Source organism: Luteibacter jiangsuensis, from assembly GCF_011742555.1.
GTDB lineage: Bacteria > Pseudomonadota > Gammaproteobacteria > Xanthomonadales > Rhodanobacteraceae > Luteibacter > Luteibacter jiangsuensis.
In genome coordinates, this window is sequence record NZ_JAAQQR010000005.1 from 226938 (window position 1) to 283826 (window position 56889).

Consider the following 56889-nt stretch of genomic DNA (forward strand, 5'->3'; position numbering starts at 1 on the left):
GTGCTCATCGCCTATTGGACGGTGGACATCGGCGAGAATGGCAAGCTGGCCTACAAGCCGGATGTGTACCAACGTGACGGCGCGCTCATCGCCGCGCTGGACAAACCGCAGCCGCTGCGCACGCCGTGAGCGCGTAGGGTCAGCCGACGGCCGAAGATCGCCCTTCGTCTTTGCGGATAAAGGTGATCTTCCCATTCGGTTCCAATCGCGCAATCGCCACCGTGCCTTCGTGTTCCATCCCCACGCACGGCGAAATGCCACCAGGGCTCCGACAGTTCAAACCATTCGTTCATCGCCGTCCTCCTAAGCAAGCTGTAAGGCCTTCGCCGACGCTTCACGCAGTAGGCGAAAATGTCGCACCGCGGCGGATAGGGGCCAGCGCGGGGGTAGTCGTATACTTCACCAATGAACGCCCCTCAGGAAGCGACCGGAACCTCCCTCCACGACCAGGTGCGCGACGAGGGCTTTGCCTTCGTGCACGGTCCGGACATGCGCATGCTGGTGGAGCACGTTGCTCCCCTCTCCGACTGGGAGGCCTTCGCCGCCAGCTGGAATGCCCTGGAGCCCGACACCTACCTGGCCGCCACCGGGCGCTTTCGCCGCAGGCGCCATGCGACGTTCGCCGCGTCCCGCTTCGGCCACGTGGAGCCGCGCCCGCATCAGGCGCACTTCCAGACCCTGGCTTACAACACCCTCCAGGGCGATATCGAGCGCTGGTTCGAGCCCGTCCTCCCGGAGATCGCCACCGGGGCCACCATGAGCGCGATCCTCGACTTCTGCCGGGATTTCTTCGGCGGCCTCTCTCCCGAGGTTCCTCGCTGGCATGTCGAAGTGCACCAGTTCCGCATCGAAGCCACGGCCGGCGCCGCCGGCGAGCCCACGCCCGAAGGCAGCCATCGCGACGGAGTCGACTACGTCTTCGTGCTCCTGGTCGACCGCGAGAACATCGCCAGCGGCACCACGACCATCCACGCGCCCGACGGCCGTGAACTGGGCGAGTTCACGCTCGCAAAACCTTTCGACGCGGCGCTCATCCACGACCCGCGCGTTTTCCACGGGGTCACACCCGTGACACCGCTGGACCCATCGAAGGCCTCGCATCGCGACGTGCTGGTGGTGACCTTCCGCGCCGAGGCTGGCTGACGGCAAAACGGGCCACGCGTCCGTCGCACGGATTGCACCACCGGTTCACGCTCGTCACGGCGTACTGCGCGCACCGCAGACACCGAGTAACGGCCGTGAACGTACGTGCACCTCTCATCCTTCTTATCGCTCTCGCCGCAACGGCGCCCGCCTGGGCGCAGGACACGTCGAAAGTCGACGACACCGCCATCAACAAGCGCGACCGTCATGCGGAAAGCCTGACGCCGATGGATCAACCGAACAACGCGGACGACATCCGCGTGGCGGCTGCGGTGCGCAAGGCCCTCGTCGCCGATTCGTCGCTGTCCACCTCGGCCCAGAACGTGAAGCTCGTTGCGGCGAAGGGCACCGTCACCTTGCGCGGCCCCGTGAAGACGGAGGAGGAAAAGGCCCGCGTGGAGGCGATCGTGAAAGGCGTCGCCGGCGTGACCTCCGTGCAGAACCAGCTCGACATCAAACACTGATCAAAAGGGATTCCCATGAAAGCGTCCGTCTATTGCACTACCCGCACCGTGGAACAGGCCGAGATCATCGTGCTCGAACTCAAGCAGGCCGGCTTCACCAGCGACGACATTTCCGCCCTGCTCCCCGATCGCCGCGGCACGCGCGACTTCGCGCATGAGCACCACACCAAGGCGCCGGAAGGCGCAACCACGGGCGGTGTCGTCGGCCTTGGCCTGGGCGCCGGTCTGGGCTGGCTCGCCGGCATCGGCGCACTGGCGATTCCGGGTGTCGGCCCGTTCATCGCCGCCGGTCCCATCATGGCGGCGCTCGGCGGCGCGGCCGTCGGCACCGCCACCGGCGGCATCATCGGCGCCCTGGTCGGCATGGGCATCCCCGAGTTCGAGGCGAAGCGCTACGACGCAAAGGTGCGTGAAGGCAGCATCCTCATCTCGGTGCACACCGAAAGCAGCAATCAACGTGACGTGGCCAAGGACATCTTCAAGCGCAACAACGCGGACGATATCTCCACGGGTGCGGAAGCCAGCGCGCCCTGATATCCACAGGTGCTGTGGAAAGTCCCTGGACAACCATGTGGATAAGTGCCCCGCCGCCTTGTGCGGCGGGCACTTGCATTGCATTGGTCACAAGCTGCGCAAAGGGCGCGCCTTTTCTCAAGTGCTGAACGGGTCACCGTGTCACAATGGCCGTTCCACCGGTTCCAAGTAGCGCAATGAACTCGTCCGGCAAATATGACTTCAAGCAGTTCCAGGAGGAACTTGCCGCCCTCGATCGCAAGGCCGCAGAAACCAGGCCCGCCACGCCTGTCCCTTCCCCCGCGCCGGCTCCCGCCGCGCCGAAGCGCCGTGGCCGGCCGCCGAAGGTCGACCCCCTGGCCGCCGCCCGTGTGGAATTCGAAGCCCTTCGGCTGCGACATGGGCTTACCGTCGCCGATGTCGTGTCATGGTTCCCCGCCGAGGAAGGCATCGCCTATCTCCAGGGCCTGATCGCTGCCAGCGAACCGAAGCCTCGACGCCGCCGCAAGGCCGACCCGCCCGCGGACGGGAGCGACGAGGGCTAGGCCAGGGTGACGTCCCGCCTCGGGTCTGCTATCTAGGGGGCCCATGAGCCCAGCCAAAGCGCCGAGCATTGCGGCCGTCCTCGCCTCATCCGCGGCCAGCGAATGCCGCAAGGCGATCCGTTCGCTTTCCGATGCGAAAGACCGACATCGCGGCATCCACGAAGCGCGCAAGGCCATCCGCCGCCTGAAAAGCCTGCTGGTGCTCGGGGAGGATCCCTTCGCCGAATCGATGCCGTCGATCAAGGCCAGCCTCGCCGACCTGGCCGAAAGCCTTTCCTCGTTGCGCGACGCCTACGTGGCGCTCGATACGGCGCGCACGCTCGCCGGGCCCCGACCTTCGCCGGGGTGGCGCCACGCGCTCGAAAGGCTGGAACACCGCTGCGATGGCCGGCTGGCGGCAGCACTGCACGACGATCCCGGTTTCCTCAAGCGACGGAGGACCATCCGCGAGCTTGCCGCCACGCTCGAGGGCCTGCCATGGCGCATGCTTAACCAGCGGACGGTCGAAGAGATGCTGGAACGCTCGGAAAAACGGCTGGAAAAGGCGCGGAAGAAGGCGAAGAAGAACGCTACCCCGGCCAATGCCCACAACTGGCGAAGGAAGGCTCGGCGCCTGCGCATGCAACTCGAACTCTGGCGTCGTATCCAGAAGGCGCGCGGTAAGAGCGGACACCACCATGTCCAGGGCAGGAAGGAACGAGCCCGCGAACTGTCGCTGCTGTCCGACGCGCTCGGCACCAAACAGGATCTGCGCGCCCTGCGCGCCACCCTTCGCTCGTTGCGCGAACCCGAAGCCATGGCGCCGTTGCTGTCGCAGATCGGCGACGAACTGAAGAAGCACCGCAAGAACCTGCAACCGCTGTCGTAGCCCTCCCCGCGCGTTGGAAGTCCAGACGTCCGTACGCGGACGCATGGCACGATGCGGCAACTGCGCTACGCTCGACCTCCCTTACCCGGAGATTCCCATGTCAACGAAGCGCCTGAAGGTCGTCGTCGCGTGCTGCATCGCCGCCCTGCCCGTTTGTGCCGCAGCGGCCACCGCAGATGGCTTCACGCCGCTGTTCGACGGCAAGACCCTTGCCGGCTGGCATTCCTTCGGTCAGAAGGGCGTGGGCAAGGACTGGAGCGTGGTGGACGGAACCATCGAACTCCATCGCGACCTGAAGGCACCGCGCGAAGACTTCGCCGATCTCGTCACCGACAAGGAATACGAGAACTTCGACCTCAAGCTCGAATGGAAGATGACCCCCTGCGCCGACGCCGGCATCATGTTCAACGTGCAGGAAACACCGAAGTATCGGGAAACCTGGGAAACGGGCCCGGAGATGCAGATCGCCGACCTGGTGTGCACCAAGCCCGACAGCTACACGCTGTATGAGCGTTCGGGCGATCTCTTCGATCTGATTTCCTCGGACATCGAGAACGTGAAGGAGCACGGCAACTGGAACGAGGTGGAGATCGTGGTGAACCACGGCCACGTCCAGTTTTTCCAGAACGGCCACAAGACCGTGGATACCACGCTCTGGACGCCCGAATGGAATGCCCTGGTAGCGAAGACCAAGTTTGCGAAAATGCCGGACTTCGCCCGATTCCATAAGGGGCGCATCGCCCTGCAAGGCGGCGAGGACAAGGGCGTGGAGCCGATCCGCATCGCCTTTCGCAACATCCGCATCAAGGAACTGTAGGCCTACCCGGCGCCCGGAACTCTCCTGAAGGAGCCGCAGCGGAGAGACGAGCTTCGTGTGGGAGCCGCTTCAGCGGCGATGGGTGCTCGCGGCAAAATGTCCCTCGTTGTCATTGCCGCCGATTATGCGCATCGATTTACCCGCGCAGTACGTCACATTTCGCTAAAAGCCCAATAGACAACGTTGTCATGGGAGCCTAAACCGGAGTCGCTTTCGCAGTCGATCGACGAGGCAGGGACGCTTCACCATCACACTCGAACTGGAGGCGCTCATGCTTATCAAGACATCCCTCGGGCTGGCTGTCGCCCTTGCCTTCTCCGCCGTGGTACCCGTTCGCGAGGCGCATGCGGCCGATGCCTGCGCGGCAGCGTGGGAGGCAAGCAAGGTCTACACGGCCGGCAACACGGCCAGCGAGAACGGCGTGAACTACGTTGCAAACTGGTGGACGCAGGGCAACGACCCGGCCACGAACAATGGCGGCAGCGGTTCCGGACAGCCGTGGACCTCGCAAGGGTCGTGTACGGGCGGCGGCACGCCACCCGACAATCCGCCGGACAACCCACCTGACAATCCGCCACCGACCTCCGGCGACCTCCTGTTCAGTCCCTACAAGGACATCACCATCAACCTCGACTGGAACACCAACATCATGTCCACCATGGTGACCGGTACCCGTCTGCCCGTCGTGGGCAGTGGCAGCCTGGTGTCCACCCAGGTGCCGAATCTCGGCGCCATCACCCTCGCCTTCGCCACCGGCGAATGCGGCAGCGAGAACTGGGGCGGCGTCCCGGCCGCGGCATTCGCCAGCGCCAACATCGCCCGCCTCAACAATGCCGGGGTGAACTACGTCGTTTCCACCGGCGGTCAGGCCGGCGTCTTCACCTGCGGCAGCGCCACGGGCATGGCCGCGTTCCTGTCGCGATACATGGGCCCGCACATGGTGGGCGTGGACTTCGACATCGAAGGCGGGCAGTCGTCGGCGCAGCTCAATGCGCTGGTGAGCAATGCCGTGTATGCGGAGAGCCTGTACCCCAACCTGCGTTTCTCGTTCACGCTGGCCACGCTGGCCGCTTCCGACGGCAGCTATGGCGGCGTCAATGCCACCGGCGATGCCGTGGTGCGCGCGGTCAAGGCGTCGGGCCTGAAGAACTACACCATCAATTTGATGACAATGGACTACGGCGCCGCCGGACCGGGCATCTGCGTGGTTAAGAACGGTGCGTGCGACATGGGACAGTCCGCCATCCAGGCGGTGAAGAACCTGCAGCACACCTACGGTATTCCTTTGAGCAAGATCGAGATCACGCCCATGATCGGCGTGAACGATGTCAGCAGCGAAACCTTTACTGTCGCCGACATCGACACGGTGACCAATTACGCAGCCACGAACAAGCTCGCGGGCGTGCACTTCTGGTCGCTGGACCGCGACACCCCCTGTGGCGGCGGCTTCGCCTCGCCCACCTGCAACTCCGTGCCCAGCACCACCGTGCTTCAGTACACGAAGCGATTCCTGAGCAATCTCGGTAAGTGACGTCGCACGGTGGGAGCCGCCCGGGTGGCTCCCACCGGCCGGCGTGACGCCAGTCACAGCAGACATCGCGACTGCGAGGGTAAGCAGCTACTAGCCGGCATCCCCCTTTCCACTGCGACAATCCTCCGCGCGCCAAAGTGTCGCGCCGGCAAGTTCTGCACCGGCGGCGGCATAGACTGTGCGCGAAACGGAGAAAGCCATGAACGTTCCTGACACGGCGCTATTGCTCGCACGCTGGCAATTCGCCTTCACGGTGTCATTTCACATCATCTTTCCCGCCATCAGCATCGGACTGGCCAGCTACCTGGCCGTGCTCGAGGGCCTGTGGCTGAAGACGGGCAAGCTCGTCTACAAGGAACTGTTCTTCTTCTGGTCGAAGGTGTTCGCCGTCGGGTTCGCCATGGGCGTCGTCTCCGGCGTGGTGATGAGCTACCAGTTCGGCACGAACTGGTCGGGCTTCTCCACCGTGGCGGGCTCGGTCACCGGCCCGTTGCTCACCTATGAAGTGCTCACGGCTTTCTTCCTGGAGGCTGGCTTCCTGGGCATCATGCTTTTCGGCTGGACGAAAGTGGGCCCACGCGCGCACTTCGTCGCCACCCTGATGGTGGCGGTCGGCACGCTCATCTCCACGTTCTGGATCCTCTCGTCCAACAGCTGGATGCAGACGCCCCAGGGACACGCGCTGGTGAACGGCAAGATCGTTCCCGTGGACTGGTTCAAGATCGTCTTCAATCCGTCGTTCCCCTATCGCCTGGTGCACATGGCACTGGCCGCCTTCATCGTGGCGGCGCTGCTTGTCGGCGCGACCGCGGCATGGCACCTGTTGCGCGGTCGGAAGGACCCGGCCATCCGGAAGTCGTTCTCGATGGCGCTGTGGATGCTGTTGCTGGTGGTACCGATCCAGATAGCGGTGGGCGATGCGCATGGCCTCAACACGCGCGAACACCAGCCCGCAAAGATCGCGGCCATCGAAGGCCTGTGGGAAACGGAGAAAGGCGGCACGTCGCTCAACCTTGTGGGCTGGCCCGACATGGAGGCCGAGACCACGCGCTACGCCTTGAAAGTGCCACACCTGGGCAGCGTCATCCTCACGCATAGTTGGGACGGCGAGATCCAGGGCCTGAAATCGTTCGCACCCGAAGATCGACCCAACTCGACCATCGTGTTCTGGAGCTTCCGCATCATGGTGGGCATGGGCCTGCTCATGCTGCTGCTTGCTCTCCTTGGCCTCGCCCTTCGCCGCCGCGAACGCCTGTACGAGGCACGCTGGTTCCAGCGCTTCGCCTTGTGGATGGGCCCCACGGGCCTCATCGCGTTGCTCGCCGGATGGGTGACCACCGAGGCGGGGCGCCAGCCCTGGGTGGTGTACGGCGTGCTGCGTACGCGCGACGCCGTTTCCCCACTTACCGTGCAGCAGGTAGGCACCTCGCTCATGATTTTCGTGATGGTCTATTTCCTCGTCTTCGGCACCGGCATCTACTACATGCTGAAGCTCATGGCGAAAGGACCGGACCTGCCGCATGACGAGGCAGACGAGGAAGCGGCCGACACGGGCCGCGGCAAGGAGCGCTTCGACCATCGCCCGCTTTCGCGGCCCACCGAACCCATCGACGAGTAACCGCCATGACCATCGATCTGCCAGTCATCTGGGCGGCCATCATCGGCTTCGGCGTCTTTCTCTACGTGGCGCTGGACGGTTTCGATCTCGGCATCGGCCTGATCTTTCCTTTCTTCGACCGCGAGGGCGAGCGACAGGTCATGCTCAACACGGTCGCGCCGGTGTGGGATGGAAACGAGACATGGATGGTGCTCGGCGGCGCCTCGCTCTATGCCGTGTTCCCGGTCGCCTACTCCATCCTGCTGCCGGCGACCTACCTGCCCATCGTGGCCATGCTGTGCGGGCTGATCTTCCGCGGCGTGGCGTTCGAGATCCGCGCCAAGGCACGGCGGACCCAGCACCTCTGGGACCTGGCCTTCATTGCCGGCTCCGCCGTCGCCACCTTCGCGCAGGGCGTGATCCTGGGCACCCTGTTGCAAGGTGTGGAGATACGCGACGGCAAGTTCGCGGGCGGTGCGTTCGACTGGTTCACGCCGTTCAATCTCTTTACCGGTATCGGGCTGACCGTGACCTACGCGACGCTCGGCTGCGGCTGGCTGCTGATGAAGACGGACGGCGAACTGCGCCGGCGAATGGGCGTGCTGATGCGCCCGCTGACAGTCGCGCTCGGAGTGACCATCGGCGTCGTCAGCCTGTGGACCGTGCTTGGCCAGCAAGCCGTCGCCGCGCGTTGGTTCTCCACGCCGAACCTGTACTATTTCCTGCCGGTGCCGGTGCTCGTCCTGGCCTGCCTCGCGGGCATCCTGAAAGCGCTGCGCAGCGGCGCGGACCGCACACCCTTCCTGCTGACCCTGGGCATCCTCTTCCTCGGTTACACGGGCCTGATCATCAGCATCTTTCCGAACATCGTGCCCCCGTCACTGGACATCTGGACGGCCTCGGCGCCGCACTCCAGCCAGTTGTTCACGCTGGTGGGCGCGGCCATCGTCGTTCCCATCATCCTGGCGTATACGGCCATGGCCTACTGGGTGTTCCGCGGCAAGGTGCGCGCGGACGATCCGGGGTATCACTGATGAGCGAACGCAGCCGCTGGCGACAGGCTGCGTGGTTCGTCGTCCTCTACCTGGGCGGCGTTATCGCGGTGGGCCTGATCGCCCTGCTCTTCCGGCTCCTGGTGCCGCGCTGATAGGATGTGTGGCGCAGGCCACCGCCTCCGCCGGTGCTTCGGACACGACCGTGACATCCGCGAACCTCGTGGTTTCCTCAGGCGAAGTGACCGCATTGCGCCTGATCGACCTCGCCTACAGCATCGACCTCGTCCACGCCGAGCGGCTCTGGACAGAGCGCGGCAGCACGGCGTTTACCCGATCGTCGTTGAAGAGCACTCCTCCCGAGGCCGTGAGCTTCGGCGTTCCCCCGCTATGGGTGTCGCTGGGCGAGGTGCCCGTGGAACTTTCCGGCGGTACCCGGCGAGCGACCATCTCGGTACGGCTCTACGACTTCGGGCTGGCCGCGTTCTCCCTGCGTGTCCCGTGCAGCGGACAGCCCTGGCCCGCCTACGTGCGCGACGTCACGGACCTCGATACGCGCCTGGGGCCAGCCTCCGGCGCGGCGTTCTGGAACGACCTGCTCGAACGCGTGCGGGAGGTGATACGGCCATCGCTGGAACGCCCGACGGAGGGCGGCCGGCTGGACGAAGACCACCTGATCGCCACCGTGCACACGTTCAACGAGCCCATGGATGCCGAGCGTCTGATGGAAACGGTGGACCTCACCGAGGTTCTCACCGGCGACACACGTCCCCTGTCGCGCGCCGCGAAAAAGGATCTTCTCTCCCGCAACTTTTCTTACTACGTCGACGACCTCGTGGTGCTCACCTGGGACCGCGCGTTCATCTATGAGCCGCGCGGCGATTCCGACGTCGCGGACGTGATCGAGGTGGCGAACGCGCAGCTCGTGGAGATGCGCTACTACGATTTGCTGCTCGACGACGAACTGCCACGCATGTACGACCAGGTGGAAAAAGCGCGCTCCACGGCGTCCTTGCTGGCGTCCCGACGGTTCGCACATCTGGCGCGCGGGCTGTACACCCTGGTGGCCGAAGTCACCGAACTCACCGAACGTGTTGAAAACGCGCTACAGGTCACCGAAGACGTCTACCTCGCGCGCGTGTATTCCAGTGCGTTATCGCTGTTCCGCGTACAAGCGCTCAGCGCGTCGGTCGACCGCAAGCTGTCGATCATTCGCGACACGTACGCGGCGCTCTACGAAGAGGCATCCAGCCGTCGCAACGAGTGGCTGGAAATCGCCATCGTCGTGCTCATTCTTGTCGAAATCGTCATTTCGCTGACGCACGCGTGATCAGGCGTCGCCGGCAACGAAGCCCATGAAACTTGCGGTGCCCGCCAGGGCCGTGGACGGCAACGATGCCGTGCCGGCCGATTGCAGGAGGTCGAGCGTGGCACGCCGGTGCGATACGATCTGCCACTCCCCGACGTCTTGACCCTCGCCGCCGGCGGCCGCCGCTTCCAGAGCCGCGAGAAAACGGCCGGGCTCCGGTGCGTGGATCACCACACCCTCGTTCGAAAGCCCGCTCGAAAGAATGCCCAGGATCGCGCAGACCCGCTTCTTCACCTCGGCATCGCGTGCGTCGGCTTCGCGCATGCCCACGATGGCGCCCGCCACTTCCGGATCGTTCCAGTTGCCGTCTTCGGACTGGAGCACTTCCACGCTCTGCCATGCCTCCGGCGGACACAGTTTCGTCTCGCGGTCCAACGCATAGAACGGGTTCACCTCGGCGGGATACACCCTGCACGCGCGCGGACGCCGCTCGTAGATGCCGCAACGCATGTCCGGCTGCAAGTTCGGGCACGCGCCTTCGAACACCGCCATCAGCGACACGATGACCCTGACCGGCAGGCGTCCGCTGGTAGCGGCGAACGAACGGCGGCGCTTGTACCAGGCAAGATGGTTGTCCGCCGGCGGCTCTTCCGGCCAGGGGATGGCTTCGCAGAACAGCTGTACCTGACCACCGTCGCGCAGCCAGGCCATGGCTTCGTCCACGCCGATGGGGAGTCGCAGTCCGTGGCAGCAGCGGCCGCACATGGTGCAGGAAAAGTGGATGGTCATCGGGCCCCTGGGCTGTACGTCCGGCGGACGAGCGTCTGCCTGTGACATTCGCCGCGATGGGCAGATAGGTTACATCAGAGCCCTATCTTGTCCCCATAGCCCACGAGTTCGAGGTACCCGCGGCCGCCGGGCACCCGTACCGCTCCCTCCCAATACACGGGGCCACCCTCGCGCACGATGTCCAGTTCCTGGTCGTCCATGAGCGGCTGCACGACGTAGCGCTTCTTTCCCGCCGGGGTTGCGACCACGATGGTCGTCTCCACCGGATAACTCGCGCCGCTGCGCGGAGAGCGCCACAGGCGCCGGGTTTCGAAGTTCACGTCCTCCGGCCGCAGGACGACCAGGGAGCCGTCCGCGGCACGAACGCTCCCACCCGCCCACATCGGGCGCCCCTGCCGGTCACGCACCCGGAACACGGTGACCGCGCTGCCGTCGTCCATGTTGAGCCCTGCCCAATCCCATCCCTGCGAACGCGGATTGAGCAGACTGGACGACCATTCGCGATCGAGCCACGCGGTGCCCTTCACCGTTTCCACGTCGTTGCCTCGCTTCAGCCGGCCCTCTGCCGAAAGATGCGGCATGCTGAAATACGCGCTGGCCTCGCCTTCGCCCGGGCCTTTGCGGCTATAACCGCGATCGCCTTGCAGGAGCGGAGGCTGCGTGGGTGTCAGCGTGAGATCCAGGGTGAAGTCCGCGCCGCCGAAGTGGGTGGTAAACCGCCCGTCGCGCTGCCGGACGAGCTGCCAGTCGTCTATCGTCAGCTTCGTGTCGCCCGTGGCCGCTTCCGCCAATCCGAATCCCTCGCGCGCCAGTCGCTGCGCGTGATCGAGGCGCCCCTTCGCGGGATCGGCCAGTGCAGCATGGGCGAGGATGAGCTGCCGGGGCGCGAAGCGGCTGGGGTTGCCGTCGTCGAACGACATGCGCCTGCGGAAGAACGTGATCTGGAAACCCACGGGGCCGCCCTTCGTTTCCAGCCAGCCCGTGACGTACCACCATTCCAGTCCGTATTCGGGGTGCGCGCCGTGGTCCCGAGGCAGACTCACCGGCGCGTCGCGAGGTACCGGTGGAAACACGACCCGCTCGCCGGCAAGACCGGCGGTGGCCACGAGCAGCAGCACCGGCAGCAACCATCCCACGCGCATTACCAGTCCTCCCTTACCGCGCGAACCGCATCCACGGTCAGCACGCTACGGCCCACGATCAGGGCGACACCGGCGGTGGCGGCGATCAGCGCCGCGACCACGCCACAGAGAAAAGGCCAGGGAAGCACCGTGTCCATCGTCCAGTGGAACGACTGCGGATTCACCACGTGGATGAGCACCTGGCTCATGGCGAGCCCGAGTGCCACGCCGGCGACACCACCGACGCCACCCAGCAGCGCGCCTTCCGTCACGAGCATCCGTGCGAGCTCGCCGCGCGTGGCGCCCACGTGGCGCAGCATGCCGAACTCGCGAATGCGCGCCAGCACCTGCGCACCCACGGTCGCCGCAACGCCGGCCAGGCCGACGCACACGGCGATACCTTCGAGCAGATAGGTGATGAGGAAGCTGCGATCGAAGGCTGCCAGCGCCTTCTTTCGTATCTCCTGCGGGCGGCTGATCGTGAATGCCGGGCCGCCGTTTCCGACCGCGGCGCGCAAGCCCGCGGCGACCTGTCCGGTGTCCACGCCCGGCGCAACGAGGATCGACACGCCCGTGCGCCGACTGTCGCCGGTCCAGCGCGCATAGCTCCGCTCGTCCACGACAATGGCCCCATGTTGCCGGGCATAGTCGCGCCATACGCCGGCAACGACGACGGTGGGCGCACCCGGCAAGGGCAAGACGAGGCGGTCGCCCGGTTTCCAGCCGTAGACGCGAGATGCCGGTTCGGACACCCATGCCGGCACGTCGTTGGAAGGAACGGGAGCCGCCGGGCCAAGCAACGAATGCTGCGCCCCCGGTCCGTCCAGCGAGCGCGCAAGCAGCGCCACCGAAGGCCGCCGCTCGTCGAAGCGCAACGGCGTCTCCTTCAGCACCCCCATCCACGCGACACCCGGCACGGCGCGCAGGCGCGCCTGCGTCGCCGCGTCGAATCCGCCCGAGGTCGTGTCGTTCACCTGGAGGTAGATGTCGGCCCGCAGCACATCGCCAAGCCAGCGGTCGACGGATTCGCGAAAGCTGCTCACCATCACCGCCATGGCGACGGTCAGGGCCGTGGCGGCCAGAATGCCCGCGAGCGCCACGGATGCCTGCGACGGCGCACCCCACAACCGCGCGATGGCGAGGCGGAAAGGCACCGCTTTCGGCGATACGCCGCGAAGCGGCGCGACGAGGACACGTGCGAGCCAGGGCATCAGCGCCACGCCACTCGCCAGCAGCAAAGCCATGGACACATAGCCGAACAATGCCAGGCCGCGCACGGCAGGCAGGGCCGCGGCGCATGCCGCGCCCGCGAGCAGAGCGACGGCCACCCAGGGCCGGACGCGGACACGCGGATCGACCATGTCGCCCGGATTCTTGATGGCGATGCCGGGAGCTGCGCGGGACGCCGCGAGCGCCGGCACCATGCTGCCCAGCACCGCCGCCGCGACGCCGAGCGAGCCGAAGATGCACGCCGCCCAGGGCGCGAACACCAGTTGCGGCGTGCCACCGCTGAAATAGCCGCCGCCCAGGTCGCCGCCGAGCAACCGCAAGGCAAGCGACGCCAGCGCCAGGCCAAGGCCGATGCCCGCGCCGGCCCCCACGACACCGAGCAAGATCGCTTCGGTCAGCACCTGCCCGCGCAGCTTGCGCGCTTCCATGCCGAGCACGCGCAGCAAGGCGAACTGCGCGCTTCGTCGCGCCACGGACAGGGACTGCGCGGAGTACACAAGGAAGCCGCCGGTGAGCAGGGCCACGAGGGCAAGCATGTCGAGGTTGACCCGGTAGGCGGCCGAGAGGCTGTCGTTCTGGGCGGCTTCGCTCGTGGCGTCGACCACGATGGCATCGGGCGGCAGGATCGCGGCGATCGCTCGCCTCGTCGTCGCGACATCGCCCCCCTGATCGACACGGATATCCAGGCGTTGCAGCCGGCCGAGCATGCCGAACCGCCACTGGACCGCCGCGATGTCCATCACGGCCAGGCGACTTCCCGCAGCGGCCGGCAAGGTGCCCGCGACGACGGCTCGGAACGTGCGACCGTTGGCAACGATGGTCGTCGACTCTCCCACCTTGCGCCCCGACGCCGCGAGCACGGGAGCGGACAGATAGATGGCCGTCCCCTCGATGAATCCGCCGAGCCCGGTCGACCCACCCTCGACGTCGCCCTGCCCCATGCCTGCCACGCGAAACATGTCGATACCTTCGAGCGTCGCCCGAGTGGTTCCGTCGAGCGTCGCCGCAACCGTCACCACCGGCGACACCGATACGCCATGCACGCGTGCCACACGCGGATACAGTGTCTCGTCGAATCCGAAAGCATTCTTGGCTTGCACCTTCAGGTCCGCCGCGCCGCCGACCGATCGCACTGCCTTGTCGAACTCCCCCAGCGCCGACGCGTTGATGAGATGCACGGCGAATCCCAGCGCGACACCGAGGGCGATGGCGAGCAGCGCGGCCACGACACGACCCGGATGGGCACGCCATTCGCTCCACAGGAGCCAGCGTCGCGCCACGGGAAGCAGACGCGGGTCAGCCACGGGCAACGAGCCCGGCGGGCGACAGCACCAGCGTGCGATCCGCCGCCGCGGCGGCCACGGCCGAATGAGTGACGAGCAGCACGGCGGCACCAGCGTCGCGAACCTGGTTCACGAACAGGCCCAGCGTGTGCGCGGCGGTGTCGGGGTCCAGGTTGCCGGTCGGCTCGTCGGCGAGGATCAACCCCGGACGATGCACGAGCGCACGCGCCACGGCCACACGCTGCAATTCGCCGCCGGAAAGCTCGCGAGGATACGCTTCGCCCCGCCCTCCCAGGCCGACCGCGTCGAGCATGGCGTTCGCGGCATGCAGGGATTCTTCGGCCTCGCGTCCCTGCAAAGCCAGCGGCAAGGCGACGTTGTGGGCAAGGTCCAGGTGCGGCAGCACATGGAAAGCCTGGAAGACGAATCCGATGCGATCGCGGCGAAGCCGCGTGCGGCCATCGTCGTCGAGGCCGGCGATATCGATGTCCGCGATGCGAACGCTGCCTGCATCGGGCGCATCGAGCCCGGCGATCAGGTTCAGCAAGGTGGACTTGCCCGCCCCCGATTCCCCCATGATCGCGACGAACTCGCCCGGAGCCAGCGCCAGGTCGATCCCTGCGAACAGCGTCCGGCCGCCCGGCACCGTCTTGACCAGGCCTTTCACGTTCAGCATTCGGGGCTCCAGGCGTAAAGGCCGGCAGTTTACCCCGGCCAAACGCATGGATTCGTGCACGCGCCTGCACACGTCATGCGCGAATCCGGACAGCCATCTCCAGGTTCATGATCCGTCGTCGCCTTGAAGGCCGCGGCGACGGATCGTCATGCCCTTCAGTTGCTCCCCTTGACGACGAACGTAGCGTCCCCCGCCTGCCTGAGCGAGCCCAACTCGAAGTGCTTCCCGATTTCGGTCGCCCATATCTGGGCGATGACCTTGTAGACCTCTTCGGTGGGATGGGCCTCGTCGCTCGTTGTCGTGTAGAACGCCGCCAGCTGGTTCTTCGGCGGGGCGCCGTAACGCACCTCGATGCCTTTGGGCTGAGCCCCCTTGGTGAAACCGTATGAGTTGAGGTTCTTGCAGACGTGGTACATCGGTGTGTAGATGTCGACGATGCCCGCGGGATTGTTCTTCGGGAAATCCTCGTTGATGTGCTTCGCCAGTTCATGGCCGAAGTTCAGCGAGCCCGTCGAGAAGTCGATGACTTTCTGGGTGGCCTCCTGGCCGTAGTAACGAACCGCGTCCTGGGGATCGGGAAGGTTGCCGAACAGGAAGGCGGCGTTCGGATCCAGCTTGATGATGTCCTGGCAAAGGCTGGCCATCTCCCGGCCCACCTTGGCCATATCCGACTTGTCACGCTCGTTCGTCACCAGGTCGTTCAGGCCGAACCAGATGAGGTACAGCCCCACACCGTGCTCGGACGTCAGCGGGTATGCCTTGAGGTCCTGGGCGTACCTTGCGACCTGTTCCTTGAAATAGCCCAGCCCCGTGCTGCTGCGGTCGGAACCGCCCATCGCGCCGCCCTCGGCGTAGTTCGCGTAATAGAGCGGATCCGTGCTGGACGATCCGTTCTTGCTGTTCGCGCTCCAGCGCAGGTGCGGGGCCGCGGCGGCGAGCGATGTGGCCTGGTTCACGGTGATCAGCGGACTGCCGCCGGCCCACTCCCAGATGAAGTCGGTCCAGTTCCTGTTGTCGCTGAAGCGCTTGACCTGGTTGGTGCGCATCAGGCCGAAGAGCGAGGCAAACATGCCAGTGGGCGTATCGCGCTTGACGCCGATATCCGAGAGGCTGTCGCCGAAGATGATGAGTCGTTTAACCTTGACGGTCATGGCAGGGTCCTTCGATGTGTTCGATCAGCGGAATGCGGTGAGGCACTGCACGCCTGCGCCTGCCAGGTGGCGGCTCACCGGGTTGCCGGGCACGGCAAGCCTTGCCCGGGCATGCACTATCGCGACAGCCCGTTCCGCCTCACATCGGCAAATTCCCGATTTGCGCTGTCCGTTTCCCCAAGCCGCATCGACCGCTCACGAGCGGTCTTCGATGCCCTTCGGCTTCCGCGGCAAGGGAGGCAGCGTTTCCTTCTGCTTACCGCGTACGGACTTGTAATGGCACCTGCCCCAGCGTTCGGCGTAATACATGCCGCGCTCCTTCGATGCCGTATAGCAATACATCGAATCGAACGTCGTGCCGTTCTTGAACACCTGGGTCAGCCACTTTCCCGGCATGGCCGTTTCGCCCACGGCGGCGAAAAGCAGCCCGTTGACGTAGCCCCACCACGGACCGTAATCGTTTCTTTTCCAGGTGATGGTAACGTTGTCGTCGGGCATGGCCGCACCGTACGTTCCGTGCGTCTCATCCATTGCGAACGGTGTCGATCGTGCCGCGTTGCTTCGCCGCTTCGATGGCGCGCTCCCGCCACTGCATCAGCGGCGTGACGCTGACGCCATGGATGACGATGCTCACCGCCACCACCGTGAGCACGACGCTCTCGAAGGCGGGCACCGATACACCTTTCAACCCGTGCATCACGGCGAAGGCCATGTAATTGAGGCTGCCGAGCCCGCGGATGCCGAACCAGCCGATCAGCAACCGGCGCTGCCATGGCACCCTGCACCCGATGGTGGCGATCCACGTCGACAACGGCCGGATCACGACCAGCAGCACGGCAGCAACGAGCACACCCTCCCAGCTCGCCTGCGGGATCACCGTGATCCCGACGGCCAACACGAGGGCCACGGCAATGAGCCGTTCGACGGTTTCTCCGAAGGACAAGGCATCGGAAACCACCCACCCTACGGTCTGGCTCGGGTGGTCCACGCTGGCCTGCGACCGCTCATTCGGATTGACCCGCATCTCCGCCGGTGTTTCGCGTTCGACAGCTTCGTTCGGTTTCCTGTCGTCCCTGCCCTCGCTCACGCTCAGCTCGACCCGACGCAACCCCGCGCCGGCAGCGAAAGCCGCGAGAAATCCCGACACCTCCAGCAGTTGGCTGGCCGCATAGACGACCACCATGATACCCAGGGCGAGGAAGTCGCTCGGAGCCACGTCGCGGGCGGTGTAGCGAAGATGGGTTCCCACATAGCCGAGCCCCCACCCACCGAGGAGGCCGAGAGCCAGCCCGCCGGCCAGTTCCCACAGCACATCCAGCGTGAACCAGTGCGCGAGGACGCCGGACACCTCGGCGCCGGGCTCCATCAGGGCAAGGGCAAGGAAAAGCAAGGGCAGCGCCGTGCCGTCGTTGAGCCCAGCCTCACCCGACAGCGCCACGCGAAGGGGATCGTCGTCGCGCGCGTCGTCCACCGACACCAGCGACGCAAGCACGGGGTCGGTGGGACTCACTACGGCGGCCACCGCCAGCGCGGCGGCGAAAGGCCAACCAAGGCCCAGACAGGCAACCGCCGCGACTCCGGCGGCCGTCAGTACCATCGCCGGCAAGGCCAGCCGAAGGGCCATCAGCCACCCTCTGTCGCGGAGCGGCAGACGAAGCTTCAGGCCCGTGACAAAAAGGGATACCACCAATGCCGCTTCAGTCGCGACGTGCAACCAGTGAATGTGCTCGCGCGACAGTGGCAGCTTCGTCAGAGCGAAGACACCGGGGCCGATGAGGACGCCCACGACCAGATAGATGGCGAACGTGGTCACCGGCCCTCGATGGATCCAGCCGGAAAGAAACGATGTTGCCAGCAGGAGAGTGCCGGCCAGGGCGAGCCACCAGAGAGGGGTCATGCCCGGATGATTGCCGGGACCGGGTCAAGGCCCCGCGAAACGTGGACGGCGATGGCTTACGACGCGGGCCAGGTGACGGCAGGCACCGACTCGAATGCCGGCCTGGCGAAAAGGAATCCCTGCTGGAGCCCGATGCCCAGGTCTCGCAAGGTCAGGTACTCATCGATCGTTTCCACCCCTTCCGCGAGAGGGCGAACGCCAAGCTGCGCGCAAAGATCCACCAGGTGGCGGACGATGATCTGCCGTGCCCGGTTCGTGTCGATGTCCCTCACTAGCCCGATGTCGAGCTTCACGATATCCGGCTGGAAGTCCGCCAGCAGGTTCATACCCGCGAACCCCGCGCCGAAATCGTCGATGGCGGTGAGAAACCCGTGCGCCTTATACGCGCTAAGGATGCTCACCAGGTGATTGTGGTCGATCACCTTCTCGTGCTCGGTGACCTCGAAGATCACCCGGTGCAAAGGCCAGTTCACCTCTTTCGCGGTGGCGAGCGTCGCCTTGAGGCAGTGCTCCGGCACGTACACGGCGTTGGGCAGGAAATTGATCGAGAGCAACCCCGGGGGATCCAGGACGGCAGCCCTGCGGATGGCGACGATGCGGCATGCCTGGTCGAAGGCGTAGCGGTTCTCGTGGGCCACCGAGGCCAGCACATCGCTCGCCGATTCGCCATCCAGGCCCCTTACAAGTGCTTCGTGCGCGAAGGTCGTGCCCTGCTCGACGTCCACGATCGGCTGGAATGCCATCGTGATACGGCTGGCCACTTCGTCGGCGTCCCCACAGCCCTTGCAAAGTGTCGTCGTCATGGCCAGCCCTGGTGTGTGCGTTACGGAACGATGCCGCATCGTCGCAGCTTTCGTTCCAGGATGCCCTACTCCACGCGGTATTGAATGGGTTTGAACCGGAAATTGTTGGATTGACCGGCCGAACAGGCCGTGAGAGCCACCACGAGATCCATCTGCGCCAGAAAAACGGTGCTGTCGCCAGCCTTGCTGAGCGGCGGCTCGACCGAGAGCTGGCCATTCGTGCCGTTCACCTGAACGTTCATGAAGACATTGAAGGCCGTGGGGATGCGGTCCGGCGCAATGCCGTAGGGCTCCAGCGCGGCGGCCAGATTGCCGAAGCAGCCGCGGTGGGGTTCCGTATGCCCGTAGAGCTTGGCGAACATTTCCTTCGAGCAGGGGGCGAGCAGGAAGTCGTGCCGCCCCACATCGTCCCGCTCGATCGTCAGCATCGGTGAACTACGGTTCGAATACAGGATGTCGCCCGTGCTGAGCAGGAACTTGCTGGCGTAATCGAGCGTGCGCCCGCTCGACAGCCATTCGTCCGTGTCTTCGGCGTTGAATGCCACAAGATCGCTGACCTGCTGCCCTTCCGGGTCGATGACGGTGAGTCGCTGGCCTGCCTTCAGCGTGAACGCCGTGCCGCTCTGCGGAGGAATGGTGCGGTGGGTCATGCGGCCTTGTCCTTGTGTGCGTTCGCAGCGTGGAACGGGCAATGCCATTCGCCCAGGATATGGCGGCCGCTGTATTGGCGCGCTTCGGATACGGAGCCATGCACGGCGAGCATGGGATTGGCGGAGCCGTTCAAGGCGATATCCCGCTCGACGATGGCATTCTTCAGGCGAGCATAGCGCTCCTCGCGGCGCAGAAACTCGAACTGCTCGTGCAGGTTGAACACCAGCGCCGGATGCGCAAGGCGACGCGCACGACGAGATGCCCCCGGATGCAGGCCCACCACGTAGAAGGCCTTGCCGCCCACGCTCATGCTGAAGGCCGGGTCCTCCGGATCGGTGCTCACGGACGGGTCCCACTCGTGATGCCGTGCGTCGGCGTCGTGGATTCCCTGCAGGCGGGCGAACAGGAGCCGTTCGAACAGTTGCTCCGACATCGTCGTCGAATCCGTGTAATGGACTACCAGGCTTTCGAAGACATGCTCCGGCTTTTCGCGGTTGGCGAAGGCTGCGACGCCCGCCGCCACCTTCGCGTCGTCGGCCGGGCAACCCATGGCGCCGGCAAAAAGATGCGTTATGTGTCCGCGCTGCTGGGCCGTTTGCCCCGCGAAACACGGAAACCAGGGGCTGCTCATGTGTTCTTCGAACTGGCGCAGCAGCGTCTCTTGTTTATCGAGGTTCATGTCGTCTCCTTTAGACGACACGTTGCCGCGATGCGTGTGAATCGCCGTGGCAGGCCAGTTGAAGGCCCCATTGATCTCCATAAATGCCCAGTCAGAAAGGATTGGGCTCGAGTTCACACAACGGGCTTGAAGCGCGGCAGATTTCGCGCGGCGATCACACGCTATCGGGGTCTCGCGAAGCGATGGCTTCCGCTCGTCGACCGGCGAGCCGCCGCCAGCCTTCCGAAAGCGTATGCAGGCCGGCGAGCGCGGCGAGAGTCGCGACGTCGTGGCGATCGACGTAAAGCGCCCGCCATACCCGTTCCACGGTCCACTCCGGCATCACGCGATCGATACACTCCAGCACGGCGCCAGGCTGCACATCCCCTTCCTCGAGCACGCGGTAATACCAGCCCGAGCGGCCGGATACCTGCACGCGCGACGCCATGTCATCCACGCCGAACCTGACATTGAGCTTCCAGCACGGCTGGCGGCCCTGGCTTACCTGCAGTGTAGCCCCGCCAAGGCGGAACACGTCGCCGACCGCCACCTCGCGTTCCGTCAATCCGAGCGTCGAGAGGTTTTCCCCGAAGGCGCCCGGCTTCTCCAGCACAGGCACCGGCCCGATCTCGTTGCGCCACCCATCGTAATGGTCGAATGGGTAGTGATGTATCGCCTGCTCCAGCCCGCCATGGTGCTTCTGGTCGGCCTGGCTGTCGGCGTCGAAGCCGATGCGCGTGGCCCGAACGGGGCGATCCACGGGCGCCTTGTGGATGGCACTGGGCTTGCCGGAGTCGCCCAACGGGCGCACCGCGCCGACGAGGATGTGGCCAATGGGGAAAGACGGGTTCATGCGCGGATTATCGCGCGAAATGCCGTTCTACCAAGACTTCCCAAACCAGAAAACGGCGAGCTTTGTGTGGGAGCCGCTTCAGCGGCGATGGGTGCTTGCGACGAGCTTGCCCGCTGCCGCGGGATCGCCGGCATAGCCGGCTCCCACACAACAAGATTTCCCAAGCGAGGCGACGGAGCGAGCTTTGTGTGGGAGCCGCTTCAGCGGCGATGGGTGCTTGCGACAAGCTTGCTCGCTGCCGCGGGATCGCCGACAGAGCCGGCTCCCACATGGACTTACGAAGACCACTGTTCGGTAGACTTTAACGACAGCCTACGCAGCCGGAGGGAGCGACGCATGGCACGACCCCTGACCCACATCGCCGGATATTTCGTGCTTGTCGCCGTCATGGCGTTCGGCGGAACGTTCGTCGCGGCGCTGGTTGTGCCTGCGCGGCTCGGGCCGTCGGTGGCCTGGTTCGCGAAGTGCCTGATCGTGATGTGCCTGGTAGTGGCCCTGACCTGGGTCTACCTCCGGCGGGCCGGCATGGGATGGCGACGCTACGGTGTGAACCCTGGCTCGTGGCGAAACGGGCTGGGCGGTCTGGCGGCCGGTCTGGCTCTGGCCGTGGCCTGGTGCCTGCCGGTTTACCTCGTCGTGCCGTTCCACTGGGCAGCGAATGAGGCATTCGACTGGACCGCGTTCGCTCTGGGCACCGGGGCGAGTATCGGCATGGGCATCGCCGAAGAAACGGGATATCGCACCTACGGCTTCGACCGTCTGCTCGACATTTACGGACCGCTTGCGGCGCTGCTCGTACCCACCGCCGTCTTCGTCGGTGTGCACGTGGCCGGGGGCGTGCCATGGCTGGCCGGCCTTTTCGTGGTGGGATCGTCCAGCGTGATGTACGGCTGCCTCATGCTGGCGACCCGTAGTCTGCCCTTCGTGGCCGCGTTCCACATCGCCAACAACCTGGGACAGGACGCACTCCTGCGCACGAGCAGCGGGTCGCTGTGGAAACCCGTGTTCCATGCCGACGTCGCCACGGCGTCGCAGCCTGCGATATGGCTCGGCATGACGGCGCTGAATCTGCTGATGGCCAGCGCCGCATGGTGGGTCTGGCGTCGAACGCCCCGCCCCGAACTGTAGGAGCGCGCCTTGCGCGCGACATGTTTTGTGGCCGTCCCCGGGAGCTGGCGCGCCAGACTGGGGACAGGCGCGAAAACATGTCGCGCGCAGGGCGCGCTCCTACCGTGGCGGGAGTGCGTTTATGCCCTGGCTATCACTGACTTATGCGGTACATCACCGTGGCGTGCGGTCCCAGCGTGGTTTTGATCGAGCCGTCGCCCTTCGCATCGGTGTGAGCCCACAGGTCGCGCATGGTGTAGCTGCCGCCTGCCTTCAGGCCGATTTCCGCAGCGGTGACCGTCACGGCTTTCGCCTTGTCGCCTTCATTGAACACGGCCACTGCGCGACCGCCGTCCTTCAGCGGCTTCACGATGACGTGGATGCCGTCGGCATCCCTCACCTGTTTGCCCTGCACGCCCAGCGGATCCTGGTCGATCGCGATCACGTCCTTGTTGAGCAGGATCTTCAGCGCGTCCGGCTTGATCGTGCGCAAGTCGGTACCGATGAGCAACGGCGCGGCCATGATGGACCAGAGGCTGAAGTGGCTGCGGTATTCGACATCGGTCATGCCGCCGTTGCCGACCTCGAGCATGTCGGGGTCGTTCCAGTGGCCGAGGCTAGCGTATTTGTCGAGGACCACGTTCTCCTTGAAGATCTTCAGCATCGACGCGTAGTTGTCGCTGATGTCGCCGGTGGTACGCCAGGAGCCCGCATCGACCGGGTCCTTTCCGGCCCAGAGCCAGGGCTTGTTCTCGCCCCACTCGCACATGCTGTAGAAGATCTGCCGCCCGCTGTTGCGCAGCGCTTCGGCCATGGCGGTGTAACGCTTCTTGGCGTCTATCTTCTGGTTGTTGCAGTTGTCGTACTTGAGGTAGTCCACATGCCAGGAAGCGAAGGTTTTCGCATCCTCTTTCTCGTGCCCAAGCCCGCCCGGAAAGCCGCGGTTCTCCTGCAGCGGCTCGCACGTCGAGGTGCCTGCACTCGAGTACAGGCCGAACTTCAGGCCGCGCTCGTGGATATAGTCGGCAAGCGCCGCGATACCGCTCGGGAAACGCTTCGGGTTCGGCTGAAGGCGCCCGTCCTTGTCCCGCTGCCAGTTGGCCCAGCAATCGTCGATGTTCACGTACTGGTAGCCGGCGTCGCGCAGACCGAGGCTGATGAACTTGTCGGCGATGCCGCGGATCATCGCTTCGTCGAACTCGGCACGGCAGTGCGTGGAATTCCAGTTGTTGAAGCCCATCTGCGGCAGCGCCGCCGACGGGGTTTCGTCCGCCTGTGCCGGCGCGGAGACAACCCCTGCCACGCACATCGCACCGCACAGTGCCGCACCTCGCAGGATGCTCGCCAGGGTATCGCTCATCGTTCGACCTCGCATCGGGACAGGAAGACGCTTCTTCGCAGTGACCGTCATCAGAACGTCCCCCGCAGTCCCACCGTATAGACCGTGCCATCCGCCTCGGCGTAGAGGAAGCGGTTGCGGTACACCGAGTAGTCGTACAGGTGTTCGTGAGTCAGGTTGGTGCCCGACACGAAGATCGACAGGTGCTTGTCCAGCGCGTAGCTGGCGCTCAAATCCACCTGGCCGTAGTCGCTACGCGTGGCCGGCTGGGCACCCGCACCGTACGAGAGGCTTTCCAGGTACTTGCCGCGCCAGTTGTACGCCACGCGGACCTGCACCGGGCCCTTCTCGTAATAGACGCTCGCGTTGGCGGAATCGCCGATGCCCGGCACCGCGAACTTGCCCGACGCCGCAATGAGACCCGGACTGAGGTTCGTGCTGCTCTTCACCCGGGTGTAGTTCAACGCAACGCCCAGGCCATCGAACGGTTCCGGCAGCACGTGCTTGAACTGGTAGTTCACCGTGGCTTCCGCGCCGTAGATGTTCGACGAGTTCAGGTTGATGGGCTGGGTGAGCGACCAGATGAACGGCTGGCCCGTGTTCTCGTTGGTGAGGAACGGCACGGGGGTGCTCACCAGGGTGCTGAAGTTGCTCACCTTCTTGTAGAAGCCTTCCAACGCGACATAGCTGGCGTCGTCGATGTACCACTCCAGGCCCATGTCGTAATTGCGCGAGCTGTACGGCTGGAGCTGCGGATTACCTCGGGAAATGGTGAGCGAGTTCGGGCGGGTGCCGAAGCTCGTGTTGTAGTACAGGTTGCTCAACGCCGGCGGCGTCAGCGTCTTGGACCACGAGAACCGGTAAACCAGGTTATCGAGCAGGTTCCATTTGAAGTTCAGCGACGGCAGCCACTTGTGGTATCCGCCATCGGCGGACTGCGGCTCCAGTGGGCCGTAAGTGACCTGACCATTGCTGGTGTCGTTCGGGTCGATGCGATAAGCGATCGGCGGCTGGTTGACTGCCGTGGAGGTCGAGGCTACATGCAGGTAACGCGCGCCCACGTCGAGGGCCCAGGGCTTGTCCCACATGGTGCCTTCGAACACGACTTTCGCGAAGACGGACTTCTCCTTCTCCGCTACGTTGTTGTAGCTACCCGGGTTGGGTATCGCGTCAAAGGTACCGCCGTTGGCCGCGAGGCCCGCCAGCAGCGCATCGCGCTTCTCCGGCGGCAACTGGTTGTATGCCGCGGGGGACGCCAGCCAGCTCAGGTACGCGCGCGGGTCGTACTGGATAAACTCCGACGGCTGGCCCGGCGACGAGACACCGTGGATCTTCGGCGGCGCCTTGTAGATGTAGGCGCCGATGGCGTCCGCCGGCACATCGACCGAGTAGCCGCAATACGCATTGCAAAGAATGCTGTTCGGCGTGCCCCAGCTGACCGACTTCACCCACTCGTTCGTGTACTGTACGCCGGCGACCAAACGCGAGAGCACGCCGTCGTTGAAGTACTTGTCCAGCTTGATCTGGTAGTTGTTGACCTTGTTCGTCACGTCGTTGCCGGAACCGGCATTGCAACAGTGCGCCTTCAACAGGCTGGTATCCGTGCTCGACAGGATATTCGAGTAACTCGGCGGCTGGCTGTCGCCACCGTTGGTCCAGGTGGGATTGGTGCCGAAGTTCTTCGCGCCAACGACCAGGAAGTAGCCATTGGGGCTCTCCTTGTTCCATGCCTTGGAACTGGACACGTCCAGGCTCAGCTTGGTCGATTCGTCGATGTCGAACCCGAGGTTCAGGCCGTTCTGATAGCTCTTTTCGTAGCTGGGCGTATACGACATCACATAGTCGTTCGCCATGACGTTCGGACCCGAACCATTGCGCACGAAATTGAGCACCGTGCCGTTCGGGTCGGTCGTCAGCGACTGGATGTCGCCGGTGTTGCCGTACTCGCCGAAATAGTGGATGAACGGATCGACCTTATAGCTCGAATACAACGTGTCGAACTGCACCGTCAGGCGGTCGATCGGCTTCCAGTCGATGGCGCCGCTCACACCCTTGCGGACGCGCGTCTCGTCCAGCACGTTGCTCGCCAGGGTTTCCGGCACCGCGACGTTCGTGTAATTCGGATTGCTGAGGTTGGAAAGCTGGGAGATGTTCTGATCGGCATACCAGGAGTTGGCCTGGGTATTGAGCTGGGTGTCCTTGCGCTTGTAGTACCAGGCGGAGCCCATGAAGCCGAAGGTGTGATCCGAATTCGTCCAGCCGAACAGGCCCGAGGCTTTCGGCGTGGTCTTGCCTTTCCAGTCGCCGGTCAGGTTGCTGTTGACGCCCGCCGCGCTCCACGCACCGTGATAGCCGCTGAAGTCCAGCGGGCGCGCCGTCTGGATGTCCACGACGCCGCCGATGTCCACCTCGGTAATATCGGCCGAAGAGGTCTTGTTGACCTGCGCGACGCTGATGATTTCCGAGGGGAGCACGTCGAAGTTGAAGGCACGCGAGCCGGAGGCGGTCGCCATCGGCCGGCCGTTGATCGTGACCGCCACGAATTCGGGGCCAAAGCCGCGCACGGCGATCTGGCTGGACTCGCCGCCACTGCGGTTCACCGACACGCCCGGCACGCGCTGGAGCGCGTCGGCCACGTTCGGATCGGGGAACTTGCCGGTTTCCTCGGCAGAGATGGAATCGACGACGTTGACGGAATCCTGCTTGATCGCCTGCGCGCGCTGGAGCGCCGCCAGCTGGCCGGTGACTGCCACCGCGCCGAGCTCCGTCACCTTCTTTTCGTCTTTATTGGTGGCGCCCGGCTTGGCCGACTTGGCCGGTGTGGCCGCATCAGGCGGCGTGCTGGATTGTGTGCCCGAAGCCGGTGCCTCCGGCGCCGTCTGCGCAACACCCGGTGCCCCATACCCCACCATCCACGCAACACCCATTGCCACAACCAATTTCTTCAGCTGCACGGCTTTCTCCCCAACGTTTTTTGTGGAACACCCCAAGTGAGCACACACACGGTTTGCCGCACGAAACTCACCGGTGCCGATCCCCAAGACGGCACCACAAAGCCTCGTTGTTCCCCGTCACCCCGACACCTTGACAGAGCGGTTTGCAGCGACCGCAATTTGTCCTACTTATTCATCGTTGCCTAGGTTTATCGCCGCCACAAGCTGCGGCGCAGCATGACAAGGGAACGCCGCCCCCTTTAGATTCATTTGTCCAACAAATTGGCGCAACGGGACTTCGAAACGCCAATGGCGAACGACGAAGATCGGCAGAACGTCTTGAACGAATCGCTCATGGGGCCGACAGACCGGCGCAGGTTCCTGCACCTCACGGGGGCCTTCGTGACAGCGCTGCCATGGCTTGCCCTCCCCCGTTTTCTCGAAGGCAAGCCCGTCCCGCGTCCTGCGAGCCCCATGCCCACGGGGCCCGCGAGGCACACGCTCTGGTACGGCGGTGCCGCTCGGGAGTCGAACCTGCTGCGCGAGGGCCTGCCGGTAGGCAATGGCCGCATCGGCGCGCTGGTCGGCGGCGATCCGGCCGCCACCTGCCTGTACGTTACCGACGCATCGATGTGGCTCGGAAAGCGTGACGTGGTGCTCGGTACCGACGGCCAGTTCGACTACTCCACGGAGCATTTCGGAAGCCTCGTGATGCTGGCCAAGGTGTACCTCTCGGTGGAAGGACACGAAGCGGCGCAAGTCACCGACTACCGCCGCGAGCTGAACCTCGACCAGGGCTACATGCGCGTCTCCTATCGAAAGGACGGCATTGCTTACACATGGAACATTTTCGCCAGCTACCCGGACGACGCGATCGCCATCCATCTGTCGCAGACGGGCGGCAGCGACTTCAGCGGTTCGGTGGCATTACATGGCATGCATGGCGATACGCCGCGGGCCGAGGGGGTGCGCTGGCCCACTCCTGCGGCGGCTACCCGTTTCGAGGGAACCCTGGAGAACGGCCTGAAGTACGCGACGAACGTCATGGCCGTCGCCGGTTCCGGCAGCGTCGCGGCGGATGGACAAGGCCTCCGGTTCACGCGCTGCAACTCGCTCACGGTGATCCTCTGCGGCGGCACCAACTACACGCCGGATGCGACCAAGGGTTACATGGATCCAGCGGTCGCGCCCCTGGCCTTGGCCATCCGGAAAACCGAGGCGGCCGCCAGGGTGTCCCCGAAGGTACTGCTGAACACCCATGTGGCTGACTACCGCGCGCTGTTCGACACGATGCGTGTGGACTTCGGCACCTCCAGCAAGGCACAGCGGGCCATGGACACCTGGGCCCGCCTCCAGGCCCGTGCCGCGCCCGGTTCGTCTGCGGACCCGGAGCTCGAGGCGACCTATCTGCAGTACGGCCGCTACCTGACCATCGCCGGATCCCGCGACAGTCTGCCCACCGGACTGCAAGGCCTGTGGCTGGACAGCAACGTGTCGCCGTGGATGGCGGACTATCACAGCGACATCAATATCCAGATGAACTACTGGCTGCCCGACCGCGCCGGGTTGCCGTCGTGCTTCGAGCCCTTCACCAGCTACTGCCTCAGTCAGCTCGACGACTGGACCGACGTCACCCGGAAACACTTCAACGATCCGCGCAACGTCTTTCGCAACAGCTCGGGAAAGATCGCCGGCTGGACCATGGGCATCTCCACCAATATCTATGGCGCAGGCGGCTGGCGCTGGCACCCGGCTGGCAACGCGTGGCTGTGCAACAACCTGTGGCAGCACTACCAGTACAACCCGAGTAAGGCATACCTGGCCCGCATCTATCCGTTGTTGAAGGGCGCAGCTGAGTTCTGGGAAAGCCGGCTGCTGACAATCAGCGTGAAGGACCCAGCCACCGGTTCGATGCGCGAGGTGCTTGTCGACGACGCCGACTGGTCCCCCGAGCAAGGCCCGCTCGATGCCAAAGGCATCACTTATGCGCAGGAACTGGTGTGGGACCTGTTCGAGAACTACCGCCAGGCGAGCTCGCTATTGGGCCGGGATAGGGGCTACGCCGCGAAGATCGGAGAACTGCAGGCTCGGCTCTACCTCCCCCGGATCAGCAGCACCTCGGGCTGGCTGGAAGAATGGATGACACCGGAGAACCTGGGTGAGAAGCAACACCGGCACCTGTCCCCGCTGGTGGGATTCTTCCCGGGCGACAGGATCCGGCTCGGCGACAGCCCACCTGCGCTGATCGAAGGCGTCACCCGGCTGCTGGAAGCGCGAGGCACCGGCGGATACGGCTGGGCCTGCGCCTGGCGAGCCATATGCTGGGCACGGTTGGGCGACGCCGCGAAGGCCTACCGGCTTGTCCTCACCAATCTGTCGCCGTCGAAGAACCGAAGCAACGGCACGGCGCAGAACCTCTTCGACATGTACCTGCTGGACGACGGCAACGATGCCTTCCAGATCGACGCAAACTTCGGCACCCCAACGGCCATGCTGGAAATGCTGATCACGTCGCGTCCCGGCCTGATCGTGCTGCTGCCCGCCCTGCCCGAGGCCTGGGCGGCATCGGGCAGCGTGACAGGCCTCGGTGCGCGCGGCGGCTTCCGGGTCGACATGGCCTGGAAGCACGGCAAGGTCACCTCGGTGACGGTACGGAGCGTGGGTGGCGAGCGGACGCGGGTGAAGGCCGGGGCGTGGGAGAAGGACATCTCCCTAAGGGCGGGCGACGTCGTGACCGTGATTTGAACGGCTTTACCCCGTCAGATCAACCGCGAACTGCTGCTCGCCGCCGGCGCATACGCATCGAAGCTCATGGCGATATTCCGCAGCAGCAGACGCCCCTTCGCACTCACGTCGATACGGTCGTCCGTCATCGACACCAGGCCATCGTCCGCAAGCGTCTGCAGTTGCTCAAGCGCATCGCGGAAATAGCTGGCGAAGTGAATGCGGTGGCGCTGCGCGAAGGTACCCATATCCAGCGTGCCATGGCACATCAGCTCGCCGATGGCTTCGCGGCGCAGCTGATCGTCCTCGTTCAGGCGAAGCCCGCGTGCCACCGGCAGGAGGCCCTGCGTCACCGCCTTCGTATAGGCCGGAAGGTCCCGGTGGTTCTGGCTGTAGGTATCGCCGATACGGCTGATGGCGCTGGGGCCGAAACCGATGATGTCGCAGTCGCCGCAGGTGGAGTAACCCTGGAAGTTCCGCTGCAGGCTTCCCGCCCGCTGCGCACGAACCAGATCGTCGTCCGGCAGCGCGAAGTGATCCATGCCGATATACACGTAACCCGCGTCGGTGAGCCGCTGCAAGGCCATGCCGAAAAGGGCCAGACGCTGTGACGGCGACGGCAACGCCTCGGCATCGATCTGACGCTGCGCCTTGAACATCTTGGGCAGGTGCGCGTAGCCGTAGACGGCCACGCGATCCGGCTTCAGTTCGATCACCTTGTCCAGCGTGCGGCTGAAGCCGTCCATGCTCTGGCGGGGCAGCCCATAGATCAGGTCCACGCTGATCGAGCGGTAGCCGACGCGCCTGGCGGTGTCGATCGCCACCCGTGTCTGCTCGACGGACTGTTCCCGATTGACCGCCTCCTGCACCACCGGGTCGAAATCCTGGATGCCCACCGACATACGGTTGAAGCCCAGCCGACCGAGACCGCGCACATAGTCTTCGCTGGCGTGCCGCGGGTCGATCTCGATACCCCATTCGCGCTGCTCGATCGGTGCCGGCGTGAAGTGCCGATGGATCGACGCATTCAACTGGCTCATGGCACCGAGGCTGAGGAAGTTCGGTGTGCCGCCACCCAGATGGAGCTGGCGCACGACGCGATCGGAATCGATCAACGCGCCCAGCATGGCGATTTCATGATCGAGCAAGCGCACGTACGCTTCGCCCCTGCTGGAATCACGCGTGATGACGCGATTGCAGCCGCAGTAGAAGCAGGGGCTCTCGCAGAACGGCACGTGGACGTACAACGATAGCGGCGTGGGCACCGGGTCGTGGTTGGACGCGGCGATCGCTTCGCGCAGCTGGGTTTCGCCGAACCCTTCGTGGAACTGGAGGGCGCTGGGGTAGCTCGTATAGCGCGGGCCGCGGCCGTCGTAGCGGGCGATCAGGTCGGCGTCGAACTCGGGCATGGTGTGTGGTGTAAGCATGGCGAGACTATCGCCTGCGCGCCGCGCGTGGTTCTTGATGCCGGTCAATTGGCGCGCATCATCCGGCATCGCGCAGGCTGTCCGTCGTTTGCGCCGCAAAACCTTCCACCGTCCGGCGCGCCACGATACGCCCCTGCTCGATCACCGCCACTTCGTCCACCAGTGCCGCGATACCGCCGAGACGATGGGTGATCAACAGCACGCTGCGGCCCCGTGTTTCCACCGCCAGCGACTTGTACAGCGCGGCGGTGGTAAGCGCATCGAGGCCTTCGCTAGGCTCGTCCAGCACCAGCACCGGCGCATCGACCAGCAACGCCCGGGCGATCGCCAGCCGGCGCGCTTCGCCGCCCGAGAGGTTCACGCCGTTCGCACCGACCCAGGTGTCCAGGCCATTCGGCAGCTCGCGCAGGAATTCGTCCAGTTGCGCGACAGCAAGCACCCGCAGCAACGTGGCGTCGTCCGCATCCGGCGCCGCGATGCGCAGGTTGTCGCGCAGACTCGCATCGAACAGGTAAGGCGCCTGCTCGACGATGGCGAGTCGCGCCCGCACGTCGTCGGCACCCAGTTGATCCAGGGCCGTGCCGCCCAGCGTCACGCTGCCCTGATAGGGATACAGGCGCCCCAACAGCTGCGCGAGGCTGCTCTTGCCCGCGCCCGATGCACCGACCAGGGCCAGGTGCGTGCCGGCCGTCAGGTCCAGGTTGAGCCCCCGCAGCGCCCATTCGCCATGCTGCGCATGGCGCATCCATACCTCGCGCAAGTGCAGATCGGTGGCTTGTGGCATAGCCACCGGCGTCGCCGGATCGAGCACTACCGGCGCGCGGTCTGCCAGCTCGAACACCCGCTGCGCAGCCGCCTTGATCGCGGCGAGCCGCGACCATGCCAGCGGCAATGGCAGCAGCGGTTCGAAGGCGGCCATGGCGAGCATCGCCAGCAACGCAAGGCCCGGACCGTCGAGATGGCGCTGTTGCATCGCGAGCACGCCGATCAGGAGGGCGACGCTCAAGGCGATGCCGCTGCACGCCGCCAGCATGGCGTCGGCGCGAGCCAGCCCACGTTGCGTACGCGCGCGAGCCGCTTCACGCTGCGCGGTCAGTTGCTCCATCCTTGCATCGAACGCGTCTTCCGCGCCCCACATCGTCAGTTCCGCACGGCCCGCCAAAGCATCGGCCCAAGCCGCGCGCAAGGCTTCGGCATCGCGGTCGATCTGCGCCGCATCGTCAGCATGGCTGGCCTGCAACCGCCACGGCAGCCAGGCGCCGGCAAACAGCAGCAACGGCATCAGAAGCAACGCAAACCAGCCCGACCAGCAAGCGGCAACGACGAGCACGACCAGGGCGCTGCAAGCCGCCACAGCGCTGGGCAGCCACAGGCCCAGGTACGACTGTTCCAGCGTGTCGATATCGGCCCGCAGGCGCGACAGGAGTTGTGCGCCCCGCTGCTCCGCCAGCGCCGCCGGAGCCAGCGGGATCAACCGGCCGAACAACCAGCCGCGTAGACGCGCAAGAATGGACAGCGTGGCATCGTGGCCGCAGAGGCGTTCTGCATAACGGCCGCCCGTGCGCAGGATCGCGAACAGGCGCACCAGGGCCGCCGGGGTGTAGTAATTGATGGCCGCGGCACCCGCGCCCACCAGGGCCATGCTGGCGATGAAGTGCCCGGACACCGCCATCAGGCCGATACCCGCCGTGCTTGCCAGCAGACTCAGACCGAGCGCGGCGAGCATGCGCCCACGCTGCGGCTGCATCAGTTCGAACAGACGACGCTGCCAGTTCATGCGCGCAGATCCTCTTGCAGCAGTGCAGCGAAGGCGGTGCCCGGCCGACGCAGCTGCGCCACCGTGCCCTGCTCCACGATCGTTCCTCCGACCAGCACGGCCACGACTTCCTGTGGCCCCAGATCCCGTACGCGATGTGCCACCCGCAGCACGGTGCGTCCCCGGGCGAACTGATCCAGTTGCTGCTCGATCTGCGCCGCCGTGGCGGCATCCAGATGCTGGGTAGGTTCGTCCCACAACAACACCGATGCATCGCGCAGGCACATACGCGCGATCGCCAGCCGTTGCAGCTCGCCGCCGGACAAGCCGAGGCCACGTTCTCCCAACGGCGTATCCAGACCTTGCGGGAGCTTCGCCACCACGTGGTCGAGAGACGCCATGCGCAACACGCGCGCGATGCTCACCTCGTCCGCGTCCGGGCGGGCCAGCAGCAGGTTGTCGCGCAGGCTGCCGTTGAACACATGCGGGCGCTGCGGCAGCCAGGCGATCTGTGCGCGCCACACCGGCAAGTCGGCAGCCTGCAGGGCATGGCCGTCGATCTCGATATCGCCGCTTTCCAACGGCAGCAGACCCATCACCGCGGCAAGCAGGCTGGATTTGCCACCGCCGCTCGGCCCGACCAGGGTCAGACGGCTCCCCGCCGGCACCGTCAGGTCGATACCGCGCAACACCTCGCCACTGTCGCCCTGGCTGGCATGCACACCGCGCAGCACGAGGTTGGGAGCCGCCGCTTTCGGCGTGGCGACAGGCGTTGCGGCCAGGGGCGCCGCGACCGGCGCCGCCAGAATATCGACCAGGCCCTCGGCGGCCGCCACGGCCTCCATCCGCGCGTGCCGCTGCGTGCCCATGGCGCGCAGAGGCAGGAAGAACTCCGGCGCGAGCAACAGCGCGAACATGCCTTCGGCAAAACCCAGGTGGCCGGACATCAGCCGAAAGCCCACCATCACCGCCACGATGGCAATGCTGCACGTGGCAAAGAATTCCATCACCAGCGCGGAAAGAAAGGCCACCCGCAGCACCGCCATGGTGTCCTTCCGATACCCTTCGCCGGCCGCCAGCACACGCTCATGTTCGCGCTCGGCGGCACGATAGAGCCGCAGGGTGCTCAAGCCCGACACCGCGTCCATGAAGCGTGCGCCCAGGCGGCGCAGGCGCAGCCAGCGGCGTGTGCTGGCCTCGGCGGCAGCGCGTCCGGCCAGGATCAGGAACACCGGCAGCAACGGCGCGCACAACAGCAACACCAACGCCGACCAGGGCTCGCGCAGGCCCACCGCCAGCAGCACCACGGTCGGGATCAGGCCGGCCAGCGCCGCCTGCGGGAGATAGCCGGCGTAGTACGGAGCCAGCGTGTCCACGCCATCGACCAGCCGGGTAACCAGATCGCCCGCGGACTGTCCCGTAGACCACCGCGGCCCCAGCTGACGCAGGCGCTCCCGCAGACTGCGTTGCACGTTCTGCGTCACCGCCCTGCCGGCAGCATCGCTGCACGCGCGCTGGCGATAGAGCAACACGGCACGCAGCAAGACCAGCGCAACGACGCCCAGGATCGACCAGCGCAGGTCGGCCAGCCCCGCATGCGCGAAGATCGCCTGCGCCAGAACATGCGACACCAGCCACGCGATGGCGCATACAAGGAGCGACTGCGCCGCGCCGTACGAGATGGCGTTGCGCAGCAGACGGCGGACTGGCTGCGCCTGTTGGCGCAGCCAGTCCGCGGCGGCACCGTGTTCAGTGCTTGCCATCTTTCCGCTCGAGGGCCAGTGCGGCGGCGCGCTCGTCCTGTGCGTCGAGCAAGGCACCACCCACCGCGGCGATCAGCACGATCATCACCGTGCCGACCAGCCAGGCGAAGTACCACGCGCCACGGTCGCCGAGAATGATCGCCAGCACGATCGCCAGACCGGCGATCAACATGAAGATCGAGAACTGTATGAAGGTTTTCATCGTCAAGCCTCCGCTCAGTAGGCGTGTTCGTCAGTGGCGACCTGGTCGGGATCGACCTTGCCGCGCATCACATAGAAAGCCCAGCTGGTGTACCAGACCACCAGCGGCACGAAGACCAGGGTGAAACCGAGCATCCAGGCCAGCGTCAACTGGCTCGAGCCGGAATTCCACAAGGTGAGGCTCTGCGACGGGTTGCTCACCGAGGGCAGCAGGAACGGGAACAGCGCGCATCCCACCGTACCGATCACGCCGATCCAGGCCACCGCGCCCATCCACCAGGCGAGCAACGGACGCTCGCTGCTGGCGCTGAACAGGCTGCCCAGCATGCCGAGGAAGCCGGCCGCCGGCAGCAGCCACAGCACGTTGTGCGCATGGAAATTGCTGAGCCAGGCACCGTCGGCACGCGTCACCACCTGCTGCAGAGGCGTCTGCGCCACACCGGCACCCGGGAACTGATTCAGCACATAGCCCTGCATGTGCGCCACCCAGAAGCCGCCGACGGCGAACAGCACGATCGCCAGCGCCCATCCCAAGCGGGCCACCTTCCGGCTGCGCTCCGCAATGGCGCCTTCGGCACCGCCCATGACCGTCACGCCGCCCATCGCCGCCGACATGCAGGCCGATAGCACGCCGCACAGGATGGCGAACGGGTTGAGCAAGGCAAGGAAACTGCCGGTGTAGAACGACGTGAGCGTCCAGTCGAAGTGGAAAGGCACGCCCTGGAACAGGTTACCGATGGCCGCGCCGAACACCACCATCGGCACGAAGCCGCTGACGAACAGCGCCCAGTCCCACGCGCTGCGCCACCCTGCCGACGGCATCTTGCTACGGTATTCGAAGCCGACCGGGCGAATGATCATCGTCCAGAGCAGCAACAGCATCACCACGTAGAAGCCGGAGAACGCGGTGGCGTAGATCAGCGGGAAGGCGGCGAAGATCGCGCCGCCTCCGAGAATGAACCACACCTGGTTACCGTCCCAGTGCGGGCCGATGACATTCAGCGCCACGCGGCGCTCCAGATCGGTACGGCCGATGTAGCGGAGGATGGCCCCCACGCCCATGTCCATGCCGACCATCACGGCCAGGCCGATCAGCAGTACGCCGAGCAGCAGCCACCAGACCACTTGCAGGCTTGCGTAGATATCCATGATTAAGCCTCTGCCAAAGTCTTGCGGGAAGCGGGCAAGGAAAGGTCGCCGACGTCCAGTTCGGCAGCGCCGTTGCCGTCGTCGGGGCCTTTGCGGATCGCGCGCACCATCAGGTACATCTCGATGACGATGAACACCGTGTAGACCGCCACGAAGCCGATCAGCGAGAAGACCATGTAGCCCACGCTATGCGTGGAAGCGGACATCCAGGTCGGCAGAAGGCCGTACACCGTCCAGGGTTGGCGACCGATCTCGGCAACCAGCCAGCCGGCCTCGCAGGCGAGGAACGGCGCCGGGATCATCCACACCGCGAACTTCAGGAAGGTGCGCTTGTACTGCACCGTGTTGCGCAGGGTGTAGATCAGGCCGAGGACGAAGAAGGCCAGCATGCCCAGACCCAGCAACACCATCACGCGGAACGACCAGAACATGGTGGCCACGTGCGGGATCGAGTCCTTGGCGGCCTGGGCGATCTGCTCGTCGGTGGCCGTGGTCACATCGTCCGCGTAGCGCTTCACCAGGAAGCCGTAGCCCAGATCCTTCTGGTGGGTAGTGAACTGGTTCATGGCCACCGGATCCTTCGGGTCGGCCGACAACATCTTCAGCGACGACACCGCCGGGATACCGCCGCGGATGCGCTCCTCCGCGCGCTGCTCCAGCACATCCACGCCGGGCACCGTGCCCGTCAGCGAATGCGTGACCAGGATCGACAGCACATAGGGAACCTTCACCTCCCCGTAGTTGGTCTGGTTCTCCTGCGACGGGAATGCCATGAGGTTGAACGGCATGGGCGCGCTTTCGGTCTTCCACAGGCCTTCCATCGCGGCCAGCTTGGTCGGCTGCGCTTCGGCACCGACAAAGCCGAGCGCGTCGCCCAGCGTGATCACACCGGCGGTGGACAGCACACCGAACAGCACCGACATGCGGAACGAGCGGCGTGCCAGTTCCATGTGCCGGTTCTTCAGCATGTACCAGGCGCTGACGCCGGCCACGAAGATCGCCGCGGTGACGTAGCCGGCGATGGAGGTGTGCACGAACTTGGCCTGCGCATCCGAGCTGAAGATCAGCGCAGCGAAGTCGTTCAGTTCCATGCGCATGGTGGTGGGGTTGAAGTGGGCACCCACCGGGTCCTGCATGAAGGCGTTGGCCACCAGGATCCACAGAGCCGAGAGGTTCGAGCCCAGCGCCACCAGGTAGGTCACCGCCAGATGCTGGCCGGGCTTGAGCCGATGCCAGCCGAACACCATCAGGCCGACAAAGGTCGATTCGAGAAAGAACGCCATGAGGCCTTCGATAGCCAATGGCGCGCCGAAAATATCTCCGACGAAACTTGAGTAGAACGACCAGTTCGTACCGAACTGGAATTCCATGGTGAGGCCGGTGGCCACACCGAGTGCAAAGTTGATGAGGAACAGCTTGCCCCAGAACTGGGTGATCTGCTTGTAGATCACCTTGCCGGTGACCACGTAGACGGTTTCCATCGCCGCCAGCATGAAGGTCATGCCGAGCGTGAGCGGTACAAAGAGGAAGTGATAAAGCGCCGTGGCCGCAAATTGAAGCCGCGACAGATCGACGACGGTGATGTCATGCATGGCGTGACGTCCCTAGGTGGAATGACACGCGCCGGCCTGCGGCGCGCTTCGATGCCCTCGCCCCTGGGGCGGCGCAACGTGGGTGCAAGTGTCGGCTGGGGGACGCCCGGGCTACTTGACCTTGATCAAGATCGCCGCACACCCCGGCGCACCGCGCTGCGGCAGGACGTCGCAGACGGCGCAACGGAGCCGCGGAACTGATCCAGATCAATTGGCCGCGGACCGTGCCTTCCAGAATGCGCCTGCATTCCACACCAAGGACATAACAATGAAACCCCTGCTCCCCTGGCTCGCACTCGGCGCCGCCGTGCTTACCACCCTTCCCGCGCTCGCCGCCGAGAACCTCAACGGCGACGACCAATGGGTGCTGCGCTTCGGTGCCGCCACCGTGCATCCGGACAGCAACCCGGGTCATCTTGCCGGCATGAAGGCCAAGGTCGACAGCAGCACCCGCCCGAGCATCGACCTCGAATACCTGCTCACCCCGAACTGGGGCATCGACGTGCTGGGCGCGGTGCCTTTCCGCCACGAAGTGCGCCTGAACGGTTCGAAGGCCGCGACGACCAAGCAGCTGCCGCCCACCGTCGGCGTGAACTACCACTTCGTGCCCACGTCGCAGGTGTCGCCGTTCCTCGGCCTGGGCATCAACTACACCCACTTCTACGACAGCAAGGGCAAGGGCATCCTCGACGGCGCCCACGTGAAGCTGGACGACAGCTGGGGCGTGGCCGCACGCGCCGGCGTGGACTTCAAGCTCAACGACCGCTGGCTGCTCACCGCCGACGTGCGCTGGATCCGCATCCGCACCGACGTGAAAGTGGGTGGCACGAAGGTGGGCAACGCCCATATCGACCCGATGGTCTACGGCTTCAGCGCCGGCTACCGGTTCTGAGCCATGACCCAGGCCTCCGCTCCGATCGACCTGAGTCAGCTCCGCCGCAGCTGCCGCGCCTGCGGCCTGCTCGAACTGTGCCTGCCGGCGGGCATCGACCAGGCCGAGCTGGAGCGTCTGGATTCCAGCGTGCGCGACAAGCGCACGCTGGAAAGCGGCGGGATGCTGTTCCGCCAGGGCGACCCGTTCCACGCGCTGTATGTCGTGCGCTCCGGCACACTGAAAACCGTGGTGCAGGACGCCGACGGCGCCCAACAGGTGCTCGGCTTCCATCTGCCCGGCGAAATCGTCGGCGTGGATGCCCTGGCCCACGATGCGCACCAGAGCAGTGCCGAAGTACTCGAACGCAGCAGCATCTGCGAACTGCCCTATTCCCGCCTGGAAGAACTCACGGCGCAGATTCCGGGCCTGCAACGGCAGTTGCTGCGCATCGTCAGCCGCGAAATGGTGGCCGAGCAATCACACGTGGTGACGATGGGCCGCCAACAGGCGCAGGAGCGCCTGGCCATTTTCCTGCGGAGCCTGAGCGAACGCTACGGACGCCTGGCCCGCGACACCACCCACCTCATTCTGCCGATGTCGCGCTATGACATCGCCAACTACCTGGGCGTGGTGGTCGAAACCGTGAGCAGGCTGTTCACGCGGATGGAGGACCTCGGGGTGTTGCGGGTGTCGCGGAAGGTCATCCACATCCTGAGGCCGGACTTGTTGGGGGAGATGTGCGGGGCGGGCGGGGCCAGGGAACGGGCCGGAAGGGCTTCGTAGGAACGCCCGCCCCTCGCAGGCGGTACCGCGGTGCCCATCGTCACATGGCACTGCCGCTACACCCTTCGCCCGGCCGCCCGTCGCGAGCGAGCTGTTGCCATAGGCCGACGCCTGTTCGCCCACCGCCGTGGCGTCCTATCCAGAGACGATGGCGTCGGTGTCGGTCGATCCCACCGTGTTCGAAGCGCAGTCGGTCTGTACCTGCGCCGCCGAGTGCGCCATGGCCAAGGCCAACCAGCGACCTCTGCAAGTGCCACTGGTCCGATGACATCCGAAAGTGCCGCGCACGAAGCCAATGCAGCTACGCGAGGAGATTACCGCAGCGTACCTCACTCTTTGCTGCCAGCGCGACGGCCGATAGCTCAGCCCAGTTGTATTACGGCGCGCCCTATTCAACGAACGGCTGGTACGTTTATCACCCGACCGACACCAAAATGGCCCTCTCGTTCCAGCCGAGGCTTACGGCGGCGCAGCCATAGGTGCGAGAATCGGCTATGGACTCGGTTGGGTGGCAGATGGAATCATGGGCTCCCATGGACAAGAGGCATCGTCCAGCAATCCGATCAAAGGCACGCCCGGCGACACCAGTTGGACAACTTACCCTGATGGGTCGCCAAAACAGGGGCGCACATACGGGGATGATGGCTACCCACAAACCGACATTGACTACGGACACGACCACAATTGCGCGGGAGACCCTCATGCCCACGATCGGGATCGTCCGTCCGATAGGTCCGCTCCAGGCCACCCCAATCGCGGGCCTGCCCGTCCCGTACACAGGATGAGGTGAACAAAACGCCATGAGCCGATCCGCTGATTTGCGACCTACGCTTCACGACGGATTTCTGGATGGATTTCTTTCCAGAGGTGCAGAGATCAGAGTATTTGCGCGAACCGATAAGAAGGTGCCCGTCACCTTGATTCTTTCGGGCGTGAAGCGCTTTAGTGTCAACGGTTTCGCGGAGGGCAACATCATCCTTGATTGTGCGATCTTGAGCAGTGACGACATCTCGGAGGACATCCTCGTCTTGCTCAACCATGGCGAGGACCGCGAACGTTACCTTGCGCCTTTGCGCGCCATTGTCTCCGACCAGAGTCATCAAGTCTTGATGATCACTCCCAGCTACGGAGCCACGCTTGTTGCACTACACGAGCAACTGGCGGTGGTCGAGGGGACGATCATGGACTAACACGCTCCATGCATCCTGCATGCCGACGCGGCCATGGCGATGGCGAAGCAATTGCGCCACGGGTCCAGTCTTGAGGAGACTACGAGTCCGCCGCCGGTCGCAATGTCCAGAGCGACCCGATAGGCCTGACGGTTGGGGCGTCTACATATGCTTACGTCCATTCGTTATCGCTCACAGGGATAGATCGCCTTGGCCTTGGCGACACCGGCTGCATGCGCGACCCGTCATGGTGTGGGTGGCGTGCGCCCGCCAACAACCCGACGAAAGGGGCTTTCGGTGCTGACGAAACAGGGGGCGCCACAAAATGCGCCCCAGTCGACCGAGTTTGGGCTTGCATTCGATTGAAAATGAAAGAGATCAACTGGGCCAACATCCTGCACGATTCACAATACACTGGCGTGCGGATCGCCGCTATCGGCGTGGCGATTGGTTCTATCGGCTTCCCGATCGCCCTATTCGGATTCGTGTTCCTCGGTGCCTCGATATGCGTCGTTGGCCTTTCTACCGTGCTAACCGGCATCGCAGTTAATTTTGCACACATGCGCGACCGGAAATGAGTGCGCCAAGCCTAAAGACTGAACTCACTGCCTCATAAATTCGATAAACGCACGCAGCGCCGGTGACCGATGTCGACGACTCGGAAAGTATAAATAGGTCGTATCCAACCTACCCGACCAGGCAGGCAACACTCGCACCAGCTTGCCTGAGTCCAATAGATCCGACACCAGTGCGACCGGCGGAAAGGCGACGCCCATCCCTCTCACCGCAAGCGCGATCTGCGACGCAAGGTCGTGCACAACCGTGACGAATGGCGGCGTGACCTTCACGGCCTTGCCACCGCGATACAGGGTCCATGGAATGATGACGCCCGTTTCCTGGCTGCGGCAGACCATCGCGTGATGCTTCAAGAGGTCGTCCGGAACCTTAGGCATCGCGTGGTGCTCGAGATAGGTGGGGGACCCTACGAGAATCGCTTCCGATGCCGGCGATACCGGCACAGCCACCATGTCCTGATCGAGATGGTTGCCGTAGCGCAGGCCGGCGTCGTAGCCCTCTTTCACGATGTCGACCATGCGTGCCTCGACCGCGATTTCGAGCTCCACTGCGGGATAGGCCTCGCGAAAGGCCGCCAGCTTCGGCGCCACGACCAACTCGAAGGGTGCACGAGGCATGGTGAGCCGCAACGGTCCGGCGGGTCGGCCGCTTCGACCCGAGGCTTCTTCCGAGGCGCGGCGTAGCTGGGACAAGGCGGGAGCGACCGCTCGCAGATAATCCGAGCCTACGTCCGTGAGGCTCAGACTGCGCGTGGAACGGCGGAACAGTGACGTTCCGAGGCGCACCTCCAGGCTCTTTACCGCCTGGCTGACTGCCGACGCCGAGATGCCCAGTCTTCTTCCCGCTTCGGAAAAACTCCCCGCTTCCGCGACGGCAATGAAAACGTCCAGGCCGTCCAATGAGTCTCTCTGTCTCAATGCCTGTACCTGTAAGTTCAGCTTCAAGCCTTATACACGATTAGGGGCCTAACCAAGGTCAATCGGTGCCCCTAGGATGCGGTGATCGCGTTCGAAGAAAGGCAGGCATCCATGCACGAACCGCAGCTTCAAGCGAAGACCTTCCGCACCCCACGCCACACCACGCACTATCTCGAATGCGGTCCTACCGACGGGCCGCTCATGATGCTTTTGCACGGCTGGCCGGAACTGAGCCTGGTCTGGCGGGCGCAGATGCTGGCATTCGCTGACGACGGCTGGCACTGCATTGCTCCCGACATGCGCGGCTACGGCGGCTCGTCTGCCCCGGATACCACGGACGCATACACCAATGAGCAGGTCGTCGCCGATATGTTGGAGCTGCATGACCATCTAGGTGGGCAGCCTGCGGTCTGGATCGGGCATGACTGGGGGAGTGTCATTGTCGGCTTACTGGCAGCCCACGAGCCAGCTCGCGTTCGTGGTGCGGTGATGGTCTCGGTTCCGTATTTTCCGGACGCCAACGCGCTGGCGACACTCGTGCCCCTGGTGGACCGGAGGATTTACCCGGCCGATCGGTACCCGGATGGGCAGTGGGACTATTACCGCTACTACAACACGCACTTCGATGCGGCGGTCTCGGATCTGGATGCGGATATAGCGGCGTCGCTGGCTTCGATCTATCGACGTGGCGACCCTGCCAACACCGCCAAGCCCGCCTCGAATGCCTCGGTTACCCGCAGGGGCGGGCGTTTCGGCGACGCGCATCGCGCACCGCCCACCCCACCCGATCCGGCGCTCTGGCCTGCGGAAGACTTCAACGTGCTGGTGCAGCGGTTTTCGGAAAGAGGCTTTCGGGCACCCTGCGCGTGGTATCTGAACGATGAAGCGAATATCGCCTACGCACGCCGGGCGCCGGATGGAGGAAACCTCCGCATCCCAGCGCTCTTCGTCAATGGACGGTTCGATCAGATGAACACCATCGATGGCAATTGCTATGGCGAGCCGATGCGCGCGGCGTGCAAAGACCTCACCATAACCGACTTGCCCGGAGCGCACTGGCTACCACTGGAACGCAAGGCGGAACTGGTCGAGGCGATCCGCACATGGCTTCGTAACAAGAGCCTTCATGCAGACCAGATCTGAAAGTTCGCGTGCAGAACTCATCGACGGCCAGCGCGGCAATCCAAGCACTCGCAATGGCTGGGCACAAAACCGGGCCCTGGTCGTTCTCGCGGTCGGCTACCAGTGGTTCTACAACGGCGCCAACTTTGTCGCCTTCAAGATTGGGGGTGACGCGATCCATCCCCTGCTTCTCGCCACGTTGCGTTTTGCCATCGCCGCCCTCGTGATCCTGCCTTTGGGACTGTTGCGCCTGCGTGCACACCCGTTCCGTGTCCGGGAATGCGTCAATGCCGCGGGACTGGGCGTGGTGATGCTGGTCGGTAGCCAGACAGCGGCCATACTCGGCACGCACATGCTGCCGGCGGGCGTCGCGTCGGTTTTCGGATCGGCGGCACCCCTGTTCCTCGCGCTGTTCGCATGGATCGCCTTGCGCGAACCGATCGGATGGCGACAAACCTGCGGCATCGGGCTGGGCTTCGCAGGCCTCGTGCTCATGGCCTGGTTCACCTCGGGAGCGGGTGGCTTCAAACCAATGGGTGCCGCACTGACGCTTCTCGCCTCCGCCTTCTGGGCCGGAGGGTCGCTGTGGGCGCGGCGGCTGCGTCTGCCCGCCGATCCGGTGGTGGCACTGACGGTGCAATTGACCGCTGCCGCCGCGGTGCTCGTGATCGTCGCCGCGTCGACAGGGGAGTCAGGCCTGACGGATCTGACACACCTGCCCACCGCAGCCTGCTGGGCATTGGGCTTTCTCGTCGTCGGCAGCACGCTGGTGGGCTATGCCGTGTTTCTCGCCGTGAACGCGGATGTCTCTCCGACGATCGCCAACACCTTCAACTATGCCTCGCCCGTGGTCGCGCTGCTGCTCTCGGCTGCACTGCTCGGGGAACGCCTATCGTGCGCGAAGCTGTTTGCAGCCGGGCTGGCGCTATCCGGCGTAGCGCTCATGATTCGTGGCGATGCGAAGAAACAAGGCCCTGGCTAGGAAGAACGCCTGGGCACGACGGCGAATATCACCGCGCCGATCGTCCCGGCCAGCAGCGAACCGGCCAGGATGCCCAGCTTCGCTTCATCCTGCAGTTCCGGATGATTCGGGAACGCCAACATGCCGATGAAGAGCGACATGGTGAAGCCGATGCCACACAGCCAGGCCGTGGCAAACAGTTGACCATGGCTGGCCTGCGGGGGCAGTTCGGCCCAACCGGCTTTGATCGCGAGCCACGCGGCGCCGAACACGCCCAGAACCTTGCCCGCGGCCAGACCGAGGCCGACGCCCAGCGTCGTGGGCGCAAGCCACTGCTCCGCGCCCAACCCGGCGAACGAAATACCTGCGTTGGCGAAGCCAAAAAGAGGCAGCACAAGCACCGGCACCAGACGGTGCAATGCGTGCTCGAGTTGCAGCAAGGGCGAGTGCGAGCAATCGCCGTCGGAGGGTGGCCGACCATGCTCGTCACGCAAGGGAATACACAGGGCCGTGGCGACCCCGGCCAGCGTGGCATGGACACCGGAGGCGTGGACCAGACCCCACAACACCGCACCCGCCACCAGATAGGGGCTCAACTTCCGGACCCCTGCCCGGTTCAACCCCGCCATCAGCACGATCACGCCCAGCGATGCCAGCAGATATCCCAGTTGAAGATCCGGGGTGTAGAACAAGGCGATGATCACCACCGCGCCGAGGTCGTCGATGATGGCCAGTGCGGCGAGGAAGGCTTTCAGCGATGTCGGCACCCGGGACCCCAGGAGCGCCGCCACGCCCAACGCGAACGCAATGTCGGTCGCCGACGGAATTGCCCATCCGTTTCGCGATTCTGGATGCGCCCCGTTGAAGGCGAGGTAGATCACCGCCGGGACAACCATCCCGCCCAGCGCCCCCAAACCAGGAAGGATGCGCAACCGAGGACTGGACAATTCGCCATCGACGAACTCCCGCTTGATCTCCAGGCCGACGAGCAGGAAGAACACCGCCATCAGCCCGTCGTTGATCCAATGGAGCACCGAAAGCGGCCCCAGTTCCACGTGGAGCGCGTGTTCGTAGGCACCGGCCAACGGCGAGTTCGCCACGACCATGGCAAGGGCGGCGGTGCCCATGAGGACCAATCCACCGGTGGCGGAGCCCGACATGAAGTCGATGAGCCGCTGGAGGGGTCGCCAGATCAATGTAGACAGCATGGGATTCCGTTCGGGGTACAGGTAATCGGTCCACCCTAAACGAACAGGCCGGAAAGTTGAACTTCACTTTCAAAATCCGCGGAACAGGGAGCCCGCGCGATGGCGATCAGCGTCTCGACGGCCCCGCTTCACACGGTCCGCCCGAGGCCACGCAGCAGTTCTCAGTGAGAAAATTCACCAGGTGGGTCACCGTATCCAGCATCGGGGTGTAATAGATGTAGCGGCCCGCCTGGCGGCTTGTGACCAGCCCCGCATGGGCCAGTTCCTTCAGATGGAACGACAAGGTGGCGCTGGGCAGGCCCAGGGCCTCGCCAATAGCACCGACCGCCAAGCCGTCCGGGGCATGCTCGACCAGCAAACGATAGATGGCCAGCCGGCTTTCCTGGGCAAGGGCGGCCAGAGCCTTGAGCGCATCGGGGGTTGTCATGGAGGGCGTCATACCGGCGCAGGTTATCAAACCTGCCCCCACAGCCCGGCTCACCACGCCACCCGCACGGCCAGGGCGGCCAGGGTGATCAGCAGCACGGGCAACGTCAGTGTGACCCCGACCTTGAAGTAGTAGCCCCACGAGATCCGCACGCCCTTTCGCGCAAGCACGTGGAGCCAAAGCAGTGTCGCCAGCGAGCCGATGGGGGTGAGCTTCGGCCCCAGGTCGCAGCCGATGATGTTGGCGTAGATCATGGCCTCCTCGACCGCGCCCGTGGCATGGCTGGCGTCGATCGAAAGGGCCCCCACCAGAACTGTGGGCATGTTGTTCATGACGGAGGACAGCACGGCCGTGGTGAATCCGGTGCCCAGTGCCGCACCCCAGACACCGTGGGCGGCGAAGCGGTCGAACAGGCTCGCCAGGTAGCCCGTCAATCCGGCATTGCGCAGCCCGTAGACCACCAGATACATGCCCAGGGAAAAGAGCACGATCTGCCACGGCGCCCCGCGCAGCACCTTCATCGTCGGAATCCGGTGGCCCCGCGCGGCCACGATCAGCAGCGCCACGGCCGCAACTGCGGCAACCGCGCTGACCGGCACCCCCAACGGTTCCAGCCCGAAGAAGCCGACAAGCAGAGCAGCCAGTACCCACCAGCCGGCGAGGAAGGTTGGCCGGTCGCGGATCGCTTCCGCCGGCGCCTTCAAGCGATCCAACGGGTACGTCACCGGAACGGCCCGGCGGAAGTAGGCGAGCAGCACCGCGAGGGAAGACGCGACCGACACCAGGGCCACCGGAACCATCACTGCCGCATAGCGGCCAAACCCGATACGGAAGAAGTCCGCCGACACGATGTTGACCAGATTGGAAACCACCAGCGGCAGGCTGGCGGTGTCGGCAATGAACCCCGCCGCCATCACAAAGGCCAGGGTGGCGCCGGGCGAAAAGCCCAGGGCCACCAACATGGCCATGACGATCGGTGTGAGGATCAGGGCCGCCCCGTCGTTGGCGAACACCGCCGAGACCGCGGCGCCCAGGAGCACCAGGAGGGCGAACAGCACCCGCCCTCGCCCGCCGCCCCAGCGGGCGACGTGGAGCGCGGCCCATTCGAAGAACCCCGCTTCGTCCAGGAGCAGGCTGATGACGATGACCGCGATGAAAGTGGCCGTGGCGTTCCAGACGATGTGCCAGACCACGGGGATGTCCGCCCAATGGATGACGCCGGCGCACAGCGCCACGGCGGCGCCGGCCATCGCGCTCCAGCCAATGCCCAAGCCTCGGGGCTGCCAGATGACGAAGACCAGGGTGACGAGGAAGATCAGTAACGCTAAGAGCATGGAGGCGGCGCTAGCGGTTTCGAAAGTTGATCTCCATAGTGCTAGAGTTATCGAAATGACACAACCGGAGGCTTCATGGCCGCGCCCTCCTTGCCTCACCTCACCCACGACCTGCCTGCCCCGCTCCATGCCGATCTGGTAGGCGCAGGCGATGCCGGACACCCGCCGCGGATCCTCCTGCTCTATGGTTCGCTGCGGCCCCAGTCCTTCAGCCGCAAACTGGCGCTGGAAGCTGAGCGCATCCTCCAGCACCTGGGCGCCGAGACCCGAGTGTTCGACCCGGCTACCCTGCCCATGCTCGACAGCGTCCCGGCGGACCACCCGAAGGTGCAGGAACTCCGTGCGCTGTCGCTATGGTCGGAGGGCCAGGTCTGGGTCAGCCCTGAACGGCATGGGACGATCACCGGCGTGTTCAAGAACCAGATCGACTGGCTACCTCTCGAAGAGGGCGGAGTCCGCCCGACCCAGGGCCGCACGCTGGCGGTGCTGCAGGTTTCCGGGGGATCCCAGTCCTTCAACGTGGTCAACACCCTCCGGGTGCTCGGCCGCTGGATGCGCATGGTGACCATCCCGAACCAGTCGAGCGTCGCGAAGGCCTGGCAGGAGTTCGATGCGGCCGGCCGGATGAAACCCTCCCCGTTCTACGATCGGGTGGTGGACGTCATGGAGGAACTGATGAAGTTCACCTACCTGGTGCGCGGGCGGGCCGATTACCTTGTGGACCGCTACAGCGAACGTAAGGGTGCGGCGGAAGCCCTTGCCCTGGCTGCCGCCTCCGGCGCCGCTTCCCTCTCTTCGACACAGGCCTGACCATGAACGCGACGATCTACCACAACCCGGCTTGCGGCACCTCGCGCAACACCCTGGCACTGCTGCGCCACGTCGGCATCGAGCCCCGGGTGATCGAATATCTCGTCACCCCGCCCGACCGGACGACATTGGTCCGGCTGATAGCCGATGCCGGCTTGACCCCACGCCAGGCAGCCCGTGAAAAGGGCACGCCGTTTGCCGAACTGGGCTTGGGCGATCCGGGGGTGACCGATGACCAGATCCTGGACGCGATGCTTGCCCACCCCATCCTGATCAACCGGCCGTTTGTCGTGACCGAGCGCGGGACGCGGCTGTGCCGTCCGTCGGAGATCGTGCTGGAGATCACCCCGCCGCTTCAGTCGCCGTTCGTGAAGGAAGATGGCGAGGTGATCGCGCCGTCGCCTTAGCGTTGGACTTGCCCCGCGGATCAGTGCCCCGTCGGGACGGTTGCCCCTTCCTTGTGATGGGTGACCAGGCGATCGACGAGGCCGGCGCTGGCCGCGTTCAATCCGATCACCTCGACTTGCTTGCCCTCCTGGCGGAACTTGAACGCGACGCGGTCCAGCGCGTTGACGGCTGTAAGGTCCCAGAAATGGGCGTCCGTGACATCGAGCGGATCGGGCCGAGAACAAATGGCGCAGGATCAGACACACCGCTCAGGAACAGACAACCTCGAGCTGACGCCGTTTGCTAGCTTTGTGGGAAAGCGAGTGCCATGAAGATCACCACCATCAATGCAAGCACCGATCATCAAGACCCTAGTCGCGGCGTTGGCTTTCTCGGCCGTTCCTGCAATGACAGCCAACGCCGTCGATGTCACAGGCATGGACCGCTCCATCCGTCCCGGTGACGACTTCTACTTGTATGCCAATGGGGGCTGGCAGAAGACCGCCGTCATTCCGCCCGACAGCGGGGTGGTGTACGGCGATAATAGCGCTCGCAAGATGGCCCGCGAACGCATGAACGCTATTCTCGCCGAAGAAGCAGAGAAGCCGACCTCGCGTGCAGGCACCTTGTTTCGTTCTTTCATGAACGAGAGCGAGGTAAATCGGCTGGGCATCTCCCCCGCGAAACCCGCTCTCAACGACATTTCCGGCCTCGCCACGCGGGATGACATTGCCGAAGCAATGGCCCGTTATGCTCGGCTTGGTGTGCACACGCTGTTCTCTGGCGGCCCCAGTGACGACGACCATCGCGTCGGATACTCGACCCTCTACTGGTGGAGCGACGGGCTAGGGATGGGGGAACGCGGTTACTACCTCGCGGACACACCCGGTGGTTCACAGGCTGCCGAAGCGTACGCCGCGTACGCCGAGAAGCTCCTGTTCGCGGCCGGTATCCACGACGCCCACCGCGTCGCAAAGGACGTCCTGGCATTTGAGACCCGACTGGCATCGCCAAAGCCGCCCGAAAGTGACGAGGTCATTTACGACGAGGTTAGCGTTGCCGACCTGACCCGCCGGATGCCGGGCATCCCGTGGGCCCGGGTCATCCACGCATTCGGTTGGCCGGAGGGGCGCCGTATGCGTATCGATGAGCCCAACGTGATGTCGGTGCGGGCGAAAGCGTTTGTCGAGGCGCCGGTCGAGACATTGCGCGCGTACCTCCTGATTCGATTCCTGGACGCGTATGCCCCCTACCTCTCCACCGATCTCTCCAGAGCGCATTTCGAGTTCCACGATGCAGTCCTGCTAGGCGCGGGTGCAGAGAAATCCCGCGCGGAACGCGCAGTGAAGCTGGTCCAGGACTTTATCCCGGACGACGTGGAAGCGATCTACGCGGCGCGCTTCTTTTCCCCCTCCAGCAAGGCCCGCATGGAGGCACTTGCAGCTGCGATCAAGGAGGCTTTCGCTCATCGACTCCAGAACGTCACCTGGATGGATGAAGCGACACGAAGCCGGGCGCTTGCAAAGCTGAAGAACGTCATTATCGAAGTGGGATATCCCTCAACCTGGCACGACTACAGCGGGTTGACGTTCAGCAACAGCAACCTTTTCGACAATGTGGAGAGGGCGAACCGTTGGACGTGGGATGACAAGCTGACCCATCTCGATAAGCCGCTCGACAGGCACGAATGGACATGCCTCTACCCCTCGACGGTCAACGCATGTTCCGACACCAGCCGTCTGGCACTGTTTTTCCCCGCTGCATACCTGCAAAAACCCATCTTCGATCCGGCTTATGATGCGGCGGACCTTTATGGACGCATCGGCGCGACCATCGGTCACGAGCTTACGCATCAATTCGACCCGGGTGGCAGTACCCGCGATGAAAATGGTCTGCGCAACCCTTGGTGGCCCGACGAGGTACGCCGGGCATTCGTAGGCCGAACGGACCAGCTCGTTGCACAATACAACGGCTACGAAATAGCACCAGGCGTGCGTCTGGACGGCAAGCGGACGATTACGGAAAACACCGCAGACCTTGGCGGCTTGAATATCGCCTTTGATGCGTATCGGAAGGCTCTCGGCGGACATGACCTTCCCATCGTCGACGGACTCGCTGGTGACCAACGGTTCTTCATCGCATACGCCCAGGCCAGACGGGCGAAGTTCAACGATTCGAGGCTGCGGGCACAGCTGCAGAACGTTCATGCTCCAGGCCACCAACGCGCCTTCGAAGTACGCAACGTGGATGCATGGTACGCGGCATTTGACGTCCAGCCAGGCGCGGCTCTCTATCTTTCGCCTGCGGCGCGCGTCCGTATCTGGTAGACGCCGGCCATCGATATTCGCTAGCCACCAGCAGGCATCGGCCCGAACGGCGCACAGCACGAACCGACCGAAATCGCAGGATCGTTCCTTGTGAGCTAATTCGATTCGGCAACAATGACGGCCACGGCGCATCAGGGCGCTACAGGTGCCCGCTTCAAGGCGGCTGCTGCGCGCCTGCCCAACCTCATTGGACCCCTTATGAAACTCCTTCTCCTTCCGACCGCCCTTGCCGCGGCTGCCCTCCTCGCCTTCACGCCTACCAGCACAGCCGCCACCCCCGAAAGCACGGGGCCGGCGCCGGCCATCGACGTGCGCGGTGTCGACCATGTCGGCATCAACGTTCCGGACGTCAATGAAGCCGCCCGCTTCTTTCGCGACATGTTCGGTTTTGTTCCCGTGACGGACATGGAAGACATTCCGGTCGATGCGGCATTCAAGACGACCTTCAATATGCACGCCGACGCCAAGGTCAAGGCCATCCGCATGTTGCGTGCAGGGGACGGCGCCAACATCGAGCTCTTCCAGTTCGACGCACCGGACTCGGTGAGAGACCAGCCACATTATGACGACATCGGCTCTTCGCATATCGCGCTTTACACCGACGACATCGACAAGGCGGTCGCGACGCTTCGTGCCAAGGGCATCAAGGTGCTCACCGACCCGATCCGCATGACTCAGGGGCCGGCATCCGGTAACTCGTGGGTCTATTTCATCACCCCGTGGGGCTCGAAGATGGAGCTGGTGAGCTATCCCAACGGACAGGCGGGCGAACGTGCGGCAGGAGTCCAACTTTGGAAGGCGCCCAAGGCATCCGGCAAGCCCCTGGATCGCACCATCGTCGACAAGCTCGTCAAGAACTACGTCGGCATGCTGAACGACCGCGACGCGACGAGCCGGGCAAAGACGATCGACGCCTGCTACACCTACGAAACGGTGTTCAACGACCCCGAAGGTCTCATCGAAGGCAAAGCGGCCCTCAATACGCTCGTTGGGAAGCTGCAGGCGACCAACAAGAACTTCGAGTTTCGCGTGACAGGTGCGGTGACGATCCAGAACGGCGCGGTCCGCGTTCCTTGGTCGTTCGGTCCTGCCGCCCAACCGAAGAAGATCACCGGCGAGGACATCCTCACGATCATCGACGGAAAGATTGCGGGAACGACAGTGTTCCTCAACGGTGGTCCGCATTGACCTTCAGGAGACTTCGCAATGATCCATGCACCTTGCGCCTCGCTTTACCTGCACTACGTCGTCAAGGAAGGCAAAGTCGATGAACTGCTCAACCACATCCGCGCGATCCTCGATGCCTGCGCCAAGGAGGATGATTTCATCACTGCTGTCCTCCACCGGACTCCCGAGCGTCCCCTCGAGTTGACCCTCTATGAACTCTGGCGCGGAACGAAGGAGAGCTTCGCCAGAACCCAGGGCACCCGCGCATACCGGAAGGAGTACATGGACGCGAGCCGGCCGCTTGTCGAGAGTGTTCAAGTGACGTGGGACAACCCGGTGCAGATCTGGGGCGAGTTCGGCCCCTTGGGCTGACCTCGGCTGCCGCTTGGCCTACCCGCCTCGCGAGGCGGATCAATACCTCCAGATGGGGATGCGGATTGTTGCGTATTCAATAATCTATGCACCGAGGGCGCACCGTGCGCCTTGCCCGTCGCCCGCCGGAGAGGTCCCAGTGAAGGTCGCATTGAGCAACCGCGTTGAGCGCTTCCAGCCGCTTCCTGAGAATGTCGTGTCCTTGGAGATGCGGAGCCGCCACTGGGCAGGTGCTCGCGTTGACGTGCACGAGCAGCGCAGCGCGGGCCGGGTTTCCTATCACCTGTGCTATGAGAAAGAGACCCGGCTCTCGGCGCTCATCGAAGAAGTAGGCACCAGCAGGGCCGAGCCCAGGCTCAGCGCCAACAAGCCGTGCCCCGTCGAGTACCGACCCAGGCACATGACACTTGTGCCGGCCGGCATGGACTTGTGGGGTCATTCCGATGACATCCGCTACATGAAGGATGCGACCGTTGCCTTCGATCTCGATACACTCGACGAGCGGTTCGAGGGGTTGTTCGACCGGCGCATGTTGCAACAACCCCGCTTGCGCATGGCGGATGACCGCATCGCGACGATCCTCCAGCTTCTGAGCAACGTTGTGGACAATGGCGACCCGTCCGTCCAGCTCTACGGCGACGGTCTCGTGGCGAGTCTCGTGGCCTGCCTGATGAGCCCGCATCGCCCTGCCGCGCGACCGAGAGGAGGACTCGCTCCTTGGCAGGTCCGGCGCGTCACGGAGCATATCCGGGCCCGACTTCCAGACCGGGTCGACCTCGCGGAGCTGGCCATGATCGCCGGATTGTCGCCAGCGCACTTCAGCCGGGCATTCAAATTGTCGACCGGGTTAGCCCCTTACCAGTGGCAGCTCGACATGCGCGTGCGCAAAGCCCAGCAGTTGCTCGATGGTGGAAGGCAGACGCTCGATGAAGTTGCCGATGCCTGTGGCTTTGCGGACACCTCGCACTTTGCCCGCACCTTCAGGCGGTTTTCCGGATGCACGCCATCCCAGTGGCGTCGCAGGCGCCCCTGAAGGAAGCGCATATGCAGTCGGGTCGCGCGATGAAGAGCACATCGCCGGACTCACGCCTGCGGGCATGCCCCCACCCCGAACTGTCAAAGGAACGCCCGGGAAGACGGCACCCGCAGCGTCACCTCCGTTCCATTTTCAGCATGCGACACAAGGGATAGCTGGCCACCGACGACCTGTGAGCGCTCGCGCATGCCGACAAGGCCCCAATGACCTGTCTTTTCCACACGGCCCGCGCGGACTGCCTCACCGGCATCCATTCGATCGATGCCATCCGCGTGGTTTATCCAGAGCCTGCCCTGCCCGTCTCGCACCATGCCGCTGACGGAACGGAAGGAACTGCCATCCGGCCCGGTGACAGGGTGTATGCCGTGCGCATCCACATGAACGAGTCCCCGGCTGCCACCCACCCACATGCCGGCCTTTTCCACAAGCCAGTCCATGGGCGTACCGACCCGTTGAACTGGGGGGGGAGGAGACGCGAGACCCTTTCCCCATCCACCGCAAACAGTCCTGCATCCGCGTAGGCAACGCCCATTGCCCCATTCGGAAGCTGGCGGATGAACGACGGCACCTCGGCAGGAAGGCCCCCATGCCCGTCGACCCGTGTCCAGTGACCATGATCGACACGGTAAAGGCCGTACGTTGCCACGACCAGCCAAAACGTGCCGTCTTTTGCTTCGAGAACCTGACGGATGCGGTCACCGACACCCGATAACGCCTTTGGCATGTCTAGATGCGTGACACGCCCGCTCTTGAAACGCTTGAGGCCCTCACCTCCAGCGAGCAGCACGCTGCCATCGGCAAGCGCCGTGATGGCCGACACTCCGCTCCCTACCCCGTCAACGTGCTCAAGTCGTCCGTTTCGGTAACGCATCGGCGGTCGCGATAGCGTTGTGACCCAGAGAGCGCCTTCAGTGCCCGGCCTGGGCGGTTGCCCCTTCCTTGTGATGGGTGCCCAGGCGATCGACGAGGCCGGCGCTGGCCGCGTTCAACCCGATAACCTCCACTTGCTTGCCCTCCTGGCGGAACTTGAAGACGACGCGGTCCAGCGCCTTGACGGCTGTCAGGTCCCAGAAATGGGCGCCCGTGACATCGAGGCAGACGCGGCTGATGTCCTCCTCTTTGAAATCGAAAAGTTCGCCAAACGCTTCGGCCGAGGCGAAGAACACCTGACCGGTGACGGTGTAGGTCCGCACGTCGCCATCCGGGGGCACGGAACTGTCGACATCGAGCGCCTTGCCCACTTTTCGCGCAAAGAAGACGGCCGACAAGATGACTCCAGTGAGCACACCCTTGGCCAGGTCATGCGTGGCGACGGTGACCACGACCGTGCCCAGCATCACGATGCTCGACGGGGTGGGATGGGTTTTCAGACTCTGAATTGACCGCCAGTTGAAGGTGCTCAGGGACACCATGATCATCACAGCGACCAAGGCCGCCATCGGGATCTGGCGCACGAGCGGCGCCCCGAAAACCACGAGGATCAGCAAGAACACGCCCGCCACCATCGTGGACAGCCGCCCCCGTCCGCCCGACTTCACGTTGATCACCGACTGCCCGATCATCGCGCAGCCGGCCATGCCACCGATGAAGCCAGTGACGATGTTCGCCACGCCCTGCCCCATGCATTCCCGATTCTTGTCGCTGCGGGTGTCGGTCATGTCGTTGACGATCTGAAGGGTCATCATCGATTCGAGCAGGCCCACGACCGTGAGGGTCGCCGCCGTCGGCAGGATGATCTTCAAGGTATCCAGGTTCCACGGAATGTCCGGAAACAGGAACGTTGGCAAAGCGTCCGGAAGCGCGCCCATGTCGCCGACCCGATGGATATCGAGGTGGAAGAACATGGCCACGCCGGTCAGCACCACAATGGCCACCAAGGGCGATGGAACGGCTCTGGTCACGTAGGGGAACAGATAGATGATCGCCAGGCCGGCCGCGGTCATGGGGTAGACCAGCCAGGGCACTCCGATCAGCTCCGGCAACTGCGCCATGAAAATCAGGATGGCCAGGGCGTTGACGAACCCGGTCACCACCGACCGCGACACAAACCGCATGAGCGAACCCAGTTTCATCGCGCCAGCCACGATCTGGAGCAGCCCGGTCAGGATCGTGGTGGCCAGCAAGTATTGAAGACCGTGCTCCTTGACCATGGTGACCATCACGAGCGCCATGGCACCCGTGGCCGCTGAAATCATCGCCGGGCGTCCACCGGCGATCGATATGACCACCGCCATGGAAAACGATGCGTAAAGCCCGACCTTGGGATCGACACCCGCGATGATGGAAAACGCGATGGCCTCGGGGATGAGCGCCAAGGCCACGACCGTGCCGGACAGCACATCGCCGCGCACATTGCCCAGCCACTGCTGGCGCAGATGCGTAAGAGTATTCAAGGGAATTTCCTCGGAGAGGCAACACGCCTCCCGCACACGTGACACACGAAAAAACACACCGCTCCATTGAGGAGTGCGAGCAGGAAAGCGCAGGCGTTACGGTGGCGTGGTCAAGGTGGGCTCAAGTAATGGATGCAGCTTCGAAGTTTAGCCGATGAGGGAATGCTCAACCACCTTGCGTCGCACGTTCTCAAGGAGACAGCGTGTCGAGGATGCGCGGGATATACCCGAGCGTCTCCCGCGCCAGGAAGCCAAGACGCCCCACATGCCTTGCTGCCATCCTGCCGGCCCTGCCATGGACGGCGACCGCCCATACGGACGCCTGGACCAGATCGGTACCGCGCGCGAGCAGACCGGTGAGGATGCCGGCGAGTACATCGCCCGAACCCGAGGTGCCAAGGCCGGGTGCATCGACCTCATGAACCCACAGGCGTCCGTCGGGCGCCGCGATCCACGTCGTCGGTCCCTTGAGCACCACGACAGCTTCGAACTGGGCAGCTGCATCAACGGCTATCTCGGCCGGACGCTGGCTCACCTCCTCGGGGCGCATGCCCATGAGGTCAGCCATTTCCGGAACATGAGGCGTCATGACCAGCCGGCCCGCAGCCGGCCGTAACTCGTCCTCATGGAGGCTGCCGGCATCCGCCACCATGAGGGGCGCGGCGCGGGCGATCTGGAGAGAGGCCGGGGATGCGCCGGTCGCCATGCCCGGTCCAACAAGCACCGCACCAGCCTGCCGGACGAGTTCGACCATGCCGGCTTCAAGTGAGCCGAGCTCTCCGTCTTCTCCAACCCCTACCCCTGCAACGCCCGCCTCGGGCATGGCCAGACCGGTCTGGAGCGCCCACGGTTCCCCGGTCATAAGCATCAGTTTTCCGGCACCCGCCCGGAGTGCAGCCTCGCCCGACAGCAGGGGCGCACCGGGCACCCGGCGGGAGCCGCCCACCACGATGATGCGGCCCCGGTCTTCCTTGCTGGTTCCGGGCCCGGGAAGCGGCCATCCACGAAGCAGCGAGCGCGTGACACGAATGGCCGTCATCATCGTGGCCCCGCCGGCACGTCGCTCTCCGTGGTGACGTCCACCGCTTCCAGCGTCGGGGCCACGAACCGCCCGTGGCGGAGGGTGAACGTCACAGGTGGACCCTTCTGGACGTCGTACTCGGCATAGCCGCAATTGGGGAAGTCGCCTTCGGCGTCAATCGCGAGGATGTCGTCTTCGCGCATGTTTTCCAGAAGGTATCGGAAGCAGTTGACGATGACCTGATGGCCGACGACCACAACCCGGCAGTCCGGCCTGGTGAGTCGAATGCCATCGATGACACTGCGAAGTCGGAGAATGACATCACACCAACTCTCCCCGCCTGGGGGACGGAAGTAGAACTTGCCGACCATCGAGCGCTGCGCGGCGAGTTCCGGGTACTTGTTCTCGATGCCCTTACGGGTATAGCGGTCGAGGATGCCGAATTCCTTCTCGCGCAGGCGCTCGTCGACCTCGATGGCCGCTTCGGCAACGCCAAGCTTCTTTGCGAGGATGGCTGCTGTCTCGTGGGCGCGGATGAATGGCGAGGAGAGGATGGTGTCGGGGCGGACGCTATCGGGTAGGGCTGCGAACCATTCGCCCAGCGCGTCGGCCTGCGCCTTGCCCAAGGGCGACAGCGGGGTGTCGGCATCGCGGTTGTTTAGGGCGATGAGGTCTTTGCCATTGGCTTCGGCGTGGTCGCGTAGAACGTTGCCGGCGCTTTGGCCGTGGCGGACGACGTAGAGTTTGCCTTGGGGTTGTGGGCTTTTTGCCATCTATGCCTCCACCTTTACGCCTCGACTCTTTGGGGAGGATTGCGGGTGGGGTGTGAAGTCTGTGTTCGGCATTAGGTGCCATGCGGCGACGCAATGATGACGGTCCTCCTTCCAGATGCCATCGGTCGAACGCAGCGCCACTCCGGTTCAACATCCTGGCGGATGGCGGCAAAGTTGGGCCGTGTGTGTGACTGCAAAATCGTGGACCCGAACCAGTATGTGGGGTAACACGATTGAGAAAATCGTTTCACCATGCCGATGCGGGCTGTTGCAGCCGTGACGCAGTCAATTTTTCCCTGAAACCATGGCCTTTAATAAGGTGCTTTCCGGCGCCTGGAGATCTGTGGGTA

The 56889-nt window shown here is 64.5% G+C and carries 53 protein-coding genes and 1 pseudogene (1 of these 54 cut by a window edge); 26 read left to right on the forward strand and 28 right to left on the reverse strand.

What is annotated here, in order from left to right:
* The 12 genes from HBF26_RS13055 to HBF26_RS13110 form a co-directional block, all read left to right on the forward strand.
* A protein-coding gene (locus HBF26_RS13055) for a L,D-transpeptidase family protein (protein ID WP_240151336.1) crosses the window boundary here: on the forward strand, positions 1-129 show its 3' portion. It extends 1386 nt beyond the left edge of the window; the window shows 129 of its 1515 coding nt (coding positions 1387-1515); its start codon lies beyond the left edge, outside the window; the stop codon is at positions 127-129.
* Between the two features lie 276 nt (positions 130-405).
* Positions 406-1143 carry a 2OG-Fe dioxygenase family protein gene (locus HBF26_RS13060; protein WP_167127136.1) on the forward strand — a complete coding sequence of 246 codons (738 nt, stop codon included), beginning with the start codon at positions 406-408 and terminating at the stop codon, positions 1141-1143.
* 95 nt (positions 1144-1238) lie between these two features.
* Positions 1239-1607 (forward strand): BON domain-containing protein, encoded by a 369-nt coding sequence (locus HBF26_RS19885; protein ID WP_205287642.1) that lies wholly within the window; start codon positions 1239-1241, stop codon positions 1605-1607.
* Between the two features lie 15 nt (positions 1608-1622).
* Positions 1623-2141 (forward strand): hypothetical protein, encoded by a 519-nt coding sequence (locus HBF26_RS13070; protein WP_167127139.1) that lies wholly within the window; start codon positions 1623-1625, stop codon positions 2139-2141.
* Positions 2142-2317: 176 nt separating this feature from the next.
* Complete coding sequence (locus HBF26_RS13075; RefSeq protein WP_167127142.1) at positions 2318-2665, forward strand: 2-hydroxyacyl-CoA dehydratase; 348 nt, start codon at positions 2318-2320, stop codon at positions 2663-2665.
* Positions 2666-2708: 43 nt separating this feature from the next.
* Positions 2709-3533 carry a CHAD domain-containing protein gene (locus HBF26_RS13080; protein ID WP_167127145.1) on the forward strand — a complete coding sequence of 275 codons (825 nt, stop codon included), beginning with the start codon at positions 2709-2711 and terminating at the stop codon, positions 3531-3533.
* Between the two features lie 97 nt (positions 3534-3630).
* Positions 3631-4350: a 3-keto-disaccharide hydrolase gene (locus HBF26_RS13085; RefSeq protein WP_240151337.1), complete on the forward strand. Its 720-nt coding sequence runs from the start codon at positions 3631-3633 to the stop codon at positions 4348-4350.
* A 271-nt stretch (positions 4351-4621) separates the two neighbouring features.
* Positions 4622-5881, forward strand: a complete 1260-nt coding sequence (locus HBF26_RS13090; protein WP_167127151.1) for a carbohydrate-binding protein — start codon at positions 4622-4624, stop codon at positions 5879-5881.
* Between the two features lie 199 nt (positions 5882-6080).
* On the forward strand, positions 6081-7499 hold the full coding sequence (locus HBF26_RS13095; protein ID WP_167127154.1) for a cytochrome ubiquinol oxidase subunit I: 1419 nt from the start codon (positions 6081-6083) through the stop codon (positions 7497-7499).
* Between the two features lie 5 nt (positions 7500-7504).
* Entirely contained in the window at positions 7505-8512 is a 1008-nt protein-coding gene (cydB, locus tag HBF26_RS13100) for a cytochrome d ubiquinol oxidase subunit II (RefSeq protein ID WP_167127156.1), read from the forward strand.
* Positions 8512-8625 (forward strand): DUF2474 family protein, encoded by a 114-nt coding sequence (locus HBF26_RS13105; RefSeq protein ID WP_167127158.1) that lies wholly within the window; start codon positions 8512-8514, stop codon positions 8623-8625. The genes cydB (HBF26_RS13100) and HBF26_RS13105 overlap by 1 nt, the downstream gene beginning before the upstream one ends.
* Positions 8626-8675: 50 nt before the next feature.
* Positions 8676-9800, forward strand: coding sequence for an RMD1 family protein (locus HBF26_RS13110; protein ID WP_167127160.1), 1125 nt, complete (start codon positions 8676-8678; stop codon positions 9798-9800).
* Here HBF26_RS13110 and HBF26_RS13115 read toward each other — a convergent pair whose 3' ends face one another.
* The 11 genes from HBF26_RS13115 to HBF26_RS13165 all read right to left on the reverse strand — a co-directional run bounded on the left by HBF26_RS13115 (position 9801) and on the right by HBF26_RS13165 (position 20891).
* The gene (locus HBF26_RS13115) at positions 9801-10568 is read right to left on the reverse strand and encodes a YkgJ family cysteine cluster protein (protein WP_167127163.1); all 768 of its coding nucleotides are present in this window, start codon (positions 10566-10568) and stop codon (positions 9801-9803) included.
* A gap of 74 nt (positions 10569-10642) precedes the next feature.
* Entirely contained in the window at positions 10643-11710 is a 1068-nt protein-coding gene (locus HBF26_RS13120; RefSeq protein WP_167127166.1) for a lipocalin-like domain-containing protein, read from the reverse strand.
* A complete protein-coding gene (locus HBF26_RS13125; protein ID WP_205287643.1) occupies positions 11710-14223 on the reverse strand; it encodes an FtsX-like permease family protein in 2514 nt (837 codons plus the stop codon). Before HBF26_RS13125 ends, HBF26_RS13120 begins: the two co-directional genes overlap by 1 nt.
* Entirely contained in the window at positions 14216-14878 is a 663-nt protein-coding gene (locus HBF26_RS13130; protein WP_167127172.1) for an ABC transporter ATP-binding protein, read from the reverse strand. Before HBF26_RS13130 ends, HBF26_RS13125 begins: the two co-directional genes overlap by 8 nt.
* A 155-nt stretch (positions 14879-15033) precedes the next feature.
* Positions 15034-16029 carry an SGNH/GDSL hydrolase family protein gene (locus HBF26_RS13135; RefSeq protein WP_167127175.1) on the reverse strand — a complete coding sequence of 332 codons (996 nt, stop codon included), beginning with the start codon at positions 16027-16029 and terminating at the stop codon, positions 15034-15036.
* Positions 16030-16224: 195 nt separating this feature from the next.
* Positions 16225-16527: a hypothetical protein gene (locus HBF26_RS13140; protein ID WP_167127177.1), complete on the reverse strand. Its 303-nt coding sequence runs from the start codon at positions 16525-16527 to the stop codon at positions 16225-16227.
* A 25-nt stretch (positions 16528-16552) separates the two neighbouring features.
* Positions 16553-17926 carry a cation:proton antiporter domain-containing protein gene (locus HBF26_RS13145; protein WP_167127179.1) on the reverse strand — a complete coding sequence of 458 codons (1374 nt, stop codon included), beginning with the start codon at positions 17924-17926 and terminating at the stop codon, positions 16553-16555.
* Between the two features lie 56 nt (positions 17927-17982).
* Positions 17983-18729, reverse strand: a complete 747-nt coding sequence (locus tag HBF26_RS13150; protein WP_167127182.1) for an EAL domain-containing protein — start codon at positions 18727-18729, stop codon at positions 17983-17985.
* Positions 18730-18794: 65 nt separating this feature from the next.
* Positions 18795-19379 (reverse strand): DUF1989 domain-containing protein, encoded by a 585-nt coding sequence (locus tag HBF26_RS13155; protein ID WP_167127185.1) that lies wholly within the window; start codon positions 19377-19379, stop codon positions 18795-18797.
* Entirely contained in the window at positions 19376-20059 is a 684-nt protein-coding gene (gene gntA, locus HBF26_RS13160; protein ID WP_167127188.1) for a guanitoxin biosynthesis heme-dependent pre-guanitoxin N-hydroxylase GntA, read from the reverse strand. Before gntA ends, HBF26_RS13155 begins: the two co-directional genes overlap by 4 nt.
* 154 nt (positions 20060-20213) lie before the next feature.
* Positions 20214-20891, reverse strand: coding sequence for an MOSC domain-containing protein (locus tag HBF26_RS13165; protein WP_167127191.1), 678 nt, complete (start codon positions 20889-20891; stop codon positions 20214-20216).
* Between the two features lie 336 nt (positions 20892-21227).
* On the opposite strand from HBF26_RS13165, the gene HBF26_RS13170 reads away from it, so the two are divergent.
* On the forward strand, positions 21228-22019 hold the full coding sequence (locus HBF26_RS13170; RefSeq protein WP_167127194.1) for a CPBP family intramembrane glutamic endopeptidase: 792 nt from the start codon (positions 21228-21230) through the stop codon (positions 22017-22019).
* Positions 22020-22152: 133 nt separating this feature from the next.
* Here HBF26_RS13170 and HBF26_RS13175 read toward each other — a convergent pair whose 3' ends face one another.
* The gene (locus HBF26_RS13175; RefSeq protein WP_167127197.1) at positions 22153-23358 is read right to left on the reverse strand and encodes a glycoside hydrolase family 27 protein; all 1206 of its coding nucleotides are present in this window, start codon (positions 23356-23358) and stop codon (positions 22153-22155) included.
* A gap of 50 nt (positions 23359-23408) precedes the next feature.
* Positions 23409-26291, reverse strand: a complete 2883-nt coding sequence (locus HBF26_RS13180; protein WP_167127200.1) for a TonB-dependent receptor — start codon at positions 26289-26291, stop codon at positions 23409-23411.
* Positions 26292-26579: 288 nt separating this feature from the next.
* Here HBF26_RS13180 and HBF26_RS13185 point away from each other — a divergent pair, with 288 nt between their 5' ends.
* On the forward strand, positions 26580-29015 hold the full coding sequence (locus HBF26_RS13185) for a glycosyl hydrolase family 95 catalytic domain-containing protein (protein WP_240151338.1): 2436 nt from the start codon (positions 26580-26582) through the stop codon (positions 29013-29015).
* Between the two features lie 14 nt (positions 29016-29029).
* Here the strand turns inward: HBF26_RS13185 and hemN are convergent, their stop codons facing one another.
* From hemN to HBF26_RS13215, 6 genes are read right to left on the reverse strand one after another with little or no spacing between them, the layout of a single operon-like run.
* Entirely contained in the window at positions 29030-30421 is a 1392-nt protein-coding gene (gene hemN, locus HBF26_RS13190; RefSeq protein ID WP_167127203.1) for an oxygen-independent coproporphyrinogen III oxidase, read from the reverse strand.
* A gap of 58 nt (positions 30422-30479) precedes the next feature.
* Entirely contained in the window at positions 30480-32198 is a 1719-nt protein-coding gene (gene cydC, locus HBF26_RS13195; protein ID WP_167127206.1) for a thiol reductant ABC exporter subunit CydC, read from the reverse strand.
* Positions 32195-33940 (reverse strand): thiol reductant ABC exporter subunit CydD, encoded by a 1746-nt coding sequence (gene cydD, locus HBF26_RS13200; RefSeq protein WP_167127209.1) that lies wholly within the window; start codon positions 33938-33940, stop codon positions 32195-32197. The genes cydC and cydD overlap by 4 nt, the downstream gene beginning before the upstream one ends.
* Positions 33927-34142 carry a hypothetical protein gene (locus HBF26_RS13205; RefSeq protein WP_167127212.1) on the reverse strand — a complete coding sequence of 72 codons (216 nt, stop codon included), beginning with the start codon at positions 34140-34142 and terminating at the stop codon, positions 33927-33929. Before HBF26_RS13205 ends, cydD begins: the two co-directional genes overlap by 14 nt.
* Positions 34143-34156: 14 nt before the next feature.
* Positions 34157-35290: a cytochrome d ubiquinol oxidase subunit II gene (gene cydB / locus HBF26_RS13210; protein WP_167127215.1), complete on the reverse strand. Its 1134-nt coding sequence runs from the start codon at positions 35288-35290 to the stop codon at positions 34157-34159.
* A gap of 2 nt (positions 35291-35292) precedes the next feature.
* Positions 35293-36882 carry a cytochrome ubiquinol oxidase subunit I gene (locus HBF26_RS13215; protein WP_167127218.1) on the reverse strand — a complete coding sequence of 530 codons (1590 nt, stop codon included), beginning with the start codon at positions 36880-36882 and terminating at the stop codon, positions 35293-35295.
* Positions 36883-37150: 268 nt separating this feature from the next.
* On the opposite strand from HBF26_RS13215, the gene HBF26_RS13220 reads away from it, so the two are divergent.
* The 4 genes from HBF26_RS13220 (at position 37151) to HBF26_RS13235 (ending at position 40286) form a co-directional block, all read left to right on the forward strand.
* A complete protein-coding gene (locus tag HBF26_RS13220; RefSeq protein ID WP_167127221.1) occupies positions 37151-37774 on the forward strand; it encodes an OmpW/AlkL family protein in 624 nt (207 codons plus the stop codon).
* Positions 37775-37777: 3 nt separating this feature from the next.
* Positions 37778-38539 (forward strand): cyclic nucleotide-binding domain-containing protein, encoded by a 762-nt coding sequence (locus HBF26_RS13225; protein ID WP_167127224.1) that lies wholly within the window; start codon positions 37778-37780, stop codon positions 38537-38539.
* Positions 38540-39339: 800 nt separating this feature from the next.
* The gene (locus tag HBF26_RS13230; protein ID WP_167127227.1) at positions 39340-39729 is read left to right on the forward strand and encodes a hypothetical protein; all 390 of its coding nucleotides are present in this window, start codon (positions 39340-39342) and stop codon (positions 39727-39729) included.
* A gap of 347 nt (positions 39730-40076) precedes the next feature.
* Positions 40077-40286, forward strand: a complete 210-nt coding sequence (locus HBF26_RS13235) for a hypothetical protein (RefSeq protein WP_167127230.1) — start codon at positions 40077-40079, stop codon at positions 40284-40286.
* A gap of 24 nt (positions 40287-40310) precedes the next feature.
* On the opposite strand, the gene HBF26_RS13240 is transcribed toward HBF26_RS13235, so the two are convergent.
* On the reverse strand, positions 40311-41228 hold the full coding sequence (locus HBF26_RS13240) for a LysR family transcriptional regulator (RefSeq protein ID WP_167127233.1): 918 nt from the start codon (positions 41226-41228) through the stop codon (positions 40311-40313).
* An 84-nt stretch (positions 41229-41312) separates the two neighbouring features.
* Between HBF26_RS13240 and HBF26_RS13245 the strand changes: the two genes are divergently transcribed.
* Both HBF26_RS13245 and HBF26_RS13250 read left to right on the forward strand, forming a co-directional pair.
* Positions 41313-42344: an alpha/beta fold hydrolase gene (locus tag HBF26_RS13245; protein WP_167127235.1), complete on the forward strand. Its 1032-nt coding sequence runs from the start codon at positions 41313-41315 to the stop codon at positions 42342-42344.
* The gene (locus tag HBF26_RS13250) at positions 42328-43305 is read left to right on the forward strand and encodes a DMT family transporter (protein WP_167127238.1); all 978 of its coding nucleotides are present in this window, start codon (positions 42328-42330) and stop codon (positions 43303-43305) included. Before HBF26_RS13245 ends, HBF26_RS13250 begins: the two co-directional genes overlap by 17 nt.
* Here the strand turns inward: HBF26_RS13250 and nhaA are convergent.
* From nhaA to HBF26_RS13265, 3 genes are all read right to left on the reverse strand, one after another.
* Positions 43302-44492, reverse strand: coding sequence for a Na+/H+ antiporter NhaA (gene nhaA / locus HBF26_RS13255; RefSeq protein ID WP_167127241.1), 1191 nt, complete (start codon positions 44490-44492; stop codon positions 43302-43304). The two genes, HBF26_RS13250 and nhaA, sit on opposite strands and share 4 nt — an antisense overlap.
* A 106-nt stretch (positions 44493-44598) precedes the next feature.
* The gene (locus tag HBF26_RS13260) at positions 44599-44919 is read right to left on the reverse strand and encodes an ArsR/SmtB family transcription factor (RefSeq protein ID WP_167127244.1); all 321 of its coding nucleotides are present in this window, start codon (positions 44917-44919) and stop codon (positions 44599-44601) included.
* Positions 44920-44969: 50 nt separating this feature from the next.
* Complete coding sequence (locus HBF26_RS13265; protein ID WP_167127247.1) at positions 44970-46253, reverse strand: arsenic transporter; 1284 nt, start codon at positions 46251-46253, stop codon at positions 44970-44972.
* Between the two features lie 75 nt (positions 46254-46328).
* Between HBF26_RS13265 and arsH the strand changes: the two genes are divergently transcribed.
* Complete coding sequence (gene arsH, locus HBF26_RS13270; RefSeq protein ID WP_167127250.1) at positions 46329-47063, forward strand: arsenical resistance protein ArsH; 735 nt, start codon at positions 46329-46331, stop codon at positions 47061-47063.
* 2 nt (positions 47064-47065) lie between these two features.
* Positions 47066-47470 (forward strand): arsenate reductase (glutaredoxin), encoded by a 405-nt coding sequence (gene arsC, locus HBF26_RS13275; protein ID WP_167127253.1) that lies wholly within the window; start codon positions 47066-47068, stop codon positions 47468-47470.
* Positions 47471-47490: 20 nt separating this feature from the next.
* Here the strand turns inward: arsC and HBF26_RS19600 are convergent.
* Positions 47491-47676: pseudogene (locus tag HBF26_RS19600) on the reverse strand (sodium-independent anion transporter); the annotation flags it as partial.
* 121 nt (positions 47677-47797) lie between these two features.
* Here HBF26_RS19600 and HBF26_RS13280 point away from each other — a divergent pair.
* The 4 genes from HBF26_RS13280 to HBF26_RS19890 all read left to right on the forward strand — a co-directional run bounded on the left by HBF26_RS13280 (position 47798) and on the right by HBF26_RS19890 (position 52349).
* Positions 47798-49777 carry a M13 family metallopeptidase gene (locus HBF26_RS13280; protein ID WP_167127256.1) on the forward strand — a complete coding sequence of 660 codons (1980 nt, stop codon included), beginning with the start codon at positions 47798-47800 and terminating at the stop codon, positions 49775-49777.
* Positions 49778-49975: 198 nt separating this feature from the next.
* On the forward strand, positions 49976-50965 hold the full coding sequence (locus tag HBF26_RS13285; protein ID WP_167127259.1) for a VOC family protein: 990 nt from the start codon (positions 49976-49978) through the stop codon (positions 50963-50965).
* An 18-nt stretch (positions 50966-50983) separates the two neighbouring features.
* Entirely contained in the window at positions 50984-51316 is a 333-nt protein-coding gene (locus tag HBF26_RS13290; RefSeq protein WP_167127261.1) for a putative quinol monooxygenase, read from the forward strand.
* A 139-nt stretch (positions 51317-51455) separates the two neighbouring features.
* Positions 51456-52349, forward strand: coding sequence for a helix-turn-helix domain-containing protein (locus tag HBF26_RS19890; protein WP_205287644.1), 894 nt, complete (start codon positions 51456-51458; stop codon positions 52347-52349).
* 83 nt (positions 52350-52432) lie between these two features.
* Here the strand turns inward: HBF26_RS19890 and HBF26_RS13300 are convergent, their stop codons facing one another.
* The 4 genes from HBF26_RS13300 to HBF26_RS13315 all read right to left on the reverse strand — a co-directional run bounded on the left by HBF26_RS13300 (position 52433) and on the right by HBF26_RS13315 (position 56539).
* On the reverse strand, positions 52433-52789 hold the full coding sequence (locus HBF26_RS13300; protein WP_167127264.1) for an ATP-binding protein: 357 nt from the start codon (positions 52787-52789) through the stop codon (positions 52433-52435).
* A gap of 471 nt (positions 52790-53260) precedes the next feature.
* A complete protein-coding gene (locus HBF26_RS13305) occupies positions 53261-54745 on the reverse strand; it encodes a SulP family inorganic anion transporter (RefSeq protein WP_167127361.1) in 1485 nt (494 codons plus the stop codon).
* 190 nt (positions 54746-54935) lie between these two features.
* Positions 54936-55787 carry an NAD(P)H-hydrate dehydratase gene (locus HBF26_RS13310; RefSeq protein ID WP_167127267.1) on the reverse strand — a complete coding sequence of 284 codons (852 nt, stop codon included), beginning with the start codon at positions 55785-55787 and terminating at the stop codon, positions 54936-54938.
* A complete protein-coding gene (locus HBF26_RS13315) occupies positions 55784-56539 on the reverse strand; it encodes a histidine phosphatase family protein (protein WP_167127270.1) in 756 nt (251 codons plus the stop codon). Before HBF26_RS13315 ends, HBF26_RS13310 begins: the two co-directional genes overlap by 4 nt.
* Between the last annotated feature and the right edge of the window lie 350 nt (positions 56540-56889).

What these genes read in the sequence shown, in the direction of transcription:
- HBF26_RS13220 (WP_167127221.1), top strand. Translation starts at nt 37,151, where the DNA reads ATGAAACCCCTGCTCCCCTGGCTCGCACTCGGCGCCGCCGTGCTTACC.
- HBF26_RS13285 (WP_167127259.1), top strand. Translation starts at nt 49,976, where the DNA reads ATGAAACTCCTTCTCCTTCCGACCGCCCTTGCCGCGGCTGCCCTCCTC.
- cydC (WP_167127206.1), bottom strand. Translation starts at nt 32,198, where the DNA reads ATGAACTGGCAGCGTCGTCTGTTCGAACTGATGCAGCCGCAGCGTGGG.
- HBF26_RS13080 (WP_167127145.1), top strand. Translation starts at nt 2,709, where the DNA reads ATGAGCCCAGCCAAAGCGCCGAGCATTGCGGCCGTCCTCGCCTCATCC.
- HBF26_RS13300 (WP_167127264.1), bottom strand. Translation starts at nt 52,789, where the DNA reads ATGGACTGGCTTGTGGAAAAGGCCGGCATGTGGGTGGGTGGCAGCCGG.
- HBF26_RS13230 (WP_167127227.1), top strand. Translation starts at nt 39,340, where the DNA reads ATGAGCCGATCCGCTGATTTGCGACCTACGCTTCACGACGGATTTCTG.
- cydB (WP_167127156.1), top strand. Translation starts at nt 7,505, where the DNA reads ATGACCATCGATCTGCCAGTCATCTGGGCGGCCATCATCGGCTTCGGC.
- HBF26_RS13215 (WP_167127218.1), bottom strand. Translation starts at nt 36,882, where the DNA reads ATGCATGACATCACCGTCGTCGATCTGTCGCGGCTTCAATTTGCGGCC.
- HBF26_RS13290 (WP_167127261.1), top strand. Translation starts at nt 50,984, where the DNA reads ATGATCCATGCACCTTGCGCCTCGCTTTACCTGCACTACGTCGTCAAG.
- hemN (WP_167127203.1), bottom strand. Translation starts at nt 30,421, where the DNA reads ATGCTTACACCACACACCATGCCCGAGTTCGACGCCGACCTGATCGCC.
- arsH (WP_167127250.1), top strand. Translation starts at nt 46,329, where the DNA reads ATGGCCGCGCCCTCCTTGCCTCACCTCACCCACGACCTGCCTGCCCCG.
- cydB (WP_167127215.1), bottom strand. Translation starts at nt 35,290, where the DNA reads ATGGATATCTACGCAAGCCTGCAAGTGGTCTGGTGGCTGCTGCTCGGC.
- HBF26_RS13235 (WP_167127230.1), top strand. Translation starts at nt 40,077, where the DNA reads ATGAAAGAGATCAACTGGGCCAACATCCTGCACGATTCACAATACACT.
- HBF26_RS13280 (WP_167127256.1), top strand. Translation starts at nt 47,798, where the DNA reads ATGCAAGCACCGATCATCAAGACCCTAGTCGCGGCGTTGGCTTTCTCG.
- HBF26_RS13070 (WP_167127139.1), top strand. Translation starts at nt 1,623, where the DNA reads ATGAAAGCGTCCGTCTATTGCACTACCCGCACCGTGGAACAGGCCGAG.
- HBF26_RS13140 (WP_167127177.1), bottom strand. Translation starts at nt 16,527, where the DNA reads ATGCCCGACGACAACGTTACCATCACCTGGAAAAGAAACGATTACGGT.
- HBF26_RS13225 (WP_167127224.1), top strand. Translation starts at nt 37,778, where the DNA reads ATGACCCAGGCCTCCGCTCCGATCGACCTGAGTCAGCTCCGCCGCAGC.
- HBF26_RS13105 (WP_167127158.1), top strand. Translation starts at nt 8,512, where the DNA reads ATGAGCGAACGCAGCCGCTGGCGACAGGCTGCGTGGTTCGTCGTCCTC.
- HBF26_RS13260 (WP_167127244.1), bottom strand. Translation starts at nt 44,919, where the DNA reads ATGACAACCCCCGATGCGCTCAAGGCTCTGGCCGCCCTTGCCCAGGAA.
- arsC (WP_167127253.1), top strand. Translation starts at nt 47,066, where the DNA reads ATGAACGCGACGATCTACCACAACCCGGCTTGCGGCACCTCGCGCAAC.
- HBF26_RS13170 (WP_167127194.1), top strand. Translation starts at nt 21,228, where the DNA reads ATGGCACGACCCCTGACCCACATCGCCGGATATTTCGTGCTTGTCGCC.
- HBF26_RS13115 (WP_167127163.1), bottom strand. Translation starts at nt 10,568, where the DNA reads ATGACCATCCACTTTTCCTGCACCATGTGCGGCCGCTGCTGCCACGGA.
- HBF26_RS13135 (WP_167127175.1), bottom strand. Translation starts at nt 16,029, where the DNA reads ATGACCGTCAAGGTTAAACGACTCATCATCTTCGGCGACAGCCTCTCG.
- HBF26_RS13130 (WP_167127172.1), bottom strand. Translation starts at nt 14,878, where the DNA reads ATGCTGAACGTGAAAGGCCTGGTCAAGACGGTGCCGGGCGGCCGGACG.
- cydD (WP_167127209.1), bottom strand. Translation starts at nt 33,940, where the DNA reads ATGGCAAGCACTGAACACGGTGCCGCCGCGGACTGGCTGCGCCAACAG.
- HBF26_RS13185 (WP_240151338.1), top strand. Translation starts at nt 26,580, where the DNA reads ATGGCGAACGACGAAGATCGGCAGAACGTCTTGAACGAATCGCTCATG.
- HBF26_RS13265 (WP_167127247.1), bottom strand. Translation starts at nt 46,253, where the DNA reads ATGCTCTTAGCGTTACTGATCTTCCTCGTCACCCTGGTCTTCGTCATC.
- HBF26_RS13060 (WP_167127136.1), top strand. Translation starts at nt 406, where the DNA reads ATGAACGCCCCTCAGGAAGCGACCGGAACCTCCCTCCACGACCAGGTG.
- HBF26_RS13315 (WP_167127270.1), bottom strand. Translation starts at nt 56,539, where the DNA reads ATGGCAAAAAGCCCACAACCCCAAGGCAAACTCTACGTCGTCCGCCAC.
- HBF26_RS13175 (WP_167127197.1), bottom strand. Translation starts at nt 23,358, where the DNA reads ATGAGCGATACCCTGGCGAGCATCCTGCGAGGTGCGGCACTGTGCGGT.
- HBF26_RS13150 (WP_167127182.1), bottom strand. Translation starts at nt 18,729, where the DNA reads ATGACGACGACACTTTGCAAGGGCTGTGGGGACGCCGACGAAGTGGCC.
- HBF26_RS13120 (WP_167127166.1), bottom strand. Translation starts at nt 11,710, where the DNA reads ATGCGCGTGGGATGGTTGCTGCCGGTGCTGCTGCTCGTGGCCACCGCC.
- nhaA (WP_167127241.1), bottom strand. Translation starts at nt 44,492, where the DNA reads ATGCTGTCTACATTGATCTGGCGACCCCTCCAGCGGCTCATCGACTTC.
- HBF26_RS13085 (WP_240151337.1), top strand. Translation starts at nt 3,631, where the DNA reads ATGTCAACGAAGCGCCTGAAGGTCGTCGTCGCGTGCTGCATCGCCGCC.
- HBF26_RS13075 (WP_167127142.1), top strand. Translation starts at nt 2,318, where the DNA reads ATGAACTCGTCCGGCAAATATGACTTCAAGCAGTTCCAGGAGGAACTT.
- HBF26_RS13145 (WP_167127179.1), bottom strand. Translation starts at nt 17,926, where the DNA reads ATGACCCCTCTCTGGTGGCTCGCCCTGGCCGGCACTCTCCTGCTGGCA.
- HBF26_RS13155 (WP_167127185.1), bottom strand. Translation starts at nt 19,379, where the DNA reads ATGACCCACCGCACCATTCCTCCGCAGAGCGGCACGGCGTTCACGCTG.
- HBF26_RS13165 (WP_167127191.1), bottom strand. Translation starts at nt 20,891, where the DNA reads ATGAACCCGTCTTTCCCCATTGGCCACATCCTCGTCGGCGCGGTGCGC.
- HBF26_RS13250 (WP_167127238.1), top strand. Translation starts at nt 42,328, where the DNA reads ATGCAGACCAGATCTGAAAGTTCGCGTGCAGAACTCATCGACGGCCAG.
- HBF26_RS13095 (WP_167127154.1), top strand. Translation starts at nt 6,081, where the DNA reads ATGAACGTTCCTGACACGGCGCTATTGCTCGCACGCTGGCAATTCGCC.
- HBF26_RS13310 (WP_167127267.1), bottom strand. Translation starts at nt 55,787, where the DNA reads ATGATGACGGCCATTCGTGTCACGCGCTCGCTGCTTCGTGGATGGCCG.
- gntA (WP_167127188.1), bottom strand. Translation starts at nt 20,059, where the DNA reads ATGAACCTCGATAAACAAGAGACGCTGCTGCGCCAGTTCGAAGAACAC.
- HBF26_RS13090 (WP_167127151.1), top strand. Translation starts at nt 4,622, where the DNA reads ATGCTTATCAAGACATCCCTCGGGCTGGCTGTCGCCCTTGCCTTCTCC.
- HBF26_RS13205 (WP_167127212.1), bottom strand. Translation starts at nt 34,142, where the DNA reads ATGAAAACCTTCATACAGTTCTCGATCTTCATGTTGATCGCCGGTCTG.
- HBF26_RS13245 (WP_167127235.1), top strand. Translation starts at nt 41,313, where the DNA reads ATGCACGAACCGCAGCTTCAAGCGAAGACCTTCCGCACCCCACGCCAC.